This window comes from Promicromonospora sp. NFX87 (assembly GCF_048564965.1).
Lineage (GTDB): Bacteria > Actinomycetota > Actinomycetes > Actinomycetales > Cellulomonadaceae > Promicromonospora.
Genome location: NZ_CP183413.1, coordinates 4,145,900 through 4,203,570, shown reverse-complemented (window position 1 = coordinate 4,203,570; position 57,671 = coordinate 4,145,900). Strand labels below are relative to the sequence as shown.

Below are 57,671 nucleotides of genomic sequence, written 5' to 3'. Positions count from 1 at the left end.
ACGAGGCAGGTCTTCGGCCCGACGACCCCGCGGCGACCGCCGTGATCGTCGCGGCCGCCGGAGCCGAGCCGGAGGAGGCTCCGGCCGAGGGTGAGGCCGCCGCCGGCGAGGAGCCGGAGTCCACCGAGCCGAAGCCAGACCGGATGGTCCCGTACGTCCGCGAGGAGCAGAAGGCCCGGCTGGCGAAGGCCGAGAAGGCGCTGTCCCGGATCGGCGCGGTGAACCCGCTCGCGCTGGAGGAGTTCGCGGCCCTGGAGGAGCGGCACCAGTTCCTGGTGGACCAGCTCGCCGACCTGAAGAAGTCCCGCGAGGACCTGCTCCAGATCGTCGACGACATCGACGAGCGGGTGCAGCAGGTGTTCGCCGAGGCGTTCCAGGACACGGCGGCCAAGTTCCTGGAGATCTTCCCCCGGCTGTTCCCCGGTGGTGAGGGCAAGCTGACGCTCACCGACCCCGACAACCTGCTCACCACGGGCATCGAGGTCGAGGCACGTCCGGCCGGCAAGAAGGTCAAGCGGCTCTCGCTGCTGTCGGGTGGCGAGCGCTCGCTGGCCGCGGTGGCGTTCCTCGTGTCGATCTTCAAGGCGCGGCCCAGCCCGTTCTACATCATGGACGAGGTGGAGGCCGCGCTCGACGACGTGAACCTCGGCCGCCTCATCGAGATCTTCAAGGAGCTGCAGAAGGACAGCCAGCTCATCGTGATCACGCACCAGAAGCGCACCATGGAGGTCGCGGACGCCCTCTACGGCGTGACGATGCGGGGCGACGGCGTCACGACTCTGATCAGCCAGAGGATGGGCGAACGCGAGACCGTCACCGCCTGAGGCAGAGCCTGAGGCAGAGCCTGAGGCAGAGCCTGAACCAGAGCCTGAGGTGCTCCGAAGGGTGAAATTCGGCACCCCTCGGCAGCGAAACGCCAGGTGTGAGGGATTTCTCCTCCTGAAATTGCGCGTGTCGCACGGCGTGTCGCGCCGCTCTGCGCGGCAGGACCGGACAAGACACGCCACAATGGGCCCATGTGGTGGTCGGTCATTCTGCTCGTGGTGTGCCTGGTCCTGGCGGTGGGCGTCTTCGTCGTAGCCAGCCAGATGGACGCGCCCTCGAACAGGAGTGAGGAGTTCTCGTTCCTCCAGTGGTTCCGGTCCGGCATCGCACACCTCCGTGGTGACGCCAAGCGGCGCAAGGACGGCCGCCGCCTCGGGGCCTCCGCCGTGGCGACGCACGCGGTGGGCGCGCCCTCCGTGTGGGTGGGCAAGCCCCCGGTGGTCAAGCCGGACACCAAGCCGGTGGACATGGGCATGTCCGAGTTCTTCGCCGCGACCATCGAGTCGAAGCCGGGCTACGTCGACGCCGAGGAGCTGACCGACGTCCTGAACCGGGCACGTGACCAGGCGCAGAAGACGCTGCACGTCCCGCTCGGCCCGGTGCCGATCAAGCCCGCCAACCTGGTACCCGGGCAGCTTCGGGCAGTGCGGCCGGTGCGGACCGTTCGTCCCGTCCGGCCCGTCACGCAGGAGTCGCCCGCGGAGGAAGGCCCGGCCCAGGCCGCGAGCTAGGCCCGCGCCACCACCTAGGCCTGCATCATCAGCTAGGGCTGCACCGTCCGGTGCGGGACGATCACGGGCGTGCCGGTCAGCGGGTCCGTGAGGATCGACGCCTCCACGGAGAACACCTCGCGCAGCAGGTCGGCCGTGACGACCTCGGCGGGGGAGCCCTCCGCGACGATCTCGCCGTCGCGCATGGCGACGATGTGGTGCGCGTACCGGCAGGCGAGGTTGAGGTCGTGCAGCACCATGACGACCGTCCGCGCCCGGTCCCGGTTGAGGGTCGCGACCAGCTCGAGCACGTCGAGCTGATGGGCCATGTCCAGGTACGTGGTCGGCTCGTCCAGGAGCAGCAGGTCCGTCTGCTGGGCGACCGCCATGGCGATCCAGGCCCGCTGGCGCTGTCCGCCGGACAGCTCGTCCACGTCCCGCGCGGCGAGGTCCTCGGTACCCGTGGCGCGCAGCGCGTCCGTCACGGCCTCCGTGTCCGCCTCGCCCCACTGGTGCCACCAGCTCTGGTGCGGGTGGCGACCCCGCGAGACGAGGTCGCGCACGGTGATGCCCTCGGGCGGGACCGGCGACTGGGGCAGCATGCCCATGACCCGGGCGACCTCCCGGGTAGGCCGGTCGGCGATCGCCTTGCCGTCCAGCAGCACCGTGCCGCTCGTGGGCGGCATGAGCCGGGCCAGCCCGCGTAGCAGCGTGGACTTGCCGCAGGCGTTCGGCCCGACGATGACCGTGACCTGCTGGTCGGGCACGTCGAGCGACAGCGCGCGCACGACGGTCCGGTCGCCGTAGCCGAGGGTGACGGCGTCCGCCCGCAGGCGGGCGTCTGACGCGATGGCCGTGTTCATCAGGGAGTACCTCTCGTCGAGCGGCGACGCTGCAGCAGGTACAGCAGGTAGGGCGCGCCGACCAGGGCGGTCAGCACGCCGACGGGGAGCTGGAACGGCAGCGCCGTGCGGGCGACGGTGTCCGCCACGAGCACGAGCGCGGCACCGGCGGCGCCCGCCAGGACCGGCGGGATGTCGGGGACGGCGGCCAGCCGGCGGGCCACCTGCCCGGAGACCAGCGCGACGAACGCGACCGGCCCGGCGGCCGACGTCGCCAGGGCGGCCAGCAGCACGGCGATCACCAGCAGGGCCGCCCGGGCGGCGCCCGGCCGGACGCCCCACCCGGCCACGACGTCGTCCTCGAAGAGGAGCGCGCGGTTGGTGTGGGCGAGGACCAGGGCGGCGGGCAGCAGCACCGCCACGCCGACGACGACGGGCACTGCCTCGCCCCAGCCGCGCGCGTTGAGGCTGCCGGTGAGCCAGGCCGCCGAGCGCTGCGCGTCGTAGACGTCGATCCGGGTCAGCAGGAACTGGGTCAGCGCCGTGAGCGCAGCGGACAGCGCGATGCCGACCAGGAGGATGCGCCTGCCGCGCAGGGCGCCGTCCCGGGCGAGCAGGGCGATCAGCCCGGCGGCGGCGAGGCCGCCCGCCAGGGCCGCGACCGGGACGGGGACGACGCCGACGGGTCCGCCCAGCGAGCCGACCGCGATGACGCCCACGACCGCTACCGAGGCGCCCGCGCTGATGCCGAGCACGTCGGGGCTGGCCAGCGGGTTGCGCAGCACGCTCTGGCTCAGCCCGCCGGAGACCCCGAACGCGGCACCGACGACGACGGCCAGCACGACCCGGGGAAGCCTGACCTCGAGCACCGCGTAGACGGTGTTCTCGGGCCCGTGTCCCTGGAGCGCCGCCCACAGGGCGGCGGGCGTCGTCGGCTCGTCGCCCAGGCTCAGGGCGGTCGCGGCCACGAGCGCGAGGAACAGCAGCGTCCCCAGCACGGCGACGACCACCCGTCGGCGCGGCCGGGGCCGGGGCAGCAGGGAGCGCGCCGTCCGGACGGGCCGGCGGGGCGGGGCGGCGGTCACCGGGACCGCTCCTTCGCGCGCCGGGTCAGCCAGATGAAGAAGGGCGTGCCGAGCAACGCCGTGACGACGCCGACCTGTACCTCCGCAGGGCGTGCGACCAGCCGGCCGACGACGTCGGCGGTCACCAGGAGCAGGGGTCCGAGCAGGGCCGAGAGCGCGAGCACCCGCCGCACGTCGGTCCCGACCAGGGCCCGGGCGACGTGCGGGATGACCAGGCCCACGAAGGCGATCGGGCCGGCCAGCGCGACGGCGGTGCCGGACAGGAGCACGACCGCCGCCCCGGCGAGCAGCCGGGTCCGCACGACGGCGACGCCGAGGGCGGCCGCCGTGTCGTCCCCGAGGGCCAGGGCGTTGAGCGAGCCGGAGACGACCACGGCCAGGATCCCGCCCGCGACCGCCGGCGGGATCGCCGGGAGCAGCACCGCGGGGTCGGGCAGGCTCAGCGCGCCCACCACCCAGAACCGGTACTGGTCCATGGTGGAGGCGTTGAGCAGGACCGTCGCCGAGACGGCCGCGCCGAGGAACGCCGTCAGGGCCATCCCGGCGAGCGTCATGTTCACCGGCGTCAGCCCTTCCGGCGACCGGCTCGCGAACAGGTAGACGGCGGCGGTCGCCAGGGCCGCGCCGGCCAGCGCCAGCAGCACGCGGGGTGTCCCCGCCCCGAGGCCGAGGAACGCGCTGCCCGCCACGACCGCCACGGCGCCGCCCGCGGAGATGCCGAGCAGGCCGGGGTCGGCGAGCGGGTTGCGGGTGACCGCCTGCGCGAGCACCCCGGCGACGCCCAGCGCCGAGCCGACGAGCAGGCCGAGCAGAGTCCGGGGCAGCCGCAGCTCCCAGATCACGGTCGCGGCGATGCCGTCGTGGCCCAGGAGCCCGGCGAAGGTCTCGGCGGGGGACAGGACCCGGGTGCCCACCGTGACGCCGGCCAGCGCGGCGGCGATCAGCAGGACGAGCGTGACGAGCAGGACGGCGGCGAGCGCCGTCCTGCTCGCGGCCACGGTGCGGGGTGCGCTCACCGCTGGTCGGCGGCGATGGCTTCCAGGTCGTCGAGGACCAGGTCGGCCCCCGTCACACCCAGACCCAGATACCAGGTCTCGTCCGCCACCTCGCGCACGACGCCGCCGTTCGCCACCGCGGGGACCTGGTCCCAGAGGGGGCCGTCGACCACTGCCGCCTGCTCGGTGGCGTCGGGCTGGCCGTAGGTGCCCCACAGCAGCCAGTCGCCCTCGGCGAGCGTGATCTCCTCGGCGGAGATCTCCACGGCGAGGTCCGCGATGTCCTCGGTCTCCGGCCGGGGGAGGCCGGCGTCGGCGAGGATGATGCCGATGAACGAGTCGTCGGCGTACAGCCGGATCTGGCCGGCCATGAAGCGCAGCATCGAGATGGTGGGCGCCGTGCCGCCGTTCGCGTCGGTGACCTCGGCCCCGACCTCCGCGGCGCGCGTCTCGTAGGCGGTCAGCAGCTCCTGCGCCTTCTCCTCCTCGCCGACGGCGGCGGCGTTGAGCAGGAAGTTCTCCTTCCAGAGCACGCCGGGGCGAGGCGCGAGGACGGTCGGTGCGATGTCCTGCAGCTGACGCTTGAGGTTGTCGTCGTCGATCCGGAGCGACGTGCCGAGGATCAGGTCCGGCTCGAGGTTCTTGATCTGCTCGAGGTCCAGGGCGTCGTACGGGCCCAGGTCCACGGCGTCGCCGACGTCGAGGTAGTCGGGAGCCATCCCGACGTCGGCGGGGTGGGCGATGCCCACGGGCTCGATGCCGAGGGACGCCATGTTGTCGAGCTCGCCCGTGTCGAGCACGATCACGCGCTCCGGCCTGGCGGGGATGACGGTCTCGCCGACCTCTTCGTTGGCCACGAGGTTGCGCACCGTGCGGGGGAACTCACCGGGTGCCGCGTCCGTGCCGAGCTGCGCGGCGAGCTTCTGGACGTCGGCGAACCCGTCCTGGCCGGCGGCGACGTTGGACTTGTTGTCGCCGTCGCCGCCCTCGTCGGCCGCGCCGCAGCCGGTGAGGAGGACGGCGCCGAGGGCCAGGGTGGCGACGGTCGCTGAGAGAGCGCGGGGCATGGTGGTGTTCCTCTGTGTCCTGGATGAAAGTGGCACGGCGACGTCACCCTACACTCGTGATTAGGCAAGCCTAAGAACGGTTGGTTGCCGGAGGCGCCTGGCGGACGCGGACAGCGGCTGCCGCGCCGCCGTCCACGGGATGGAAGAATCTGGGGCGTGAACGAGCTTCCCTGGATCGAGATCATCTCCGTCGTCGTCGCCCTCGCGGGTGGCGGCGGTATCGGCCTCCTCGCGGCCCGACGTCGGAGGCACACCCAGGACCAGGGTGGCGGCCAGGCGACGGTCGAACGGGAGCCGGAGGCCGCGGCCGAGCCGGGCACGGTGGCCGAGCCCGAGGTCTCGACGAGCCCGGCCCGCGAAGCACCGACCGTCGAGACCCCGGCACCCACCGCCGGCCGCCTGGTGCGGCTCCGCGACCGCCTCGCGCGTTCCGGCTCGCCCCTGGGCGCCCGGCTGCTGTCCGTGCTGTCCCGGGACTCGCTCACCGAGGACGACTGGGACGAGATCGAGGAGGAGCTGCTCCTCGCGGACGTCGGGGCCGGTCCCACCACCGAGCTGCTGGAGGCGCTGCGCACCAAGGTCCGGGTGCTGGGCGTGCGGGAGCCCGCCGCGGTGCGCGACCTGCTGCGCTCCGAGCTCGTGGCGCTCCTGGACCCGGCCCTCGACCGCACCCTGCGGACCGAGCCGACCACCGCTGAGGACGGCACGCACCTGCCCGCCGTGACCCTCGTGGTGGGCGTGAACGGCACGGGCAAGACGACGACGGTCGGCAAGCTCGCCCGGGTGCTGGTGGCCGACGGCCGCAGCGTCGTGCTCGGCGCCGCCGACACCTTCCGTGCGGCGGCGGCGGACCAGCTCACCACCTGGGGCGACCGGGTGGGCGTGCCCACCGTGCGCTCCGACCGCGAGGGGGCCGACCCGGCGTCGGTGGCGTTCGAGGCGGTCGCGCGCGGTCGCGACGAGAAGATCGACGTCGTGCTGGTGGACACCGCCGGACGCCTGCAGAACAAGGCGGGCCTCATGGACGAGCTCGGCAAGATCGTGCGGGTCTCCAGCAAGGTCGCCGCGCCGAGCGAGGTGCTGCTGGTGCTGGACGCGACCACCGGGCAGAACGGCCTCTCCCAGGCGCGCGTCTTCGCGGAGGTCGCCGGCGTCACGGGCATCGTGCTGACCAAGCTCGACGGCACCGCCAAGGGCGGCATCGTCGTCCAGGTGCAGCGGGAGCTCGGCGTCCCGGTCAAGCTCATCGGCCTCGGCGAGGGCCCCGACGACCTGGCGCCGTTCGACGTGGAGGAGTTCGTCGACGGCATCCTGGGCTGATTCCTGATCAGTAATTGCTCGCTGAAGCCCTCCGTAATGGACGACTGTCCAATACGTGAGAATGCCATGTGAGCGGGACGTTACAAATGCATAGCGATGGAATATCGAGCGGATCACGGTTTGGTCCAAAATTTCGCCCAACCCGGACGCGAAATGAGACGTTTACATAAACCCCGCCTGTGTCACGCATTCGTAACCTCGATGCAGGTCGCGCGTAACCGCATCCCGCGACGGTAGTCGCGGTGGGCCGCGTCATCAGGACCGGTCCGGGGAGAGAGGCAACTGATGGAAGAGTTTGCTCTGGACAGTGGAAACACTGCCTGGATAATCACCGCCTCCTCGCTCGTGCTGCTGATGACGCCGGGCCTGGCGTTCTTCTACGGCGGCATGGTGCGCGGGAAGAGCGTCCTCAACATGATGATGATGAGCTTCAGCTCGATCGGCGTGGCCGGTCTGATCTGGGTGCTCTACGGCTACTCGCTGACGTTCGGTTCGGACATCGGCGGCATCATCGGCAACCCCGCCGACTACTTCGGCCTCGCGATCACCGACGCCGACTCGCTGATGTTCGCGGCCGGTGTCCCGGCGACGGTCGCCGCGGCGTTCCAGGCGACCTTCGCGATCATCACGGTCGCCCTCATCTCCGGCGCCATCGCCGACCGCGTCAAGTTCGGCACGTGGCTCGTCTTCGCCGCCCTCTGGGTGACGCTGGTCTACAGCCCCGTCGCGCACATGGTGTGGGGCGGCGGCCTGCTCGGCGCCGACGGCCCGGTCGCGACCGCGCTGTCGGTCCCGATCGACTTCGCCGGCGGCACCGTGGTGCACATCAACGCCGGTGTGGCCGGCCTCGTGCTGGCACTGGTCATCGGCAAGCGCAAGGGCTTCGGTACCGAGGCAATGCGCCCGCACAACCTGCCGTTCGTCATGCTCGGTGCGGCCCTCCTGTGGTTCGGCTGGTTCGGCTTCAACGCCGGCTCGGAGTTCGCCGCCGACGGCACCGCCGGCCGCGCCTGGCTGAACACCCTCGTCGCGACCGGTGTCGCGATGCTGGCCTGGATGGCCACCGAGAAGCTTCGTGACGGCGCGCCGACCACCCTCGGTGCCGCATCGGGTGTCGTGGCCGGTCTGGTCGCCATCACCCCGGCCGCCGCCGCGGTCGACACCTTCGGCTCGATCGCCATCGGCCTCGTGGCGGGCGTCCTCTGCGCCCTGGCCGTCAGCCTGAAGTTCAAGTTCGGCTTCGACGACTCGCTCGACGTCGTCGGTGTGCACCTGGTCGGTGGCCTCGTCGGCACCGTGCTGCTCGGCTTCTTCGCCACCGGCGACGAGACGGCCGTCGCGAACTTCGGTACCTGGTACCCGGAGGGTGCGCTCAACGGTCTGTTCTACGGTGGCGGCTTCACCCAGCTGATCACCCAGATCGTCGCCGCGCTCGTCGCCGTCCTCTTCAGCGCCGTCGTCACCGCGATCATCGCCTACGCCCTCAAGTTCACGCTGGGCTGGCGCATCTCCGAGGAGGCCGAGGTCAGCGGTATCGACCTCGCCGTCCACGGTGAGACCGCATACGAGAACTCCGGCTCTACGATCACCGAGGTGCGCTGACCGTGACCACGGTGCAGCAGCCGACTCTCAAGGAGGTACGCGCATGAAGCTCGTCACGGGTGTCATCCAGCCCCACCGTCTCGACGACGTGAAGACGGCGTTGGAGGGTGCGGGGGTTCGCGGTATGACCGTGAGCGAGGCCAGCGGCTACGGCCGGCAGAAGGGCCACACCGAGGTCTACCGCGGTGCCGAGTACACCGTCGACCTGGTGCCGAAGGTTCGCATCGAGGTCCTCGTCACCGACGCCGACGTCACCGCGGTGACCGACGCGATCGTCGGCGCGGCCCAGACCGGCAAGATCGGTGACGGCAAGGTGTGGGTGGTGACGGTCGACGACGTCGCCCGCGTACGCACCGGCGAGCACGGCGACTCCGCCCTCTGACGGGAGTGTCTGCCGACGTATGACCAGTGACCCGGCGCCCGAGGGCGCCAGGGAGCAGCCGGAGGCCCCGTACCCCACCGCTGGGGTGCGGGGCCTCCGCGACGAGCTCCTCACCATCGCCGCGGACCTGACCGGTCCGGGCCGTTCGGGCCTGGCCCGGCGGTCCGCCGTCGGGCAGCGGGTCACCGACCGGCTCGGTTCCCTGTTCGCGGAGGCGACCAAGGACGTGGACCCGTCGGGTATCGCCCTGGCGGCGGTCGGCAGCCTCGGCCGGGGCGAGCTCGGGCCCCTGAGCGACCTCGACCTGGTGCTCGTGCACGACGGGCGGACCCACGGTCCGAAAGAGCTGCAGCAGGTGGCCGAACGCCTCTGGTACCCGCTGTGGGACTCGGGCGTGGACATCGACCACGCGGTGCGCTCCCTGAGCCAGTCCCGGCAGGTCGCGGCGAGCGACCTCCCGGCGGTGATCGGCTGGCTGAGCGTGCGTGCCGTGGCCGGTGACGCCGTCGTCGTGCACCGCGCCGCCTCTGCCGTGCTCACCGACTGGCGCGCCGCCGCGCGGCGGCGGCTCCCCGAGCTGATCTCGTCCACCCGGGACCGCGCGCAGCGCGCTGGTGAGCTCGCGTACCTCATCGAGCCCGACCTCAAGGAGGCGCGCGGCGGCATGCGGGACGCCGTCCTGCTGTCCGCGCTCGCCGCCACCTGGCTCACCGACCGTCCGCACGGCGCGGTGGACGCGTCCTACACGCACCTGCTCGACGTGCGCGACACCCTGCAGGTGGTCACGCGGCGGCGCACCAGCCGCCTGCTGCTGGCCGATCTCGAGGAGGTCGCCGAGCTCACCGGCTACGACGACGGCGACGAGCTGCTGGCGAGCCTCGCCGAGGCGGGCCGGGTCATCTCCTACGCGCTCGACATGACGGTGCGCGGCGCGCGGCAGGCCCTGTCGCGCCCGGTGGGCGTCGGCAAGCCCCTGTGGGTGCGCGGACGGCGCACGCCGCCGCGCCTCCGCTCGGTGGGCGACGGCCTGGTCGAGCACGACGGCGAGCTCGTGCTCGGTGTCGGGACCCGCCCGGCCGAGGACCCCCTGCTGCCGCTGCGGGCCGCCGCGACCGCTGCCAGGACCGGGCTCGTGCTGTCGCCCGTGACCATCCGGAGCCTCGAGCAGTGCCCGCCCCTGCCCGAGCCGTGGCCCCCTGCCGCGCGCGAGAGCCTGCTCGCGCTGCTCGCCGCCGGGCAGGCGCAGGTCCCGGTGTGGGAGGCGCTCGACCTCGCCGGGGTGGTCACCTCCTGGATCCCGGAGTGGGCGGACGTGCGCAACCGGCCGCAGCGCGCGGCGATCCACCGGCACACGGTGGACCGGCACCTCGTCGAGACGGCCGCCGTGGCGGCGAAGCTGCGCCGGCACCTGCCGGAGCTGGCGTCCGGTACCGGGTCGCACCCCGGGACGACGTCGGGCGACCTGCTGCTGCTCTCCGCGCTGCTGCACGACATCGGCAAGGTGCGCGGCGCGGCCGACCACTCGGTGGAGGGGGCCCGGCTGGTGCCGGGCATCCTGACGCGCGCCGGCTTCGCACCCCAGGTGGTCGACGACGTCACGCGGCTCGTGCGGCACCACCTCACGCTCGCGGACCTGGCCACCACCGCCGACCCCGACGACCCGGCCACGCTGGCCACGCTCCTGGACGCGGTGGACCACCGGCGCGACCTGCTCGACGTGCTGCGCGCCCTGACCGAGGCGGACACGACGTCCCTGGGGCCGAAGCACTGGACGGGCTGGCGGGCGAGGCTCGTGGACGGGCTCACGGAGCGGGCCCGCGCACTACTGCCCGGATGAACGACTCGTGACCCCCGTCGATTAGGCTGTGTCCGTGTTCAATTCCCTGTCCGACCGGCTTACCTCGACGTTCAAGAACCTGCGCGCGCGGGGCCGTCTCTCCGAGGCGGACATCGACGCGACCGTGCGGGAGATCCGCCGCGCCCTCCTCGACGCCGACGTCGCGGTCCCCGTGGCGCGCGAGTTCACCGCGGCGGTGCGCGAGCGCGCGCTCTCGTCCGAGGTCTCCGGTGCGCTGAACCCTGCCCAGCAGGTCGTCAAGATCGTCAACGAGGAGCTCGTCGACATCCTCGGCGGGGCCACGCGCCCGCTCACGCTGGCCAAGACGCCGCCCACCGTGATCATGCTCGCGGGTCTGCAGGGTGCCGGTAAGACGACGCTGGCCGGAAAGCTCGCGCACGCGCTGAAGGGGCAGGGCCACACGCCGGTGCTGGTCGCCGCCGACCTGCAGCGCCCGAACGCCGTGACCCAGCTGTCCGTGGTCGCCGAGCGCGCCGGCGTGCCGGTGTTCGCGCCGCACCCGGGCAACACCTCGGTGGCGGACGACCCCGCGGCCGACGCGCCGCTGATCGGCGACCCGGTGGGGGTCGCGCGGGACGGCGTCGCGTACGCCAAGGAGCGCCAGCACGACGTCGTGATCGTGGACACCGCCGGCCGCCTCGGCATCGACGAGGTGCTGATGCAGCAGGCCTCGGACATCCGCGCCGCGGTGAACCCGGACGAGGTCCTGTTCGTCATCGACGCGATGATCGGCCAGGACGCGGTGAACACCGCCAAGGCCTTCGCCGACGGCGTCGACTTCACCGGCGTGGTGCTCTCGAAGCTGGACGGCGACGCCCGCGGTGGTGCCGCCCTGTCGGTCGCCAAGGTGACCGGCCGGCCCATCATGTTCGCGTCCACGGGCGAGAAGCTGACGGACTTCGAGGTCTTCCACCCCGACCGCATGGCGAGCCGCATCCTCGACATGGGTGACGTGCTCACCCTGATCGAGCAGGCCGAGAAGGCGTTCGACGCCGGCGAGGCCGAGAAGATGGCGGCCAAGGTCGCCAGCGGCCAGGACTTCACGCTCGCGGACTTCCTGGTGCAGATGCAGCAGCTGAAGAACATGGGCTCGATGAAGAAGATGCTCGGCATGCTGCCGGGCATGGCCCAGATGCGCGACCAGCTCGACCAGTTCGACGAGCGCGAGGTGGGCCGCATCGAGGCGATCATCCACTCGATGACGCCCGCAGAGCGCGAGAACCCGAAGATCATCAACGGCTCGCGCCGCGCCCGCATCGCCAAGGGTTCCGGCACGACGACGACGGCCATCAACCAGCTCCTGGAGCGGTTCGAGAACGCCCAGAAGATGATGCGCCAGATGTCCAAGGGCGGCGGCATGGGCCCCGGCGGGATGCCCGCGATGCCCGGCGGCCCCGGCATGGGCATGGGCAAAAAGTCGCGCGGCAAGACGGCCCCGCCGAAGAAGGGCAAGAAGGGCAAGTCCGGGAACCCGGCCAAGCGCGCCCAGCAGGAGCAGGAGGCCATGCAGCGCGCGCTCGGCGGCGGCCCCGCGACCACCCCGTCGGCGCCGGCCGGCTCGGCCTTCGGCGTCGCGCCCAAGAAGGACGCGGCTCCCGACCTCAGCAACATCGAGCTCCCGCCCGGCCTGGAGAAGTTCCTGGGCCGGTGAGCGGCCGGTGATCGGCCGGTGACGGTGGCCTGTGATCTCACGGGCCGGATGGGGGAGCAACGAGTTCGGGAGAACGAGGGAGCCGCATGTCTGCGCTGGAAGGTCCGACCGCGGCGATCCGCGGGCGCATCCTGCTGGGTGACGACCGCGAGGCCGAGGAGATCTGGGTCCGCGGGGGTCGCGTCAGCCTGACGCGTCCGTCGGCGCAGGGCACCAACATGCAGATCCTTCAGGGCTGGGCACTGCCCGGCCTGGTGGACGTGCACTGCCACATCGGGCTGGCCGCCGACGGCGTCGTCCCGGTGGAGGAGGCCGAGAAGCAGGCGGTGGCCGACCGCGACGCCGGAGTGCTGCTGATCCGCGATGCCGGCTCGCCGCTGGACACGGCGTGGGTGCACGACCGCAGCGACCTGCCGCACCTGCTGCGCTCCGGCACGCACCTGGCGCTGCGCAAGCGGTACCTGCGCAACTACGGGCTCGAGCTCGAGTCGCCCGAGCAGCTCCCCGAGGCGGTGCGCACCCAGGCCCGGCGCGGCGACGGCTGGGTCAAGCTCGTGGGCGACTGGATCGACCGGTCCCTCGGGGCCAAGGGCGATCTGCGCCCTCTGTGGCCGGAGGACCTGCTCAAGGAGGCGGTCGCCGTCGCGCACGCCGAGGCCGCCCGAGTCACCGTGCACGCGTTCGCCACCGAGACCATCGACGGGCTGCTGGCCGCCGGGGTGGACTGCATCGAGCACGGGACCGGCATGACCGCCGAGCACATGGCAGCGGCCGCCGAACGCGGGATCGCCGTGACGCCCACCCTGCTGCAGGTCGGCCAGTTCGAGAGCATCGCGGCGCAGGCAGACGGCAAGTACCCGGTGTACGCGGCGCGGATGCGTGCCATGTACGCGAACCGCTACCAGCAGGTGCGCGACCTGCACGAGGCAGGCGTGCGGCTCCTGGTCGGCACCGACGCGGGCGGGACCATCTCCCACGGCCGGATCGCCGACGAGTGCGCCGAGCTGGTGGCCGCGGGCATCCCGGCCGCTGAGGTCGTGGCGATGGCGTCCTGGCGCGCCCGCGACTACCTGGGCTTCGGGGCCGTCGTCGAGGGCTCCAGCGCCGACCTCGTGGTGTACCCGGCCGACCCGCGCGAGGACATCGAGGTGCTGCGTCACCCCACGGCGGTGGTCCTGCGCGGCACGATCTACCCCACCGCCTCCTGAGCTGTCAGACGTACAGGTCACTCGGGTGACCTGTGCGTCTGACAGCTCGGCGCGGGTGTGACGCGAACGCGGTTGGTGGGGCGTCTCGCCGTCTGGCACAATGTGCACGTACTCGGTGTGCCCGGACCCCTCTCATCTGGTCAGGCCGTGTCTCGGTTCTACCCACCGCTTCACCCCACGTCGCGGTGCTCGGACCACCCCATTCAACAGGAGATACCACTTCGTGGCTGTCAAGATTCGTCTCAAGCGCCTCGGCAAGATCCGGGCCCCGTACTACCGTGTCGTCGTCGCCGACTCGCGCACCAAGCGCGACGGTCGCGTGATCGAGGAGATCGGCAAGTACCACCCGACCGAGGAGCCGTCGCTCATCGAGATCAAGTCGGAGCGCGCACAGTACTGGCTCGGCGTCGGCGCACAGCCGACCGAGCAGGTCGCCGCACTGCTCAAGGTGACCGGTGACTGGCAGAAGTTCAAGGGCCTGCCGGGCGCCGAGGGCACCCTGCGCGTCAAGGGCGAGAAGGTCGACGCGACCGCCGCCATCGAGGCCGTCAACGCCGATGCCGAGAAGGCCAAGGCCAGGGCTGCCGAGAAGGCTGCCGCTGCCGCCGCCGAGGCTCCGGCTGCGCCGGCCGAGGGCGACGAGGCCTGATGCTCTCGGAGGCCCTCGAGCACCTGGTGCGCGGCATCGTGGACAACCCGGAAGACGTTCGTGTCTCCGCGAAGACGCTGCGCCGTGGTGACCTGCTCGAGGTCCGCGTGCACCCCGACGACCTCGGCCGAGTCATCGGCCGAGGTGGTCGCACGGCTCGCGCTCTGCGCACCGTGATCGGTGCGCTTGCCGCAGAGGGCCCGGTGCGGGTCGACGTCGTGGACGTCGACCGGCGCTGAGCACATCCCTGCTCTGCACGACGACGAGGCCCGGTCCGAACGTGGACCGGGCCTCGCTCGTTCCCTGACTGACCCGCTGGCCGAACCTGTCGAGACCCCGACCTGGACCGTTGGTCGCCCTTCGACAGGCTCAGGAACCGCTGGTCGAGACCCCAACCTTCACTCTTCGAGGAGACACATGCAGCTGACCGTCGCCCGCGTCAGCAAGGCGCACGGGCTCAAGGGCGAGGTAGCCCTCGACGTGCGCACCGACGATCCGGAGACCCGGCTCGCGATCGGCGAGCGGCTCGAGACGGTCCCGGCCGATGTCGGACCGCTGACCGTGACGCACGCCCGCGAGCACCAGGGCCGGTGGCTGGTCACGTTCGCCGAGATCAGCGGCCGGACCGCCGCCGAGAACCTGCGTGGGACCGAGCTCGTCATCGAGGCGGACGCCTCCGACGAGGAGGACGCCTGGTACCCGCACGAGCTCGCGGGCCTGCGCGTCGAGCTCGAGGACGGCACGGTGGTCGGCAAGGTGGTCTCCCTGGAGTACATGCCGGCGCACGAGTCGCTCCTGATCGAGGAGACCCTGCCCGACGGCGGCACCGTCCGCACCCTGGTCCCGTTCGTCCTGGCGATGGTGCCCGTGGTCGACGTCGAGGGTGGTCGCGTCGTGGTGACCCCGCCCGCCGGGCTGCTGGCGCGCGACGCCGACGCCGCGATCGTCGACCGTGCTGATGATGTCGACGCGGTCGACCGGGAAGACGACTGACGTGCGCATCGACGTCATCTCGATCTTTCCCGACTACCTGGCGGCGCTCGACCTGTCGCTCGTGGGCAAGGCGCGGCAGCGCGGGCTGCTGGACCTGCGGGTGCACGACCTGCGCGACTGGACGGCCGACCGGCACCGCACGGTCGACGACACCCCCTTCGGCGGGGGAGCCGGCATGGTCATGCGCCCCGACATCTGGGGCCTCGCCATCGACGAGGTGCTGGACACCGGCGCGACGGGCGCGCACCTGATCGTCCCCACGCCGTCGGGCGAGGTGTTCACGCAGCGGCACGCCGAGAGCCTGGCGTCGGCGGAGCAGCTCGTGTTCGCGTGCGGACGGTACGAGGGCATCGACGCGCGCGTGGCGCAGCACTACCGGGACGCCGGGATCACCGTGCACGAGCTGTCGATCGGCGACTACGTGCTCAACGGCGGCGAAGTCGCCTCGCTGGTCATGATCGAGGCGGTGGCGCGGCTGATCCCCGGGATGGTCGGCAACCCCGACTCCCTGGTGGAGGAGTCGCACGGGGCCGCGGGGCTGCTGGAGTACCCGGTGTACACGAAGCCGCCGTCGTGGGCGGACCTCGAGATCCCCGAGGTGCTGCTGTCGGGGCACCACGCGAAGATCGAGCGCTGGCGCCGGGACCGCGCGCTGGAGCGGACGGTGCGGCTCCGGCCGGACATGATCGCCGCGCTCCCCGTGACGAACCTGGACAAGCACGACCTGGCGCTGCTCGCGGAGCTCGGCTGGGTGCCGAGCCCGAACGACGACGGCAAGCTGGCGCTGGATCGGGCAGGCTGAACATCACACGGCTCGATGTTTGGTCTGCCCGTTCGTGTGGCAGAATTACCCGTTGGTGCGTCGCCGGTCAGGTCTCTGCCACAGGGGACGGCCGGGGCGGGCAACCGCCCCTGACCGGGTAAAGCCGCACCGGCATCCACACCCTTCCGGGACCCGACGGCCAGCAGGCCGCGCCGGGGCCCACGATATTCGTGCCTGACCTGTGGCAGGCCCGGAGAGAACAATGCAGAAGCTCGACATGATCGACGCAGCCTCGCTGCGGTCCGACATCCCGGAGTTCCGCGCCGGCGACACCGTCAAGGTGAACGTCAAGGTCGTCGAGGGCAACCGCTCTCGTGTCCAGGCCTTCCAGGGCGTCGTCATCTCCCGCCACGGCGGCGGGGTCGGCGAGACGTTCGCTGTCCGCAAGGTCAGCTTCGGTGTCGGCGTGGAGCGCAAGTTCCCGCTGCACGCGCCGTCGATCGAGTCCATCGAGGTCGTCAGCCGCGGCATCGTGCGTCGCGCGAAGCTCTACTACCTGCGCGACCTGCGTGGCAAGAAGGCGAAGATCCGCGAGAAGCGCGACAACTGACGCGCCTGCGCGTTACAGCATCGGCATTGGCCGTCGTCCTCAGCTTCGAGGGCGGCGGCCTTCGTCGTACGTGACCTGCGTCTGTGTTGATATCAGACAGGGGTCGTGTGCGCTCGCGAGCCATTTCGCCGCAGGCGCTCGGAGGTGACAGAGTTACCCCCGTGACGAGTTTCGACCGGGTGGCGCCGCCCACCCCTATTGATGGGACGCCCTTGAGCTCAGCAGAACCGTGGGAGAGCAGCGGGGCGCATCGACAGGGCGGAGCCGCGCACGGTCGTGAACCGAGAAAGCAGCAGTCCGGCTTCGTCGCGATGCTCCGGGAGATCGGGATCATCGTCGTCAGCGCGCTGATCCTGTCGTGGCTCATCAAGACGCTGCTGGTGCAGCCGTTCTACATCCCCAGCGCGTCCATGGAGGACACGCTGACGCAGGGGGACCGCGTGATGGCGTCGCGCCTGACGCCCGGCCCGTTCGACCTGAAGCACGGGGACATCGTCGTCTTCGTGGACCCGGGCGACTGGCTGCCGCCGTACGTGCCGCCGGAGCGTGGACCGATCGGCGACGGCATGGTGTCGTTCCTGACCACCGTGGGCCTGCTGCCGCAGGACACCGGCGACCACCTCATCAAGCGCCTGATCGGGCTGCCTGGTGACACCGTCGTGTGCTGCGACGCCGAGGGTCGCGTGTCGGTGAACGGCACGCCGATCGACGAGACGTCGTACATCAAGCCCGGGTCGATCCCGAGCGAGGACCAGTTCGAGGTCACCGTGCCCGACGGCATGCTCTGGGTGATGGGCGACAACCGGCAGAACTCGCAGGACTCCCGCAAGAACCGCGGCAAGCCCGGCGGCGGGTTCGTACCCGTCGACAACGTGGTCGGGACGGCGTTCGCCACCGTGTGGCCGCTCGACCGGCTGAACTGGCACAGCAACCCCAGCGACGTGTTCGCCGGTGTTCCGGACGCGCCTCCAGCGGAGAAGTAGGTGGTTCGCGCGGTCCCGACGCTGCGACACGAGAGGGCGCTGCTCGCCTCCGGCGCCCGCCTCGTCGCGGGCATGGACGAGGTGGGGCGCGGCGCCCTCGCGGGCCCGGTCAGCGTGGGCGTGGTGGTGGTCGACGCCGCCACGCGCACCGGGCCCAAGGGCGTCGCCGACTCCAAGCTCCTGACGCCGACCGCGCGCGAGGCGATCGCGCCCGCGGTGCGACGCTGGGCGGTGGCCTGGGGCGTCGGCCACGCGGGTCCCGCGGAGATCGACGAGGTCGGGATCATCGCGGCACTCCGGCTCGCCGGCCGGCGAGCGCTCGCCCAGGTGCGCCTGATGTGCGGCGACGTCGACGTCGTCGTGCTGGACGGAAAGCACGACTGGCTCTCCACGCCGTCGCTCGACCTGTTCGCGGCGGCGGACGCCCCGGACGACGGCGTGCGCGACCCCGCCGTGCGGACGCTGATCAAGGCCGACATGACCTGCACGTCGGTGGCGGCCGCGAGCGTGCTGGCCAAGGTGGAGCGGGACGGCATCCTGGTCGAGCTGGCGCAGCGGCACCCGGAGTACGCCTGGGACCAGAACAAGGGGTACAGCGCCAAGGCCCACATGGACGCCCTGGGGCTGCACGGGCCGACACCGCAGCACCGCAGATCCTGGAACCTGCCCGGAACTGCGGCGTCGGTGGGATGATGTCGTCGTGAGCGCCGAAGACCTCGAGAACTACGAGACGGAGATGGAGCTCGCGCTCTATCGGGAGTACCGGGACGTGGTGGGCCTGTTCTCCTACGTGGTGGAGACCGAACGCCGGTTCTACCTCGCCAACCAGGTGGACCTGCAGGTGCGGTCCGCGGCGGGCGAGGTGTATTTCGAGCTGCGGCTCGCCGACGCCTGGGTGTGGGACGTCTACCGTTCCGCGCGCTTCGTGAAGTCGGTGCGCGTGGTGACGTTCAAGGACGTGAACGTCGAGGAGCTCGCGAAGGCGGAGCTGTCGCTCTGACGTCGTCCGTCTGACCCGCTCCCATCCGGGTAAGGGATCCACCCACTGTCCGGCTGATGCCTTGACCGTGCACTCCCGTGGCGGGCAGCCTCGCGGTTGGTAGATCTCGGTTACCGACGGAGGTAGAGATGCGTATCCCGGCGATCCTTGCGACGACATCCGTAGCTGCAGTGCTGATGGCCGGGACAGCGATCCCGGAGGACGCCGCACCGACGGCGGAGCTGTTCGACGACTTCAGCTACAGCGGTCCGAGCGACCCGCGCCTCGCCCAGCGTGGCTGGTACGTCCGTTCCGGCGGTGGCGGCCCGGGCGTGCCGGGCGCGGCGTGGTCGCGGGACCACGTCTCGTTCCCGACCGCCGACGGCGGCCAGGTGCTGGAGCTCAAGGCGTCCACCGAGGGCGCCGCCGGCGCCACCGTGCAGTCGGAGGTCTCCCATCAGCGCAAGTTCGCCGAGGGCACCTATGCCGCCCGCGTACGTTTCGCGGACGCCCCGGTCAGCGGGCCGGACGGCGACGAGACCGTCCAGAGCTTCTTCACGATCACGCCGCTGGACGCGCCCATGGACCCGGACTACGGCGAGCTCGACTTCGAGTACCTGCCGAACGGCGGCTGGGGCGAGTCGGGCCCGACGCTGTTCATGACCACCTGGGAGACCTACCAGCCGGACCCGTGGCTCGCGGACAACGTCCACGGCACGGTCTCGGCAAGCCTGGACGGCTGGCACGACCTCGTGATCCACGTCGCCGGTGGGCGGGTGACCTACTACCTGGACGGCACGGTGGTGGCCGACCACGGCGACGAGTTCTACCCGGAGACGTCGATGTCGATCAGCTTCAACCACTGGTTCATCGCCGGTGGCCTGGTCGCGGACGGAACGCCGCGCGAGTATCTGGAGCAGGTCGACTACGTCTACTTCACCGAGGACGAGGTCGTCCCACCGGCCGAGGTGACTGCCCGGGTCCAGCAGTTCCGGGCCGGATCGGTGGGCTGGCTGGACACCGTTCCGGCCGGGTGACCGGACCCCGAGGCATCCGGCGGGTCTGAAGATCCTCCGGGCCGGCACGGACCCGCCTGACGAGACCGCAACGGTTCGTGCACGACGCCGGACCTGTGGAACGTCGATCCGTGCACAGGTGGCTCGATACGCCCTGCCGGGCGGCCCCTGCCGTGACCAAGGTTGGTCACGGAGGTGGACGCGATGGCGAAGAAGGACGGCGTAGGCCGGTACGGCGAGCGCGTAGCGCTGAGGCACGTGGTGTCGCGCGGCTGGCAGGTGCTCGACACCAACTGGCGCGGCAAGGACGGGGAGCTGGACATCGTCGCGCTCGACGGTGACGTGCTCGTGGTGATCGAGGTCAAGACCCGGTCGGGCCACGGGTTCGGGCATCCGGCCGAGGCGGTCACTCCGCGGAAGCTGGCGCGGATCAAGCGGCTGACCGGACAGTGGCTCACCGCGTTCCGGGAGCGGCTCGCGGCGGCACGACTGGCCGAGGAGGGCATCGTGGGCAGTCCGGTGCCGGGGAGCCCGGTGCCGGTGCTGCCGGACGTGCGCACCCGCTTCGGGGCTATCCGGATCGACGTGGTCGCGGTGACGCTGCAGGAGCAGGGGTGCGCCGTCGTCGAGCACCTCGAGTCGGTGGCCTGATGGGGACGGCGACGACCCGAGGGGTCTCGCTCGTCGGGATGCAGGGGCACGTGGTGGAGGTACAGGCCCACCTCGCGGCGTCCGTCCCCGGGTTCACGCTGGTCGGCCTGCCGGACGCCGCCCTGAGCGAGTCCCGCGACCGGGTCCGGGCAGCCGTGACCAGCACGGGGCTGCAGTGGCCCGTCAAGAAGATCACGGTCAACCTGTCGCCCGCGTCGCTGCGCAAGCAGGGCAGCGCGTACGACCTGGCGATCGCCGTGGCGATCCTGGCGGGAGCCGAGGGGCCCACGTCAGCGGGTCTGCGGCGCGACGGCCTGGACCGGGTGGTGCACCTGGGTGAGCTCGGGCTCGACGGGCGGCTCCAACCCGTGCGCGGGGTGCTGCCGGCGGTGGCGGCGGCGGTGGGCGCCGGGTATCCGGACGTCGTGGTGGCGGCCGGGGACCTCGACGAGGCCCGGCTGGTGCCGGGCGCCCGCGTGGTGGGCGCCGCGAGCCTGGCCGAGGTGGTGGCGCTGCACGGCGGGCCGCCCGAGCTGGTGCGCGAGGTGGTGACCGTACGGCCGACCCGCACCGCGCTGGCCGCCCGCGTGCCGGGCGACCTGGCCGACGTCCTGGGACAGGAGCGTCCGCGTGCGGCCCTCAAGGTGGCGGCCGCGGGCGGTCATCACCTGCTGCTGGTCGGGCCGCCGGGAGTATGTGCTTAAGTGTTCATGTGGTGGCGTCCGACGCAGCGGGGCGCTGACCGGGGGTGTTGGCTGAGGCGGTTGGTCCTGCTGGGCCGATCGCCGTCCCCGCAGTGGGAGGCCTGAGGTCGTTCGCGGGTGCGACGTTCAGCCTGGACTGCGGCGATATCGAACTATTCACCTGATCCGGTAGTGCCGGTCGTCGAGGACGTACTCGATTCTCAGCTCGGAGCCGACGGCGCGCAGATGTTGGCGTAAGTCTCCGATCCTGACGTCATCGAGGTCGCCACGTTCGATCTTGGACGCCAGCCGTTGTCCGGTGTCTGTCCGTCGTTCCGGCTGAACTCGGCGATCGGTTCTGCGCCCTGTGGCGGCAGCAGGTCGGTGCGTTGCGTCAGTGCTGCCTTTGGCCCGGGGGAGTCGATCTGTCGGGGTTCCCAAAGTGTCTCGGCGTGCAGCGGTGGAGGCAGCGATTGTGGCTCCGGTACGGATGGCTTCGATCGGGATCGGGCGGAGTGCGACCGCGGCTACGGCGGCAGCCCTGGAGCTGGCCAGGTGTTGAGCGTGCGTCGTCGTGGGGTGGCACCGGGCGACGCGCCGTGAGGTATGCGGCGCTCTGTTGTTCGTGAGGGGCTCGGTCGCAGTTGCCGGGATACCAGGGGACGGAACAACATGTCGATCCGCGTCATTCGTGAACCTCGCGATCTCCGACGCGCTCACTGACCTGGGTTCGATCCGAGCCACCCGCATCCTGTCAGTGTGCCTTCGGTCATCGCGTGGGACGCGTTCGGGGCTGAGACGGCCCGGCCGGGTGGTTGATCTACTGGCGACGTCACCTCGCTGGGCGGACGCGCCGCCAGCGGCCTGCCACAGCACGTCGACTGGAGGCCGACATGGTCCGGCACGGTCCGGCACCGGCCCGGACAGCCGACCCGGTAGCGTCGCCGCGTCGTCGGGGTGCAGGCGCACGCGTGCCTCTTACCGATCGCCAGCCCGCACGAAGGTGTCATTGCCCCGACCTTTGAGTCTCGACACCACATCACCGGCCGAGAACCGGCCGTGGTACCGGCGTACGTTTGCGCCATGAGCGACGACCTAGGGCCGTGGGGCCCGTGTCCGGTGTGCTTTCAGAAGATCAACGACGTCTGGCCGCACCACAGCGGCGATGGCTATGTAACCAGCTGCTCGCATCATGTCCGGAGAGCAACCGAGTCTGGAGACTTCAAATGCGAGCCATATCGTCGGGCATAGCCGACCAACCCCGACGCGCCAGGAAGCTCCATATCGACACGGCTCGGCAGCTTTTCGTGAGCCGATCGCTGCATAGGCTTGCAGGCAAGCAACGCGCCCCAGACAGGACGAGCAGGTCGGACGATCGCCTCATGCCGAGTACTCATGAGTGATCTGAACCATGCCCACAGGGGGTACGTCTACCAGGACCTCTTGGCTGCGACGGAAGCCGTGGACGTCATCCTCGGCCGCGTCGAGCGCCTCTGGTGCGACACACGCTTGTGCGGTGAGTACGACCGATTCGACGACCTAACGGTCGAGTGGGTTGACGGTCGCCGCGCCCGGCGCCAAGTCAAGCACCAGGTGGACCCTCGCGAACTCGACGTCGACACGTTCGCCCGCTCCGCCCGATCCTTGCTTCTCAGTGAGGTGCTGCGCGGCATCAAAGCGGACATGGTCGCCAATCCTGAGGTTGCAGCCGCGACGTCGTACACGGTCTACCTGCGTGACACCGACCCGACCGATGCGGTCCTCACCACCGTGCTGGTGCCAGCCGAACCCGACCCGGGTCCGTCTGTTGCAGGAACATCCACGACGAGATATCAGTTCGACCCAAACGCCTTGTGGGCAGGCGTGCACCGTCCCGGGGCGGGAAGCCGTGCGGCCGGGGATGCATGGGACTTCTTGCGAGCACCAGCCACCAGGGCTGGCGCCGAACCCGCAGACTTCGTCGAGCTCACCTTCACCCGCGAAGAGATCACACATCTCTGTGAGCGGCTGATAGTCGAAGTCAACGCGCCCGCCATGTCGAGCGACTTCGCAGAGCCAGGGCCCCTCGAGAACCTGCTTCTCCGGCGACTGCGTTCCGAGATTGGTGTAGGTGAGTACCCCAACGAGAACCGCCTACCCGAGGACGTGGCCGCTCTGCTGGTCGCTGCCGCGGCGAAAGCGAGAGCCTCACACGAGCCACTGACGCGAGCCGAGTTGCTCCGCGCACTGTCGTTGAGGACCGACTACGGCAGCGTGAGCCGACGAAGTCCCGCAGTGGCCGGGCAGCAGGTAGGGCGGGCCGGCGCTGTTGCCGCTCTTCGCGCTGCCATCGAAGCATCTGCTCGGGTCGGCGGCCATGTGATTGCGCAGGCGCCGCCCGGGCAGGGGAAGTCGTGGGTTGCCGACCAACTGCGGGCGTCGCTCCTGGACGACACATGGACAGTGGCCGAACATTACTGCTTCCTCAACGACTCAGAGGACGAGCGCGACGACCGAGTCGCTACTGAGCGGATCTTCGGATCGCTGATGGAACGGGTGGCTTCTAATCATCCGGACCTAGCTTCGGAGCAGCGACCGATCTTCAGCGCTGACGAGCAGACCCTGATGCGTCTGGTGTCCGCGGTGGCCAGCCAGCCCGGGCATTCGGTAGCCCTGATCGTGGACGGTCTGGATCACGTGACCAGAGTTCGCGGCACCAAGCCTGGAGCGTTGTCCGCCTCGCACGCCCTGGCGGCGCAGATAGCGGCGCTGGAACTGCCCTCTGGTTGTGTGGTCGTTGTGTTGAGTCAGCCGGGCGAGCATCTGGCGCCGTTGGTCGCAGCAGGCGCAATCGCCGTGTCGATTCCCCCGATGGACCAAGGTGAGATGGGCGCGTTGGTTGACCGGTTGGGAATCTTCGGAGCAGCCGAGAACACCGGAGAGCGCGCCGAGGACGGCAGCGAACCTCCAGAGGCCCAGGATCACATCGCAGCCGTCGCTCACCCCCCTGAGCGTTTACAAGTCACCCCAGAAGTAGGAGAGCCCGCGGGGAACCCCGGTGGCGCTGTCGCCATGCCGTCGCAGCCGGGCGAGTCCGAGCGCCGAAGAGTGGTGGAGGCTATCTTTCAGCGCTCGGGCGGCAACCCGCTCTACGCGACGTACCTGGCCCGCGAGTTGATGCGCCCAGACCGCGCCGCATTGGACATGACGTCGGGGCCAGCCGCCGACGTGCTTGCGGCCATCCCACCCTACGACGGCGACCTTGAGCACTATTACGCACACCTGGCAGAGCTGCTCGACGACGTCGGGCAGGCGGCGGCAGACACGCTCACCCTGGTGGACTTCCCGCTGACCGAGGATGAATTGAAGGCGATCCAACCTGGCCAGGGGCACCGGATTGCAAAGGCGCTGAGGGTGCTGGAGCCCGTGTTGCGGACCTCTGCACGCGGGTTCGCCGTCTACCACGAGTCGTTTGCACGGTTTCTCCGCCGGGAGTTGGATGCCGATCCAGAGGCACTGATTGCGCGGATCGATGCAGTCACCACGTGGCTAGAATCCCTTGGGCTTCTCGAGGATGAGCGCGCTTTCGAGTCTATGCCGCCGCTGCTGGCCGCCGCGCACCGCTACAAGGACGTACTCGCTATCGTCGACGGGGCGTTCGCTGCACAAGCAGTCGGGGCCGGCTTCCCTCCGTCGGCGATCCGCGCCAACTTGGCCGTCGCGATCCGGTGTGCCCAACGCACGGGCGACTGGCCAGCGGTGGTGCGTGCGCTGGAACTCATGCGAGGCGTTGAGACCTACGAGCAGGAGCGTCTCGCTGACCTGGACATCCGGTTCCTAGACGTGCGACTAGCACTATTCGGGGGGCAGCAACTGGTCGATCGCATGCTGCGCAACGGCCTAATCACAATGCCAGCTGAGGCAGGGTTGTTGCTCTGCGCCGAGTTGGACCGGGCCGGTATCGCGCCGCCGTGGCGACAGTACCTGCACGCGTGGAGGGATCGCCGGGACGCTGAGTCCCGCCGGGATGGCGATGAGGTCGACGCTGCGAGACTGCGCGGGCGGCTGCGGTTGCTCATGATCGAGGGTGTCCCGGTGAGTGCGACCTCGAACGAGCGTCGTCAGACCGCCGAGCCTGGTCGAATCGACGAGCAGTCCGACGTGGAGCGCCTTCTCGCCCTAGCTCGGGCGTGGTGCGAGGCAGATCCGTCGCTTGGCCGGTGCCGCGTCGCCGTAGAGACGGTCAGCGAAGTCCTCGGCATCGAGGCTGCGGCTGTCATGGTGGAGGACGGCAAGGCCAAGGGCGCCTTCCTGCTGGCACTCGCCGAACAGGTAAAGGCACTAGGCGACGAAATCGAGGTGGCTCCGCACGGCTCGGCCGCGGGATGGGCAACTCAAGCATATGAGGAGGGTTGCCTCCGGGTTGGTCGCATCAGGCGCGGGAGCTCGGCGCAGAGACGGGCCCAGCGCCCTCGTCGCCGGGCGTGCCGAGTGGCACCGAGGCTGCTGTGGCCAAGGAAGACAGGGATCTGCAAGCGGTGTTGGCGGCAGTCGAGGCTGCGCTCCAACAGCACAGCCCGCGGAGCTGCGGGGTGTTTCTTGACGCATTGGAACGTTGCCGGACACAGCCAGTTGCTCTGGATGCCGTTATCGCAATGCTCGATGGCGAGGGCTGGTACCGATGCTGGCTTCGTTTCTGCGTCGACCTCGTACGAGCAGAGGTGTATGCGCCAGATGAGGCCAGCTCGCGAGCAATGGTGGCCCTGGCTCGACTGGCTGAGGACACGCAGCCCTTCACGGGCAAGCCCCGAGCCATGGACCTGTATCAGGAGATGGGTGTCATCTGGTCGACGGTCGCGAGGGCCGTACGGCTGTTAGACACAGACAACTGGACACGCGGCATCAAGCTGTTGCTCGACGTCGGGCGGAGTGTCACGACGAGCATGGACGGCGAGATGGGGGTGCCGCTGCCCCCGGACAGGGCACTGTCATTGGCTTTCGACACCGCGCCCCACGAGCACCTTCCCTTCCTCGGCGAGCAGATTCGCGCCGAGATCGAACTGTCAGCGGGGCGGTACTACAGCGACATCGCGGAGTTCCACTTGCTCGACGCCCAGGTCCAGTTGCGCCGGGCAGATGTCGCTGCGGAGCGCTCGGATGCTCGGGAGCGTGACCCCGAGGCCGAGCAGGCCCGTCAAGAGGCGATACGAGCGTGGAAATCGGCGTGCAGCGCATTGCTTGGCTACGGATGGCACAAAGACATCACAGTCTTCGAGGTGCTCGACCCTTTGGAGAGCCTGACCGCGCTCGATCCGGTCCGCGGACTTGAGCGGATGGTCAACGCCTATGACCTGGCATACAGAGCCTGGCGTCACAGCGACGGCCGCGAGACTAGGCACGCTCCACTGCGGTGGTGGGCGATGCTCGCGGCAGCCGACCCAGTCGCACACGCCGAGAACTCCTTGCAGCACGGCCTTGCCTCGCGCGGTGAGCGAACACGCTGGGAGAAGATGCGCCAAGACCTATGGACAGAACATGCGCTGTCCGCTGACCCGGTGCTCGCCGTCCTCGCGTCAGCAACGCTGCCGGATGCACCTCGCACCAACATCTACGAAGCGGCGCTGCGGCGTTTCACCGCGGACCAGTCCGAACCTGACAACAAGGCGCTCCGCGACGCGATCCTGCAGCGCGCACTGACTCGAGGTGACGAGGCAGTTGGTTCGTCACGAGACAGCGAGTCGACGGCGTACGAGGCGATCGTCGCCTCGCTGAACGCGATGGCGACCGAACTGGGCTTTAGACGGCTCGGTGGACAAATCGACGTCCCAGCGCAGAGTTCAGCATCAGACGCAGCCTTCGACCCAGACATGTCGCCGAGTCAGGGCTCTGGCGCTACCGACCAGGAGCGCGAGGATCAGGAGGCCGGTGACGCCGCGCTGGAGGAGGTCAGCCGTCTGGCCGAGAACGCACCTGGAGGAGCGGCCGGGGTCGCAGTCTTGACCCGCACCTGGCGACGCACTGGGGCCGGTGCCGGCCGCGGCACTACTCGTCGCGCGGTCGTGGACGCATACGCCGACGCAATCGGCGCCCGCTTGAAAGGCATGCTCGATGAGGGTCGGTCTGCCGAGGCCGCCGCAGCCCTCGAGGCACTTTCCGAGGTGACCTCACTCTACGATGCGCATCTGCTGCTGGCCCGCATCGGCGATGGGTTCACGGACGTTCCAGATCTCTCTGGGCCGGCACGAGCCGCGGAAGATGCTGTGCAGGACGGGCCACCGATGTCACACGTGATGCGGGAGATGGCTGCCCGCGCGCTCGCCCTCTCATGGACTCAGGCGCGAGGGGACGGCGGTTGGCTGGCGTTTGGCGGTAGCGAGCACATGGAGTTGCTGAGCAGGGCGACAGCGATCGCGCCGCAAGTGGCGTCCGAAGCGGTCGGGATCGCTGTCGAGCGTCGCCTTAACGGGCAACAGACAATGGGCGTGACCAGGGCTCTGATCGAGGCTGTCAGCGTCGGAGCGCTCAAGGTGCTCGCTCATCCCGATGGGCACGAGTCGCCCGGTGAGCACGACAAGCCCAGCGATGACGAGACGCCTGTCGGGCGCAATTCGATCGATGCTGCGTTCGCCGTGTGGGACGAGGCCTTCGCGGTCATCTCGGGTCGGGTCCCGCCGACATCTGGCGAGGAACCTGGTGAGTACTACGACGGCGTCCGGCATGAATCGCCCGCTGCGGAGCCAGCCATCTCGGCACAGGATTACGCGTTCGTGCTCGCCACCTTCGCTGGACTCTCACACCCGGGGCGAGAGCACCTGCGACGAACGATGATTGCCCTCGAAGACCTAGCAACGCTGCGGCCGGCGCTGTTCGCACTCGGGCTGGCGAAGGCTCTGGCCTCGATGACGGGAGCGGCGATTCCGGTGCTGCTGCTGACGATGGTCGAGCGGGTGGCAGCGCGGGACCCGTCGCTGCTTGAGCACTCCACCGACGAGCTCAGAAGTCTTCTGAGCTCCGACTACCTCGCTGTGCGCGCGCTGGCACGCCGCTTGCTTAGGCTCCTGACCGACGCGAAGCTGCCCGAGCCGATCTCGGACCCGAACGGCTTCCCCGATGCAGGTACAGGACCGGGCGATGCGAGCCTGCGCTGGTCGAAGGCCATCGAGGTGTACCGACGAGCACCGTTCCGCCCACAAACCGTGGACGAGCAAGTCGACGGGTTCGCGCCCGCGGTAGTAGAACTAATCGCGCGTGAGATGGACGACGAGCAATTCACTGACGAATGGCAAAGGGCCGCCAGAGACATGGGCAATCGGGAGTGGCCCGATGCTGTCCTGCTCGACCAGCATGCCGCTGAGGAGGCGCTGCAGCGCGCTGCCGGCGCCATTCGGGGCCACCTCGCTTCCCATGGAACTTTCGTCACGAACGCGGTCGGTTGGGAGGACGGGTTAGGTGAGTTCCTGAAACTAACCCCCGTGCCAGAGATGTTCGAGCGAGGACGGATCCCGCGTCCCACGCTGCCGATGCCGTCGGTGAGGATCGAGCCGACAGCGCAACCGGCCGATTCTGAGGCGGATCGATCAGTCGATGAGGGACACCAACCCAACCCGTGGCTGGTGCCTACGTCGGAGGCTGGCGAACCATATGCCGGTTGGTTCGTCCTGGCGTACTGCGAACTGCGCCGTTCCAGCGCGAAGCAAGGCCACGCCAAGCGGGACGAGCGTTCGTACATTGAAGCCGGTGTCGAGGTAGACCTCGCGACATTGGACGAGCCAGATTGGGGCCAGCCATTAAACGAAGTGGCGCTCGGGCAGTGGCTGTATCCGGAACGACGGGCCGAGGGAAGTGGCAGCCGGATTCGGTTGGCGGCCACGACACATCCTGTCGGCCCATTCGTCGACGACCTTGCCAGGCTCGGCCTGCCACTGATGCTCGCTCCGACGGCGGAGCTCGTCCAAGTGCTCGACCTGGCCGGTATCCCGCTCGACGGAGCCGAGATGGTCATGAGTGACGCAACCGGCCCCGCCCTCGCGCATGTGGTGTGGCGGGCTTCCTATCGGCACAGCGACTACTACATGTCCTACCCGCGGTTGGAAGGTGCGGCGTTGTTGCTCAGGCCGGACTTGGTGCAGCGCCTGAAGGACTTGTGGGGAGACCGGCTGACGTGGCGGTCGTGGTCAGAGATTGCAGCCGACTAGGCCGGGGAGCTGGACTTCGCTACGAGCTCGACACCGACGGGTTGGCCGGCTACACGATCTACTTCACCGAGTAGAGCCCGACCAGCCGGTGCCCCTTCGCCGAGTGAGACGACGGTGACTAGCTCCTCGGCGGTCGAGTACGGCGCCAGCGGCCGGCGTCCTTCTCTGCGAGGTCCGCGATCAGCAGGCTCCCGAGCTTGGCCCGGACTTCGGGGATGCTCAGGCCTGCCACGGTCGCAACAGATTCGATGGGCGCTGCCTGGCGGACGGGCAGAGCGTCGAGCACCCGGCGGGCAACCTGGTCGAGGCCATCCTCTGCCCGCGCTTCCACGACCCGTTCCGGGACAGCGTCGGTCGTCAGGTCACCGGCGAGTTCGGCCGCTTCGGCGGCGTCGGTCACGCACACTGCGGCTCCTGAGCGGAGCAGGTCGTGGCACCCGGCGGACGCCATCGACGTCACCGGTCCGGGGACGGCCCCTACGGGCCGGGCTAGGCCGGTCGCGTGGTTCGCGGTCGACAGTGCCCCGGACCGTCGCGCGGCCTCCACGACGACGGTCGCCCGGCCGAGCGCGGCGATGACCCGGTTTCGGGCCAGGAACCGCTGCCGGAACGGCACCGACCCGGGCGGCACTTCCGAGACCACGGCACCGTTTTCGAGGGCGGCCTCCATCAGTCGGCTGTTTGCCGCGGGGTAGAGCCGGTCGACGCTCGAGGCGAGGAGCACAATCGTGTTCCCGCGCACGGCGAGCGTGGCACGGTGCGCCGCGGCGTCGATCCCGTACGCGCCGCCGGAGACGACGGTGAACCTCCGCTCGGCCAGCCCGCATGCGAGGTCGCGGGTGACGGCTTCCCCGTATCCGGTGGAGGCGCGGGACCCGACCAGCGAGACCGACCGTCGCGTCAGTGCGGCCAAGTCCGCCTGGCCGCGGACCCACAACGCGAACGGTGCTGAGGGTCCGAGGTCTTCCAGCCCGGCTGGCCAACGGGGGTCGCCGGGCACGAGCAGCGTCCCGCCGAGCCGGTCCAGCAGCTCCAGGTCTTTGATCGGGTTGAGGCTCTCCAGGCGCTGCGCCCACCGCCGAGCCCCCGCCATGAGCACACCGGCAGGTGACGCTGGCCTGGCGTCGTCGGGCGCCAGGGACCGGGCCACCTGCTGTCCGGGTTCCAGTCGGGCCAGCTCCCGGGCGGCGTCGCCAGGCGCACCGACGGCCTGGGCCAGCCACTCCAGGGCGGGTCCTGCTCCCAGTGCGTCGACCAGGGCCCCGGCGACGGTGTCGGCTGGTTCGGCGAGCCTGCTCCATGCTGCCCGCGCGATTCGGTCGTCCCCGGGGTCGAAGGTGAACCGGGGCAGGTTGAAGAGCATCTCAGCCACGGGGACCACCTCGCAGCGCGATGGCCTCGCTGACCTCGTCCGTCCCGGGGGAGTCCAAGCCGCCCAGGTCGGCCATCGTCCAGGCGACGCGCAGCACCCGGTCAACGCCCCGCAGGCTCAGCCGCCCGGACGACAACGCGGCCGCGATGATCTGGTCGATCTTCCCGCCCGTGGGGATCCGCTCACGCAGCCATGCTCCGGAGACCTCGGTGTTGGTCGTCCACCCCGTCCCTCGCAACCGCTGTCTGGCGGCTTCTCGGGCGGCCAGCACCCGCTGGGCGACGACCACCGTCGGCTCTCCCGGGCCGCTGGCTCGTTCGACCGGGTCGACGGGCAGCACGTCGACCTGCAGGTCGACCCGGTCCAGCAGCGGACCGGACAACCGGCCCAGGTAGCGTCGTCGCATCGTCGGGGTGCAGGTGCACGCCAGGCCCTTGCCGATTGCCATCCCGCACGGGCAGGGGTTGGCCGCGAGGACCATCTGGAAACGGGCTGGGTACCGGGCGGTGCCGCCTGCCCGGTGCACCATGATCTCGCCCTGCTCCAGTGGCTGGCGCAGCGTCTCTAGGACACGCGGTTGGAACTCGGCGGCCTCGTCCAGGAACAGCACGCCGCGGTGCGCCCGCGTCGCCGCCCCGGGACGTGGCATCCCGCTGCCGCCCCCGACGACTGCGGCGACTGTCGCGGTGTGGTGCGGGTCTTCGTACGGGGGCCGGCGGATCAGTCCGCCGGCCGGGTCGAACGACCCCACCACCGAGTGCACTGCGGTCACCTCGACTGCTTCCGCCTCGGTCAGGTCGGGGAGGATCCCGGGCAGGCGTGAGGCCATCATGGTCTTGCCGGACCCGGGCGCGCCGACCAGGAAGAGGTGATGTCCCCCGGCCGCCGCGATCTCCAGCGCCCGGCGAGCGTCGGGCTGCCCGACGACGTCGGCCAGGTCACCCGGTTCCCGGACGAACCCACCTGAGCGCGTGCGTCGCACCGGCTCGATCGCCTGCATGATCGAGGCGTCGCCGCCGTGTAGCGCCACGACCTCGGCCAGGCTCGCCGCACCGACCACTCGGGCACCGGGCACCAGCCGCGCCTCGTCGACGTCCGCGGACGCCACGACCACCCGCTCGTACCCCGCCTCCACGGCGGCGGCTACGGCGGGTAGGACACCGCGCACCGGATGAACTCGGCCGTCCAGCCCGAGCTCGCCCAGGTGCACCACACGCTCCAACCCGCTTGCGGGCAGCTGTCCTGCCCCGGCGAGCACGGCAACGGCGATGGCCAGGTCGTAACCGCTGCCCTGCTTGCGCAGGGCCGCAGGGGAGAGGTTCACGGTGATCTTGCGCACCGGCCACGCCAATCCCGACGAGGTGACTGCGGCCCGTACCCGGTCCCGGGACTCCGCCAGCGCGGCATCGGGCAGTCCGACCAGGGAGAACCCCGGGACCGAGGCAGCCAGGTGCGCCTGTACCTCCACCACGTGGCCCCGCAGCCCGATCAAGGACACCGCGAGCGTCGTCGCGATCCCCACTCAGACCACCGCCCCGAGGCGCCCGACGAGCGGAACGCCCGCTTCTGACACCCTCCTCGCGACGACGTCGCCGTCGACCGCGACGTTGTCCATCGCGCTCCCGCGCCCGCGGTGCCAGGCCGCGGCCGGCACCGTCCAGCTCTGCTCGCGCACACACGCGAACTTCTGCCTGTACTTCGCTACGGCGTCCTTCGCTCGCATCCGTACCACCTCCGCACCCAGCCTGAGGTGCGACGGACCCGCTGTGCCCGTGACGAACCGGACTCTGTGGAGGAACGGGGTTTTCCACAGGACCGCGTCCCCGTCTCTCCCGCAGGATCTCTTGGCGCGGGTCTATCTCCGCAGGGACCAGTTCACCTTCAGGCCCCGAGACGGGTGGGCCCAGTCCTCGGTCATGAGACTGCCGCGCGATGCAGTGCCGCGGCGCGGCAGCGGGTGTCGGGCAGTTGTGCATACCAATGTCCGACCGCGATGTCGGTGTCCTCGTCTACCGTGGGAGCCGGATCGTGAGCGAAGTAGGAGGTCATGCGTGGTCGACGACGGCGAGGTAACGGAGATGGCAGGTGTCCCGACTGTCGACACTTCGCATACTCCCCGCGGTGAGCGGGCTGCTCGCGCACTGGTAGATGCCGTTGCCGCCGGAGACGATCGACTTGAGAACTACAGTCTTGAGATCAAGGGCACCCTCGACCTGACTGGCGCTCGTGACCGTGCCAAGCTCGCCAAGTTCATCCTTGGTGCGGCCAACCGCATGCCTGACAAGGCTGCGAAGGCGTTCGGCGGGTATGCGGTCATGGTTATCGGCGTCATGGACGGCCAGGTCGTCGGCGCTTCGCCGGTGGAGAACCTCGACATCGAGAAGGCGGTGACGCCGTACATCGGTGCTGACGGCCCGGCATGGGAGCTGATCCGGGTCCGTGTCTCGTCGGGGAACGACGTGCTCTTGTTGATCGTGGACCCGCCGCAATGGGGTCAGCCGCCGTTCCCGTGTTACAAAGACGGCGAGGGGCTCGTCGACGGCGACGTGTACGTGCGCACCGATGGGGAGACACGCAAGGCGAAATCGGGTGAGATCAAGGAGCTGTCACGGCGGGCCACCGTGGGTGCCAGCGTCGCGGTGGGCTTCGATGTGGATGTCGTCGGCGAGGTGATCCCGGTCGTGGTCGACACCGATGCGACGCTGGAGGCCTACCTCGCGGCCGAGACACGCCGGCTGCGCGGTCCGCTGCCTGTCCGCGCCCGCGAAACGACCGGAGCGGACGGCGCGGTTGGCGAATCACCCGGGCGTCGCCGTCGAGTCGTCATCCCGGAGGGTATGCTCGAGAACCTGGCGAACTTGCCTGAAGATGAGTTTGCACGGCGGCACCAGTCTGGACTTGAGGCGGCTGCTCGGGCCGCTCGTCGCACCGAGAAGTTCGCCGAGCAGGCCGCCGGTGCGCTCGGCCTCTTCATGGAGCCGGAGTCCCGCTCGGAGGGCGAGTACCGGGCCGAGGTCTCCGATTGGCGGACGCGGTTCCGAGCTGCCTGGCCTGAAGCGAGGGAGCAGCTCCTTGGTATGCGGCTTGCCGCTGTCGCGCCGCGGGTGGTGAATCGCGAAGAGGTCTTTTTGCACGATGTCGAGCTCGTCGTGCACCTGGAGGGCGACGTCCGCGGTGTCGAGGCGGACCCTGACCACGACAGCGAGCCGCACCTTCATAGGCTCGGCCTGCCACGTTCCCCACGGAAGTGGGGGCCGAAGCAGAGCGACCTCATGCGCAACATCGCTGCGGTCGGGCCCTTCCCGGTGATGCCGACGATGGGACCGTACGTGCCCCAGCCACGGATGCTGAACTGGGACAACACGGGATCAGTCACGCTCACCTTCGAGATCGGAGATCTTCGGCCCCGCGCCACGCACGTCTGTCCAGACAGCGACCTGATCCTGGTAGTCGACGATCCGTCCCACGAACCGATCCGCGGCACGTGGGAGATCACCGCCCGCGGTCACCACAAGGTCTACGCGGGGGAGCTCTCGGTCCCGATCGGTGCAGCCGTGGACCTGACACCCGAGTTCATGAGCATCCTCGGCCTCCACGACCGCGAGGACGGGGATTGATGGGCGAGCTGGCACATGTGGCGCTCCAGACGACGATCCGACCCCCGCGCGCGGTGATCTTGTTCCGCGGTGACGCGAACTGGCATGAGTGGGCACGACTGGCGCTGATGGCGGCGAGTCACACTTGGGCCGGGGCGGGCCACCTTCTCGTGCCCTACGACGCCGACGGAAACGTCAGCGACCGGATGCTGCCTGCGGTCGAGTCATTCGATCCGGACCACGTTCTCCTGCTGACCCCGACGCGGCGGGAGTGGGACCGCATCGCACCAGGGTCACTCCTGGCCGCCGGGCCCGACGGCCAGCAGCTCACACCCGAACAGGTGACGAGCGTGCTCACTGGTTTCGACGGTCAGCAGCCCCATGAGGATCTGGCTGGTGTGCGTGCTCAAGAACGCTTGGCGAACTGGTGCTCGCCGTTCTGGAGGCTGCTGCAGGGTGCCGACGGTCACGAGGCGCGACACCAGCATCGTTCGACGATCTGCGCCGACGGCAGGTCGGGGGTGGTCCCCGTGCCTGCCAGCTTGGTTACGAAGTCCATGGTCACCCCGGAATGGGCCTCTGCCTGCGTCGCAGTTCCTCGGCACTGGAAGTCCGATGCAGCGCTCGTGCTTGGCGGCCTGTGGGGAGTGCGGGAGGTCGACGACGACTTTGCTGAGCTCGACAGTCGCACCATGCTCCGAGACGTCCTCAGAGCGCCGGAGGTCCGTGTGGTCGATCCCGCGCTGTCGGCGGGGTTGCCCCTAGCTTCGGCTGTCTCGTTGTTCGACGTCATGGACCGCGACGTGACCGTCCTTGAGATGAGCCATCTCGGCCACAAGGGAGCCGTCGTGGTCGGCGACAGCGTCGAGGACTTCGCGCTCGCGCAGGCGTGTCGTGTGATGCAAGGGTTCGGGCTCTGGTTGCCGACCTCCCTGCTTGAAGACGAGGAGGCCTTCCTTGGCGCCGTAGTCCCGATGATCCAAGATTGCCACTCTCCGTACCAGATCGAGGAACAACTGCCCCGATACGCGACGACGTCGCTGGACGACGCCGTCGTCGATGAGTATCTCCGCCGCATCGACGAGATCGTCACAGGTCCCTACCCGGACGCTGCTCCGGGAAACCACGTCGCGCGCACGAGCCTGCCCAAGTTCAGCGGCGGACGGCGCACGCGTGGCTTCCCCAACGACTTCAACGTGCCGTCGATAGGGGCAGTCGAGGCCGACGGCCACGGCACGTTGACGATGACGACCCCATATGTGCTCCCGACGCCCAGCGTCGGAGGGTACTTCGGGACTCCCGTTCCCGCATGGATCGTCGACGTGGCCTTCGACGACGCGACCGCACCCGCAGGCCGTCCGATCGGACCCGACGCACTGGCTGTGCCGGCCCGAACAGGGCGCGAGCTGGTCCGCAGCAGCCGTGGCGGCACCTCCGTCGTCGCAGCCTCGTTCGGCATGTTTACGGGCGGCAACGTACTGCAGAACCGCCTCGCACGTCCCCGGCTCATCAGCCCTGGTATGAGGGCCTGGACGGGGGCTATGGCAGCCGAGAGACAGTTGCAGGTCCGCACCTCGCCAGCTGGCGCCAAGGCCGAGCTGGTCGCGCGCCGACTTGGCGGACGCGACTTCCTGATCGACCTCCTGAGCGGTCCGATGCACCCCGCGCTCGTGCTCTTCGCTGACGACGGCGAATCTCGCAACCAGCGGCAGAAGCGCCTTGAGGTGATGACGGCCGAAGAACGTGCGCTGCAGCCCCGATGGCTCGACGGTGTGCCCTACCCGAGCGCTGAGGCGATGCGCCACGCCGCAGGACACGTATCGGTGACGCAGGTCGTGGAGCTCCTGGACCGACTGACGCATGCCGATCTGGTGCGGCGCGGGCTCATCACGTCGTGCGACGACTGCCAGCGAGGCTCATTTGTCGCCGTGGATCGCCTCGGTCGGGTCTATGAGTGTCCTCGCTGCGGGGCTGAGAACCTCCTTGCCTCCGCGCGTTGGCGCTCGGGCGCAGAACCCACGTGGTACTTCGATCTGAACACCGCCTTCCGGCAGCTCCTGTCCGAACACGGCGACGTCCCCCTGCTCGCGGCCCACCAGCTCAGGACGACCGCTCGCCGCTATGCCGACGTGGGCGAGCTGGAGTTCCTTCGCGATGGCGGCCCGATCGCCGAGATCGATCTGGTCGCTCACGTCGATGGATCGGTCGTCGTGGTCGAAGCGAAGGCGAGCGCGGACCTCGGCGAGCAGAAGTCCGGCACGACGGCACAGAAGAGCGCCGCCAAGATTGCTGACGTTGCCCGCACCGTGCGCGCCGACCGCGTCGTCTTGGCGACCACGCAGGAGTCGTGGAAGGAACGCGACATCCCGCTCCTTGAAAGCGCACTGCGTCAACGCTTCCATCCTTACCCGGCACCATCGGTCGAAGTGCTGGTTGGGCTGGCACCGGTACGGGTTGCGTTACCGCGGCTGCACGAACCTCGTCCGATTCGAGGGCGAGGACGTCGACAGGTTCGGTCCTACCGATCGGCGGGGTCATGACACGCGACCCAATCCATCAGTCTCCTGAGGTGCCCGTCGCGCGCTCACGCAACATCTCGATGTAGTTCGGGCGGAGCACCCGCCGAGCGCGCGGGCGCTTGCCGCTGTTGATGTCGCGGACGTACCTGGCCAGGTGCGCCGGGTTCTTTCCGGACCAGCCGTGGGCGAGTGTCCAGCCTTGCATCGCGTCGGCGTCCAGCGGCACCCCCGCACCGTGCAGTGCCAGCAGGACGCTGACCACCTGGTCCTTCTCGAAGCCGGCCGCGATCGTGTTGTTGTGGTTGACCGTGAGCGTCAGCCCCTTGAGCGCCTCGACGGCGACCGGGTCGATGTCGGGGGACATGCTCTGCCAGTCCGAGCCGTCGCCGAGAATCTCCGGTCTCATCGAGGTTACCCACGGGCGGATATGGTCTGGTACCCATGTGATGACGCACAGGGCCGTGATGCCGTGGCCGTAGCGGACCAGCTTGCCGATGTCGTCCAGGTCTGGCCAGGCCATGAGGACGGGGCCCGTGCCCGCTGGCGTTCCGCCGCCGCGGCCGGTGATGTGCTTGACATCGCGGTAGCGCTGTACGAACCGCTCGAGCTCGGCGCAGTTCTCGAGGTTCGACTTCAGCGACGTCCATACGGAGATCGTGTCGCCATCCTCGAGGCGCTCGACGGACCAGTTGATCGCGGCGGTCACGCCGTCGTCATCGTAGCTGGCGACGGCGGTCGGGTAGTCGGTGTCCCGGTCGAACATGCTTCTCCCTCGGGGATGCGCGTGGGAGGCCCACGCTAGCGGGGGTCACCGACACAGACTCCGACACAAGTAGGACAAGTAGGAGGAGGCCAAGGACGTCCCGCTCATCTGACGGCGGCCGCCACAAGAGTCACCAGGCCTTCGGTCAGCCCGCAGACTCGGTGCCTCGGCGGAGTGTCACGTGGAGCATGCCGTTCTTGGGTGGGAGGTTGGCAACGATGCCGATCGTCTTCAGGTGCTCCAGAATCGTGTGGTGCGCTGGCGTGTCAGCGAATTTAGGCCGGTCCCAGCCTTTGTCAGCGATCACGGAGTACGGTTTGCCGAGGCTGCGCAGGACCTGGCGGAGGTCGTCGGCTGTGTACTGGCCCACGCCCTTTGCGAGCAGTTCGACCACGGACCGCGTACTGGCGCCTCGCTGGTGTATCTGCTGAAGGAACCCGGCCGACGGACGGTATTCGCCCCTCAACGCCGAGTCGGCCACTGCTTGGTACGCATCTCGGCTGACGTTCTCAAGCTTCGAGAGGCAGTTGGTCACCGCCAGCTTGACCTTGTTGGAGTTGATGGTGCTCCTCATGAGCGGGGCGACGAAGCCTGCCGGCAGCGTGTCGGGGCCTGTGAACGTGGAGAAGTTCTGGGACTGGCAGATGGCGTGCTCGAGAGTCGGCCAATCGTTCATGAGGCGGCTGCTGAAGGCTTCTTCGTCGTCCTGGATCAGGTCCTCGGCGATGAGCTGTCCGATGAGTTGGCCGGTCTCTGGTTCGATCGCGTCAGTCGACAGGCAGCCCGGTTTTAAGGAGAGCGCGAGGTCGATCCGTCCTTGAACGTCGGGCAGCTCGCTGCCGGCGTTGATCAGCGTCGTGGCCAGATCCTGGCGAACGGCCTCATCGTCAGGCACGCCGGTGATCGCCTCGACAGAGGCGAGGAGTGTGGCGAGATGGACATCGACGTCCCCTTCCCACTCGATGTAGGCGGCGATGTTCTCGAAGGTGGCTGGCGTGCGCAGTTCTCGGACGAGGGCCGGCCAGGCGAGCACCGGTACCTTCCGGAGGTTGTCGACCCTGCAGTCAGCGCTGGCGCGCGAAACGAAGCGGTCGAAGTCCTGGCGGCTCCACGCATCCTTTCCTCGTAGGGCTTCCACGAAGACTTCCTGCGAGGTGGCGGTGAAGGTCGTCTCGGGGGACTGGTCGACCGCATCCACGTAGTCGGCGATGTTCGTGAGAGCGTGCTCGTAGACCACCGAGGCTGGTCGCAGGTTGTCGAGAGCGATGTTCCTGGTCCGCGCGACGCGCTGAAGGTTGGCGGCGGTCACTTGATACGAAAGGGTCTGGGCCAGCGCGGTGCAAGTCTCGTCCGAAAGGTTGGTCAGATCGGGAAGGACGGCTCCAGTGTCGACGACGAGCTGCACGGCACGGGTGCTGAGCTTCTCGTTCCCGGGCTGGGTCAGTGAGGAGAGCCCGAGGTAGGACTCCTCCACGAACTCCCGGACAGGATCGTTCAGGTCGTAGGAGAGCTTCGTGTGGCGGCACGTCAGTGCCACGTCGAAGAGTTCGACGCGTGCGCTGTGTTCGATCGGCGCCTCGGACGCGAGGTAGATGAAGATCGTCGGCATGACAGGTGCGAGCTGCTTGATGAGTTCGTTTCTTGCGCCGCCGGCGCCCATGTAGTGGTCGATGAAGGTGCGCTCGGCGGACTCGTTCGCGGCCAGTAGTCCCGCCACGACGCGAGCGTCCTCGGGCCGTGCCTGTAGCAGGTGGTCGAGGATGGACACGTTGTACATGCTGCGATCACTCAGCACTGTCTTGCCCTGCTCCTCGAGCAGAGTGTCGACGTCCTCCGGATCGAGCGGGTAGTCCGCGTCGGCGGTGCCCTGGTCTACGTTCCGCATGATGTAGGTCATGGCCGCAGGCCGGATCAGCTGGCCGTAGAACGTGGAGACATGCAGGGGGAAGTACGAGGTGATGTACCCGTGGATCACCAGGTCGGCGGCCAGACGTGAAGGCGACAGGTGCTCCACCCATGCGCGGAAGGTTCGTTCGACTCCCTCCTCATCGTCTGCGTACGTGAACTCCGGGCGCTGGACGAGCTCGGCCCACGTGTGACGTCTGCTCAGGAAGGAGATCCTCTCCTTGTGGGACGTGATAGACGTGGCGTACCGCGCTGTGGATCTCGCGGCCGGCGCGTCCAGGTCGAGCGAGTCACCGAGCAGCGTCCGCAGCGCGTCCCGCGAGAGGGTCATGTGCTGATTGTTGTACCCCCTGTTGACGGAGAGGGTTACGGGAGGGTCGTTGGTGGCTAGACCTCGCCAGAACTCGGGCGTTCGGATCTTGTCGTCGCTGACGGCTTTCCCACCGAGGTAGATCTCACGCCTGACGAATGCGGTACCGGGCGCGTTGACGAGAACGTCGATGCACGCCCGAAGCCGATCTCCAAGGCTCGCGGCCCTCTCTTGGAGGCCCGTCTGACTGTCGATGCGCTGCTGCAGGCGAACGGTCTCCGCACGGGACGTCGTGAGCGTCTTCGCGACGAGATCGCGCCAGACATCGTGCAGTGCGTCGAGCGTGCTAGTCCCGAGACGGATGGCCTCGAAGTCCGCTGCGTGCGTGTTCTTGAACAGCACGATCGCGAAGAGTCGATCGTGATCGAGCTCGGGCACCGGGTTCGGCGGGTCGATCAAGCGGTTCTTGAAGACCTCATACTCGTTGACGACGTTGTGAATAAGGCGCATGTCGGCGACGTGGCGTGCGGCGACGTCCAGGAGGTTGCGAGAGATGGTGTGTCCGCGCTCGTCAAGAAGCTGGCGCATCAGGTCGCGCGCGTTCTTGTGAGTGATGAACGGCACGATCGGGATGATCAGGTCGAAGAACTTGGTCCGGTTGGCCCGGACGAGCTCGTCGCGGGCGTCGTCATCGGTCGAGACCTCGTCGCGGCCCAGCTTCTCGAACACCGAGTCGCACACCGCGTAGATGAATCTGATGTCACGTCTCTTGAGCTGCTTGGCTGCGTTGAGCAGACCGTTCAGAGAATGCAACGCCTCGAAAATGCTCGGGTCGTTGAAGCGGTCAAGATCCTCGAAGATGACGATGTCACGACGCCCGTGAGTCTCGAAGAAGTAGATGATCTCATCGAGATACTCGTCGAAGTAGCTCGTTGAGCGCGGCGGAAGGGTGATCGTCGCAGGTCCGGCGGTGACCTTCTCAATCCCGAGTCTGCCCTGCCGGAGAAGCCGGACTGTGAGGGCGAGCGTCGCGACGATCGCGACGATCGCCGCGTAGCCGGCCGTGGTACGGAGCCAGCCGGGCGGCGCAGGCGTGCTGCCCTCGGAACCCGGCAAGACGGTGGCATCGAGACCGCTGGCGATCATGACCACGAGCGCTGCCAGGCCGATGGCCATGGCGAGCCCGACTTCACGCACCCGTCTGAACCGGGCTATGCGACGAAAGCGCGAGTCGGGAACATCGGACGGGTTCTGCTGGTACAGAAGCTGCTTGACGATCTCCTTCTGAATCCGGTTCGTCGTCGTCACGGCTGCCGGATTCCGGTCGTCGGCGACGGCGGCGTTCTCGTCCTTCTCGCCAAGCGTCAACAGTGAGATCTCGATGACGCGCTTGGGATGCGTCGATGCGAGTTCGCGCAGCACGCTGCTCTTTCCCGCGCCGTACGTGCCGGCCAGAGCGATATTCCGGACGGCATCGTCCTTCAGTGCGGTCTTCAGCAGTCCAAGGTAGGTGCCGTGGTTTGCTTCGGATTAGCGGGGCGCTAGGCTCGTCAACTTCGGTACGCGAACGTCTGAGCCCGACTCGGCATCACGCTTCATACCGCGACGCTACTCGCAGATACGGACAAGCTCCCGCGTTGCGGACCGCGTTCGGACAGGTTCACCCTTCCGGAGCATCGCCGTTCGGGGAGTCCCGCCCGTGTGGTGGGACGGAGCCCGTGCTTGAGCGGCTCTGATGCACATGTGATGCGCACAGCGATTTGCCTCGTCGTGTGCGGATCGCAGGGCCTGGTGTCACCAGATCGATTCGCACACCACCGGGAGCATGAACTTAAGTGTTCATGTGGTGGCGTCCGACGCAGCGGGGCGCTGACCTGAAGTGTTGGCTGAGACGGTTGGTCCTGCTGAGCCGATCGCTGTCCCCGCAGTGGGAGGGTTGAGGTCGTAGTCTCCAGCGATGGATGAGGCTGTGTTGCGCACCGCTGTCGCCGCGTTGGTCGACGGCCGGCGACATCCGATCGCGGATGCCGTCGAGATCGTTCCGGATCTGGCCGGCCTGTATGCCGTCTACGGTGACGTCGAGGCTCGGAACACACTTGCCCTCGGTTCTTCCGATGTTCCCCTCTACGTGGGAAAGGCCGAGCGCAGCCTGGCCGGCCGCGACGTGCACACGCACTTCGCGACAGGCAGGACGGGCTCGTCCACGTTGCGCCGGAGTATGGCTGCTCTGCTGCGTTCGGAGCTTGACCTGCACGCGGTACCCCGCAACCTGGCGAGGCCTGACGGCAGCGCGAACTTCTCACTGGAGCCGGATGGAGATCGACGGCTGACGTACTGGATGCGAGCGCGCCTGCAGCTCGCATTCTGGGTGAGGCCCGATGGCGTGGTGCTCGATCAGGTTGAGACGGCAGTACTGAATCGGCTCGCGCCCCCGCTGAACCTGGCGAAGATGGGGCCGCGAGGGAACCGGCGGGTCAAGGTCGAACGAGCGGTCCTGGTCGCCGAGTCACGGGCATGGCACAAAGCGTGACGGAGCGCCGGCCACTAGTAATCCGCGCACCTCGAACCGTGGCTCGTGACGACTGGCGCCCTGCGCGAACGAGGACCAGAGCAGCGTAGAACGGCGCGATCGGTTACAAGATTTAGAGATCGCCTGTTTAGGCGTGCGCTTCATGTAGATCCCGCAGGCTTGGTCGACGTGGCCCCAGGGTCAGGACGATGCCCTTGGAACGATGTCGTTCGAAACGAGTTGAAAGGGAAGCGTAATGGCATCACAAGACTGAGAGCGCTACCGAGGGGTGAAATGTAAGCCAAAAGCCGATATCCCGGGAAAGATTGACAAGTCTGGACACGGCCGTCACTCTTCGGTCATGGTGGCGGTACATGAGCTGTACACGCGTGAGATGTACAAGGAGTTCGGGTACCTGGCCGGCTGGTTGCCTTCCACACGGCTGGAGCTCGGTGATGTCGGTACGTTCGCCGACCATCGTTTCACCAAGCGCACGACTCTGGCCGACCTGGGTGTCCCGTTCACCACGGACGCTGCTGGTGGCCTGGCGGATCTGGAGTACTCGTCGCGGGGTGCCGTCGCCGTTACGACCGACGCGCAGGCAGCCGCTGTTAGCCCTGGTCCGTTTGCCTCGCTCTCGATCACGTTCTCTCGTGGAGGTGCGACCTTCTTCTCGGCTGGTGGTTGCACCGAGCAGAGGATCGCGAACCTGCCCGGGTTGGAAGCGGCGCTGCTTCCGCTGTGTCGTGGCCGCATCTGGCGTCCGGAGTACTTCGTGGTCACCAGCCTCGTGTCCACCGGTCCGACTGTAATCGTCGTCTCGCAGGATCGCGGTGCCCGGATCGATCTCAAGCTCGGCGTGGACGTTCTCGGTGCGCCGATGTCGGTAGCGAGGGTTGCCGGGAACTTGTCGGTGATAAGCAGGGTGGACGTGGCTGCGAGTGTGCTTACGCCGGACGGGGCTACGCCTCTGTTCCGGGCGTCGCGGATGCGGCGGAAGCTGCTCGGCGAGCAGGAGTTGGTCGTCCGCGACGGAGATCGTGTGCTCGACCTGGAGCTGGTGTCCGCCGCATGGGACGACACGGCCGACTGAAGGGGCGAGCCGATGGCTGACGTGACCGAACCTGTGCCGTGGACTGACTACCTTCGTTCGTGCACGAACGCCGCAGAGGAGATGGCGGGGCAGGCCGGTGGTCCGGTCGAAGTTGAGTACCTGTTGGTGGTTGCCGCGTTCAACGACGACAGGGAGTCCCGGTCGCGGCTTGTACTACGGGCGCTCGGCGCGCATCACTTCTTCGAGGATGAGGGCTACGACCATGTGGCCGAGGTGTTCGGTCTGCCCGAGCGGTTTACGGTGTGGACGCCTGAAGCCGAGGCGGTGCTTGGCAGGCTCGCGTATTGGGTGAGCCGGACCGGTGACTACGCCGCCGACACTGCGCACTTGCTGCTGGCATGTCTGGAAGCGGGTTCCGCTGAACTGACCGACGCCGGTGTCACGCCACGGGACGCCGTGCGTGCCGCAGTCACCGTGCGTCGCGACGTTTCCCTGGCCGATCGGCAGCCACGGGAGCGGGGACCAATTCTGTCCGGGGAACGCGTTGACCGCCCTGTCTCGTACGAGTTCACCGCTCGTTGGGAGGCTGATGCCGGTCCGCGCAGGGCGCGGCACTTCCAGCTCCGTTCGCAGGGGGCCAACACCGCGGGCATGGGTTCCACGGTCCAGTTCCACATCACTCTCTTGCATGTCGTGACACTCACCGCGCTTGGGATCGTGTCGGTGGTGACACTGATCGGGATCGCTGGTGCCGCGCTCACCGTCACCTGGTGGTCCTTGTTGTGGCTGGCCAGTCAGCTCGCCCGGCGAGCTTGGTTGCCGATCGCAGCGCGCGTGTTCGTCGATGCGTTGCTGGTCGTGGTGTCGGTGCCGCTCGGGATTCCGTGGTGGCTTTCGGTTCTCGCGGTGCCGCATCGCGTGCTCGACATCCTGGAAGGCAGGCTCGGTCTGCTCGAGGTACGTGGCGAGACTGCCGATCCAGATCTAACCGAGAGCGACGTTAGGTCCGATCTCCGGATCAACGTGCGTGCGGGGGGTTTCTATTCGGCGCTGCGGTTGCGGGGGGAGCTGAGCAATCGATGAACAAGTCCACCTGGAACGTGTCCACTTTCGATCCCTTCGGTCCGGTCTCCGACCAGGAACTGCGTGACTGGCTCGTCCACCGCTACGAGCTCCCGGACGACGAGGTGGTGCTGGAAAGGGCTGCGCCGTGGGGGGTCTTGTTCACAACTGGAGTTGGCATCGGTGGCCGGCTGCGGGGGCTCAGGTGGCTCGTCTCGTCTGCGCACCTGACGCGGGTGGGCCGGTCCAGGGATGGCCAGATCGGCTTATACGAGTGTGACCTGTCCACGCTTTTGGATCGGACGGTGCTGTGGCCGGCACTGGTTGTGCGTCTTGCGGCCGTGGCTCTGGCCGTACTTGCCGGGCTCTTCGTGGCGGCACCTGGCCTGGTGGTGGCACTTCTCGGTCTCACGACCTGGACCATGATCGCCTGGCGGGCCCGGTTCGCGTTTCCGCTGCTGGGCGTAGCTCTCGCGCTCGTCGCGTGGATCGAACTGCCGCTGGTCCTGCTATTCGTGCCGATGACATTGCTGCTCGTACAACTCCGGGTGTCGGTGCCGTTCTTAACCACGGGCCTGTTGACACGGAAGGTGCTGAGCAGCCCCCTGCGCTTTCTCGGGTGGGGATTCTTGTTCCGGGCTTTGTGGGACAGCACCGCGTCGTCGATCGTGCTGGCTGTGGACAAGGCGACGCACGATGACCGTGCACGAGCTGGCGTCTTCATCGACGCCGCGCTCGGCAGGGTACCTGCACATCTGCACGCGGTGCTCGTACAGTGCCAGGCGCTGGCGGCGCTCGGCAGACTCGAATTCCAGAGCGCTTTGAAGCTGTCAGAAGATGCCCGTGCCCTCGCCTCGGACGCGCCTGTCGAGATCGCCGGCTGGTGCGCGCTCCAGTCGGGAGACGTGCTACTGGCAGCGGGCCAACTCCACGCCGCCGAGTCGCGGTGGAAGGAAGCCGCCGAGAAGCTCGACGGCACGCAACGTGGCCGCTACTGGGCAACTCAGGCTCACCTGCGTCTGATCGAGGCCCAGACCGCTGACCTCACCGATACCGGACGCTGCCTGACCGGTCTGCAGACCCTTTACCAGGTGCGCGTGGCCGCAATACGCGACGGCGACCTGCCGCTCCTCGATCGGACCGAGATGCACCTGCTGCGTCTGATGAACGAGGCTGGCAACCCGGAGGGCGTCGTCGTGTACCTGTGGCGGCAAAATGAATATGGCACCGGTCGGATACAGATCGGCGAGCGCACGGCTGAGTATGTGAAGCAGAAACTGCTGTTTGCCACGATGCTGCTCGACATCCTGGACAATCCGAGCAGTTACCCCGAGACGGCGGTGGAGGGCGACGAAGGCCGCCGCGAACTCTATTACAAAGCCGCCACTCTCATGGACCACGTGTTGAGTCACCTCAGCCGCACCACCGAGCCGGTGTTGCGGGCAGAGGCCTACGCCATCCTGGCTCGCGTCCAAGCCGCGACCGAATTGCACGATGACGCGCTGGGTAACGCGCTGGAGAGTCTCAACGTGGTCCAGCGCGTCCGCTACCAGCTGCCAACGAGCCAGTGGCGAGCGGCGTGGGTAGCCGCACACGCAGACACCTACGCGTTGACGTTGGATCTCGCAGCGACCCGGGGAAAGGACCCGGCGCTCGTGGCGGAACTGCTTGAAGCCATTCGTGCACAGGCCATCCCGGTCGAGGCCGGGTTGGAAGGTAACCACCTGCGTTCGGTGTTCGACTCAATCGTCTCCTCGACCGGCGTCCCGGCCGCGGCTGACCTCCCGGAGAAGGTCAAGACTGATCCGGTCGCCACCGATCCGCTGCTGACGGACTCGACCATCCTCGTCCAGCGGGCTTCGTGGATCGGTGGTGCCCCGACGACGGCGTTGGATCTGGACGCTGAACTCATGGCCATGGTGCCCTCGGGTTGGTACTGGAGTTTCGCCCGCGTTGGCGAGTGGATCTACCACACCGTGCGCAGCCCCGAGGGCACCTGGTCGGCAGACCGGCAGCCGTACGCTCCCTTCGCCGAGCCGTTTCACGATTTGGTCCGGCTCTTGCCAGTGGACCTGCCGGACACCGAGCCAGCCACCATCCGGATCAAGGACACCGCGCTCGTCGCCGAACACGGCCATGACCGGGTTGACAACGGTAGTACGACGGCGGCACAGGTATTCGCCAGGATCGTCGACAGCCTCGGCAGCACATTGGTTCCCGCCGTGCTCGCCACCGCCCTGACCACTGGCGGGCCACCGGTCCTGCTTGCTGTCGCGCCGACGGCGTCACTGATGACCGTGCCTATCTGGGCCCTGCGGATCGACCAGACTCACCGGGTCGCGGACGTAGCGGCGGTTTCCCATATCCCGTCGATCGCGCTACTGGCGCAGCGGAGACGGCTCGCCGTCGCACAGGATCGGGGTCCGCGCGTGAGCTCGGACCATGTACTGGCGATCCTCGCGCCGCACGAGGACCCGGAAGACCCCTACGGGTTTGTTCGCGACCTGCCCCATGCGGCGACGACGGTTCCTCCGCGCAGCCAGGAGGTCAACGGGCCCCTGCCCAAGTCTCGGTTGGCAGCGCTACTCGCTCCCTCCCGCGTCCAGGACGGGGTGCTCTTCTTGGCTGGCCACGTGGATCCACCACCGAAGGGGGAGCCGGGCCGTGCGGGCTTCCAGCTCGCCAACCAGGAGTTGTTCGGATTACGCGACTTCTATCGAACAGACGACGACGGCGCACCGGTGTACCGGGTGCCGCAGCGGGTCGTGCTGGCAGGGTGCGCGAGCCTCGGTGTCCACAGCTCACCGACCAAGAACCACGCATGGTCGCTTGTGGACGCACCGGAGTGGCTCGGGCTCGGGGCTGCGATGGTCTACGGCGGAGCACACCACGTGTACTGCACCTTGTTCCCCGTGGTCGACACCGAGCACACCAAACGCATCGACCTGGCGCTCGTGGAAGCAATGCGGCACAACACGGATCCGGCGTGGGCGCTGCGCGCGGTACAGCGTGCCGAACTCAAGCGATGGGAACGCGGGCAAGGTTCGATCCCTGCCGCATTCCTTGCCTACGCCTACGTCGGACTGGGTGCCGCACCGACCCACGGCCTGGACGCGACCATGAACATGTCTGATCAGGAGGAACCCCTGTGACCGAGCAACCCGAGTCCGTTCCGCCCAAGCGACCCGCGCAATCTCTCGACGCGATCCGAGGCACAAAACGCACGTTCTACCGACAGTTTCGCATGCTGGCGGGGCATACCCACGACGAGCGGGGCAAGGGAGACCGGCTGTCACCGAACGTACTTGCCGACGGCGAAATCCAGTTCGACGACACCGACGGCCAGGTCCTCGGACCGATTCCCGTGCGACTAGCCCGATGGGAGATCGCTACGTTCAACCCAGAACAGTTGAGCGTTCGCAGGGAGACTGAGTGGCGGATCCGGGGATTCAACCTGCTCGTCACTGACGCACGGCTGGTGCTGGTTGCGCACAAACCAGAGAAGGACAGTCGACGGTTCGCGGGCCACCTGCGGTATCCGTGGATCACGTCGATCGGATTCCGGCCTAAGCAGAGTTTCCTCAACGATTGTGAATTGGTTGTCGGAACACAGCAGGAGATCGCGGCCGACGTTCACTACTTCAACGAGCTCACGCTCACCCTGCACAACGAAGCCGACAGCGGCGAGCTAGCCCAAGCCCTGGTGAGGCGCCTTGCGCGCCATCACCTTGATCGCGGCACGCTACCCGACGCCGTGGTCGCAGAATTCGAGGTGCTGCGCGAAGCGGAGCGCCTACCAGATCCGGAGAAGGGCTCCCACGCCTGGTACTACCCGCCTGCGTTCAAGTCCTACCCGTACGGCGTCGGATACTCGGACCAGCAAGACGAGAACACCTGGCGTGGACCGCGCCTGGGAACGCCTTGACGCTCGTGAGCTGTGACGAAATCTACCACTTCGCCAGATATGAAAAAGGCGAAATTGGCATTTGCGGCCGGCTCGTGATGATGGTCTATGAGGCGGCCTCGATGATCGGAAGCAGCCTTGCCACCGCGCCGGTCGGATCTGGTTCGGTCTGAAGTGCGTGGTTGAGTAACATGATGGCGCGAGCTGCCATGAGTAGGGTGAGTACACTCGGGTCATAAGAAGGCCATGGCCTGACCGACTTATAGCCGTCGATGAATGCGCTGACAAGTGCTGCGTAGTCCTGGCGCTCCGCGCCATAGTACAAGGTGATCGCGATGTCCTGAATCGGCTGGCCGATCATGACGTCTTCGAAGTCGAGTAGACGCAGGTCGCCGTCAGCGCCTACCAGGACGTTCCACATCTCGATGTTTCCGTGCAAGTAAATTGGATCGGGCTGCGCTGCGATCTGTTCGAGTTCGCTGTCCGCTGCCCGTGTTACCTCGGCGATGGTCGCCGCTTCATTGCGGCTGAGGGTGCTGGCATAGGCAAGATCGCTAGTCACAAGGCGAGTGCCTTCGTAGTAGAGCGTTCGGTCCCAGTGGAGCGGAGACATCCCGCTCGGCGGCGTCCAGCCGGATGCAAAGGTGTGAAGAGTTGCGCTGACTGAGCCAAGCCGCCAATAGTTTTGTGGGGTCAAGTGTGCAGCCAAAGGCTCACCTTCGGCCCAGAGAAAAAGTGCACACTCGACCTCGGATCCGCCGGGCCCACTCGGAACCATAGTCACGTTTCGCGAGAGTTCTCCGGTGAAGGGCTCGACAGTCGCGACTCCGCTACCCAAGCGCACAGCGGCCAGCCATGCCATTTCGGTTGTCGAGCTGCCGGCGGGGCCCGTGCGAATTCGAAGAGAGAGCGGGTCGAGGTTGGGCCGCACCACTTTGGCCGTTACGTTCGTGTGAACGGTCAGATGCTCGATGGAGTAATCGTCGATTCCGAACGCCGCGAGTGCTCTGCGAATGATATCCATATACCGATTGGTGGCGCTACTTTCGAGCTTCTTGAATCCAATTCTTTGCGGCGGAATGTAGATCCCATCGTGATGATGTTCAATCACGGCATCTCCTTGAGGTGGTCTGGGCGAAGTGCGATTTTTAGTGCCGACGAGTTGCCGTGCCAGAGGGCATCAAAAATCTTGGGTCCGCTTGAGAGTGGATGCAAGTTGATCCAGTCCAATGGAATGAATCGGGCGAACTTGACGGCGTCAGAAAAATCGGGCGGGGTGTAACCATACGAGCCGCGGACAGTCTTTTCTGCGCGTACCAGGGTTGTGCTGTCGAATCCTGGATCACGGCTTTCGAGACCTAACCACACGGCGATCCCTCCAGGGTTCAATGCGCTTACGGACGTCTTGCGAGCAGCGCTGGTGCCAGCACAGTCGAAGACGATGTCGTAGCGACCCTCGACGGCGTGAACGGGACGCGCACCGATCGAGACCGCCGCTGCCCGGCGACGGTCAGTGGGTTCTATGACGTCGACCTGCGCGGCCCCTTCCGCAATTGCTGTGAGAATGACCGACAGCCCAATCGGACCCGCTCCGATGACTGCGAGGTGGCTCTCGGGAGACGCCTGCGCGAGCCGCCATGCGTGGAGACCGTTGGCCAGAGGCTCAGCCATCACTGCTTGAAGCACATTAATTTCGGGGCCGAGCGGTACGATCTGCGTGAGCGGGACCGCCACATATGAAGCAAACCCGCCTGGTCGATGAACGCCTAGAACGGCACGTGTGTCGCAGATATTCTGCTGTCCACGACGACACTCGTTGCATTCACCACATGAGACGATGGGATTCACGGCGACGAAGGTCCCGTTATCGAGGCTCCCGACAATCTCGTGCCCCATGACTACTGGGGGCCGGCGGTACTCGAGGAATTTCGAGTCATGTACCTCGCTACCGCAGATCCCGGTCAGTTCGACCTGCAAGACGGTCTCACTCTGTGCTGGCAGCGGCACGGGCATTTTGACAACATGAATTCTTTCGGCCCCCGCGAGCTCCAGCACCGGCATCGATGACGGCGTGCCATTCCGTTCACTCGACAAGGTTTGTCACCGGATCCACACGATTGGCGTCGTCGCCGGACAATCCGTCTAGAGCGCACAGAAGATCGGGAGGAAGGCTCCAGCTGTAGAGCGCCAGGTTCTCTTCCAGGTGGCTCAGGCAAGACGCCTTTGGCATCACAGAGACACCCCTCTCAAGGTTCCAACGCAAGAGTACTTGGGCGGGTGTCCGACCGATTGCGGCTGCTGCGTCCCGGACAACTGGGTGGTCCAGCAAGCCGTTCCTGTTTCCGAGTGGCTCCCATGCCTGGGTGTGGATCCTGCGACGTCGGTTGTGCGCACGCATTGCCGCATTCGGGATGGCTGCGTTGTGCTGGATCTGATTGACAGCGGGCACCACACCGGTTTCATGGATGACCCGATCGACGTGCTCCGGCTCAAAGTTCGAGACACCGATGACACGCACAAGTCCGCTGGACCTCAGGTCGATCATTGCTTCCCAGGTTGAGACATAGAGATCCCACATCGGCAGCGGCCAGTGAATGAGGAGCAGATCGACATAGTCAAGTCCGAGGCGGTGAAGTGATTGCTCCAGCCCACGTACCGCACTCTCGCGACCTTGGTCTGTACCGCGAATCTTCGTAGTCACGAATAGGTCTTCACGCCGCTCGGCAGATCGACGGACTGCGGAGCCCACCGTGGCTTCGTTCCCGTAGTACGGCGCCGTATCGATGGATCGGTATCCGATCACGATTGCCTGATCAAGGACCCGCGACAGCTGGTCGCCGTTCAGTCGCCAGGTACCGACTCCTACAAGCGGCATGTGCACGCCCGATGCAATCTCGACTGTGGTTGCCTGAGGTCTCGCCCGAAACGAGCTCGGTGGTGAGCTGTGCATCTCGGCTACGAACCAGCAGCCGGCGAAGAGGAGTGCTGACGGCCGTCGTGCAGTCGCCGGATCGCCCTGCGAGCAGCTTCGTACGTCCTTGTGATGTCCCCTTCTGTGTGAGCGACAGAGACATAGAGAATGCCCTTCGGCATCAAGTGGACTCCTTCCGCCAGCATCGCGGCAGTGAACGCGCCATATCTCTCGCTCGAAGCGCACAGTGTGTCCCCGTACTCAAGAATCGGCGATGGGCTCTGAAATCCGTGTCCGACCCCTGTGTCGCGGCGCACGTTGAGAGCATGGTCCGATCCGGACGTCGCAGCTTGAAGTGCTTCTGCGAGTAGTGTCGACATGACGTCGAGGTGTGCGTAGATCTCGGTAGTCGCTGCCTCGAGTTCACTAATGACGGCAAGTGCGGCGGCAGTGGTGACTGGGTTCCCGTTGTGGGTACCGGCATGAGTGACCCGGCCGTCGGCAACAACCGCCATAAGGTCTGTCCGCCCGACCACTGCGCTGATCGGCAATCCGCCGCCGAGCGCCTTGCCGAGCACAGTCAGGTCGGGTGTGCAGGCATATTTTGCCTGTGCGCCACCCAGCGAGATCCGGAAGCCGGTGATGACCTCGTCGAAAATCAGGACGGTCCCGTTTGCGCGCACGAGGCCCGCCGCCTCCTCCAGGTACCCGTCTGATGCATGGAGGCAACCTCCGTCAACGTTGACTGGTTCCATGATGACCGCGGCGGTGTCATCGTCGAGCACCTCTCGCAGCGCGTCGATGTCGTTCCAGCCCACAACGATCGTCGCCGCCATGGCACCCGGATCCTGGCCCGCCGAGCCAGGTGTGCGGTCGGTCTCGCCGTAGCTGCCGAGGTTTACGTTGTCCGCCCAGCCATGATAGTGACCAAGGAATTTCACAATCTTCGTCCTGCCTGTGGCTGCACGCGCGATCCGCAAAGCGACCTGGACCGCTTCGGTGCCAGTGTTGCTGAATATGCATTGTTCAGCGCTTGGTACCACCCGGCAGATGGCCTCAGCCAACTGTGCTTCGAGTGGATGATTGGCGCCAAACGAGATCCCGCGCCGCACTTGTGCCTCTATTGCATCTACGACTCGCCTCGGGTTGTGTCCGAGAATGAGTGGGCCATATGCGAGTGAGTAGTCAATGTATTGGTTTCCGTCGACGTCCCACATGGCCGCGCCATTCGCGTGCGTAAAGGCGATCGGCACAGGATGCTGCTGAGCGCGAATTCCGGATGATACCCCGCGAGGTATATGTCGTTGAGTTCGGGCGAAGTGTTCGTGTGAACCGAGAAACGGGGTGTTCATTCTGTGGAACCTCCACGGCCGATAGCATCAAAGCGGCTCAAGCAGGTCGCTGGGCCATTCGGTTGTTATAGGCAGGAGGCGCAGCAAGGACCGCTTGGTGGGACACCCTGTCTTCGTGGGGAATGACGTAGTCCACTTCTGTGCACGACCTCCTAGATTTGAGGTTGACCAGTAAGCGCCGGCGTACGCGCTCGGTCCACAGTGAGTCGGGCGAAGCCCGACAAGGTTGCTCATCTGAGTTGATCGCTCAGGAGCTGGTGTCGTGCGATCTGTGCGAGCATCGCGTCTGCTGGCGCCGTGCCTTGGTCGACCTCTCGGGTCCACTCGACGGCCCAAGCCGCGCCCTCGGCGCAATCGAGCCGGTGCTGCCATGCGAGCAAGGCCGCGGCATGTGAGCCGTCCAAGCGCAGGACTTGCTGCTCTTCAAGTTCCGTCGCAGCTTGTTCGTCACCCACACACGCACCAGGTCCCCATGCCTCGGCGAGCGCTGACACAATTTCGCCAACGGTGACACCCATGTAGGGCGGAGCGAAGTTCAATGGCAGCCCGGAAGGCACTCGCTCGCTGAGCAAGGCGCCAGCGAGCCGAGCTAGCCCATGCGCAACATCTAGCACGTGCTGAAACGGTCGTATTGCCAGTGGGTCGCGGACGGAGAATGGAGTGCCTGCCCGGAACGCCCGGAGCGAGTTGGGTACCAGCCGGTCGGCCCCGTCACCTCCACCGATGACGTTGCCCAGCCGCACGGACGACATGTGCGGTCGGCCCGGACCTGCGAGCATGCTGAACTCGCGGAACAGTATCTCGCTGATCATCTTCGACGCTGGGTATGGGCCTTCGCCGCCGAGCTCGGCGCCTTCCTTCAACGGGCCTGCCAGAGCTGCTGCCTGCGAGTAGCACTTGTCCGACGTTACGTGTACGACAGCGGGCGTCCTGGATCGGACCGCGACGTCAAGTACGTTCATCGAACCGTTGATGTTGATGTCGAATGTGCGATGCGGTGCTCTGTATCCCTCGAAGAGCAGAGGTTGAGCGGCGAGGTGGATGATTACGTCGGGGGCAACTGCCTGGACGGTGGCGTCCACCGCCGCACGGTCACGGACATCTCCGGTGATTGCAGCGACCCCGAGCCCTTCGAGCCACGTCGCGCGGTACGCGGACACCGGATCTTCCGACGAGGAGAACCCGATCGTGACCACCTCGAGGTGGCTCAAGAGCGCGCATAGCCATGATCCGATGAATCCACTGTGGCCGGTGACCAGAACTGTGCGGTTGCGGAGGGCGTTTAAGAGGTCAGATGCCATCGCGTCACCAGCCCCGTGAACCATCGCGAGATCGCGTAGCTGTCTCACTGCGACGGGAAGGACGAAACAGCCAGTCGCCGACGCCCGAGAACCAGCCACCGATCCAGGCAAGCTCGCCAAGTAGCCCCAGTGTGCCGCCATGGCGCATCTGGCCCAGTCGCCGTTCCAAGGCGTACCGCAACTTCACGAGCATGTACCAGTCACGTGCCGCGAGGTGCTTGCCGTAATAGCCTCCCTGCCCACGGCCGTATGCATAGCGGATCGAGATATAACGGCCCTTCGTACGCCAAGCGCGATGGTATACGACTGCGTCTGGCTGAAAGACGATCCGATATCCGGATTTCAGTAGACGGTAGCCATAATCGTTATCCTCAGCGGAGGGAAACCGTGTACCTGGTCCGATGCGTGTGTCGAACTCGCCGATCTCGGCGTAGGTACTTGCGTGCAGGGCAAAGTTGAAGGTGGCGAGCGGGTCGGTTCCAATCCTGCCAACGTACTCCGCTGGTCTGCTCGACTCGTGCAGTGAGGGTGCAAAAGTGCCTTCGCCCTCTGTATCTCCGGCAAGCACACGTCCGGTGATCACAGTGCGAGCCCCTGAGTCGAGAAGTGCGCTGACAATTGTCTGAAGCCAGGTAGGGCTCACCAAGCAGTCATCGTCGATAATGACGATTATGGGATGAGTAGCCCGGCTGAAGGCCAGATTCCGGCTGCGGCTGATTCCGACCGTGTCGGAGTGAATGTATGCGATGTCGACGCAGGGGTGAGTCAGGTTTGGTAGAAGGGAGTCGGCTTCGTCGCTCTGGTCGATGATGACGATCTCGTCCGGCACGGTCGAACCTCGCAGCACCGATTGGACGGCATCGGCCAACAGTCGAGACCGGTTCCGGGAGCTCACCAGGAGGCTCACCCGATGGCCGCGGATCATGCTGTCTCGCTCGACGGCCTGACGAGCTGGAAAGCGGAGTCGAACGCTCTGGCCGCCACATCAAGGTCAGGCATTGGCGTCAGCTCTGCATCGCCGCGCCGTGTGCAGATGACGAACTCGCGGCCGGGTAATCCAGCCTTCTTGTCCTGCCCCATGAGCTTCCAGATTCGCTGGAACCCGAGCCCTGGCGGGAGGTGGCTCGGAAGACCGCACAGCGCAAGAAGCTCACGCGTGTATTCGTGCAGATCGTGCACTTTCCCTTGGAGTTCGGCAATTCGAGCGGCAAACAGCATTCCAAGCCCAACTGCCTCACCGTGAGTGACCTTGCGGAAGTCGGTTGCGGCCTCCACAGCCTGCCCGAGTGTGTGCCCATAGTTGAGGTAACGACGAACACCGAGGTCTTGCTCGTCGAGGTCGACGAGCTCGAGCTTCACCTGAGCGCTTCGTTCAATCAATACCGGCAATCGAACGCTGATCGACCCGCCGGCGGCGTAGGCGTCCTCGACAATGGTTAGGATCTCGGGATCGCGGATGAACCCGCACTTCACGATCTCCGCGAGGCCGCTGCGCAGGTCGCGGGGGGTGAGCGTCGTTAGAACGTCGCGGTCGGCCACGATGAGTTCTGGCTGGTAGATCGTGCCGACGAGGTTCTTGCCGTCCGGCAGGTTGATGGCGCTCTTGCCGCCAAGCGCTGCATCGACTTGGCCCATGAGCGTAGTAGGGGCAAGTATCAGCCGAGTTCCGCGCTTCCAAGTCGCTGCAACGAAGCCGGTGAGGTCAGTCACGGTGCCGCCCCCGAGACCGATGAGGACACCGGTCCGTGGAAACTGTGCCTCGGCAAGCCGTCCGTATACGGAAGTGAGGGTCTCCAACGACTTGGCCAGCTCACCGTCGTGCACCGTGATGATGAGCGGCTCGCCAAGCGCTTGCACGACCCTGGGGAACCGGAGCAACAGTTGCTCACTGGTCACGAGTGCGACACGGCCGATGCCGCCAAGAACCCTGCCCCAGAACGCAGGGTCTTCGAGGACGCCCGATCCGCTCTCGAAGCGGAACGCACTCCCGGCTGCCAGCTCGGGAAGCGAACCGGTGACGTTCTCAGTAACCCCATCGATTTGCATTTTTCCCTTCCGGGCCAATGTCCGGCGAGGCTATCCGCAATAAGGGCAATTGTGTACAAGTTCGCGCCAAGATCACCCAGTTGGCTCTCGGTAGCGTCCACGAGTACGGCGGCTCGAACCTGAATGCGCTCTGCACGACCCCACGGGAAACCGACCACTACGCACCAGCCAGCGGACGCGATGGCCAGCCTGCTCATCTGGGTCTTCGAGAGCGCGCGGCCGAAGAGCCGGAGGCGGTCACCGAGATCTCCAGCAACGCCTCGTGCCGGCAGGATCACCGACCCAGGCCGAGCCGGGGTCGTGCACAGATCGCATGCCCTGTCACCGTCGCCCGGTCCGGCTTGGGTGGATGCCGTGGCAGAGGAGCGTGCCGTCGTGGTCCAGGAGACCGCACTGAACGCGCGGGCCGGATGGACCCGATAGACACGGCTCCCCAGACAAGCGCATCGAGGCGCGATCAGTGGTCCCGGTCGTAGGCTCGGCCTATGCCTCACGCGGACCGCGGGACCGGACTGACCAACGCGGTGGAACAGATCTTGGGCAGCCGCCGGGACTCGCTCCTTGAGGTCAAGGAGGCCGTGTGCAGGTTCGACGACTTGACCACGGACGTCAGTACAGTCGAATTCCTTCCGATGCCGATGAAGCTCAACCGGGTCGCGAAGTGGCGCGAGTCGGCTCTCCAGAGAGGCGAGGATTGGGCGTTCGTCGAGATGGACTGTGGCACACGCGTCCTCGCGATCGACGAGCCATCACCCCGCGGACTCGCTGATCCGCTCGCGGCAGTTATGTTCCCGGCAGTCCATTCGCGACTGGTCTCGTGGTGGCTCTTCCATGCCTGGCGATCAGTCGACCTGCTCACGGACACGCTCTTGAGCGTGGAGGGCTGGCGCTTGTACTCGGCCGCTGTCTCGTCTCGATCTCTCATCGAGCACACCGGATGCCTGCTGTACGAGGCCAAGAAGGTCGCAGCAGCCTGGGCCGCGGCCAAGGCCGTAGACAGTGACGCCAAAGCACGTGCTCAGACCGTCTACCGTGAGCTGGCACCGGTGTTGAACCAGGCCGGGTTCGGGTCGAGGATGAAGTCGGCGAACGAGGCTTTCAAGGCCACAAATGTGCAGACGTACGTCGACAAGCTGGCAAAAGACACGGGCAATCGCCACTTCCTGGACTGGTACGACTGGCTGAGCGATGCCGCGCACCCAGCCCTGGGTGCCCGCCTCGCGTTCGCGAGCGACGCACTGGTCCACGAACATGGCGCGGTCCTCCAGCGATACCACGCGCGATCACCCATGCACCTTCGGGGAAACGGAACGGTGCAGGACTTCGAGCATCCGATCTTCCAGAAGCCGGTCGACGCACTGATCGCATGCGGAAAGATCATCGAGAACCTGCTGGAGAGCAGCCTGGATATCGTGGACGACTTCGGACTCACCACGCAGGCGGCTACGTACACACGACGCTCCTATTGGAGGAACTTCACGCCAGCCGAGACGAGTGCCGTGTGTCCTTGCGGCCGTGAATCCGGGGAAAACTGCGAACATCGATGGGGCAAACCTGCGCCAGGGATCAGGGCGCTTGCCGGTTAGGTGCCATGTGACAGATGCGCGCGGCGTGGAAGCCGACGGGACGTGTTCGACCCGTCGTAACTAGTGTCGGCGGTCGGGGCAGTCGATGCCGCGGTCGAACATGGCGCGCACTCGCACTCGGTGATCTGCATCGTTGGGCTCAGGTGTGCCGGGTCATTGACACTCTTGGTCCGCAGCGAGCTCCAGGAAGGCCACAGGCCAGGGCGTCGGTACCGGAGAATCGCTACATGCCGATCATCCCGCCCGCCTCAACCCCGCCGCTCGCCGGCCTCGTGCAGCGTCCGATACGTAAGCTGCGCGACGCCGACGCGGCGCTCACGCTCGTCTCCGAGGCCTGGGACACGTTTCGCGCGTCGACCTCTGCGGTATTCGAGCCGAGGATCGAACTCGACGCGGGTGCGGTCGAGTACGTCGCCAGGATCCCCGTCGCGCCCC

The 57,671-nt window shown here is 67.5% G+C and carries 46 protein-coding genes (2 of these 46 running past the window's edge); 30 read left to right on the top strand and 16 right to left on the bottom strand.

Going from position 1 to position 57,671, the window contains the following annotated elements:
- On the top strand, window positions 1-824 hold the end of the coding sequence (gene smc / locus ACNYC2_RS18840) for a chromosome segregation protein SMC (protein ID WP_419703257.1). 3,013 nt of this gene lie to the left of the window's left edge; the window shows 824 of its 3,837 coding nt (coding positions 3,014-3,837); its start codon lies beyond the left edge, outside the window; the stop codon is at window positions 822-824.
- A gap of 192 nt (window positions 825-1,016) precedes the next feature.
- On the top strand, window positions 1,017-1,556 hold the full coding sequence (locus ACNYC2_RS18835) for a hypothetical protein (RefSeq protein WP_419703256.1): 540 nt from the start codon (window positions 1,017-1,019) through the stop codon (window positions 1,554-1,556).
- 32 nt (window positions 1,557-1,588) lie between these two features.
- On the opposite strand, the gene ACNYC2_RS18830 is transcribed toward ACNYC2_RS18835, so the two are convergent.
- Genes ACNYC2_RS18830 through ACNYC2_RS18815 form a run of 4 tightly spaced genes read right to left on the bottom strand, consistent with a single transcriptional unit; the run spans window position 1,589 to window position 5,524 of the window.
- A complete protein-coding gene (locus ACNYC2_RS18830; RefSeq protein WP_419703255.1) occupies window positions 1,589-2,398 on the bottom strand; it encodes an ABC transporter ATP-binding protein in 810 nt (269 codons plus the stop codon).
- On the bottom strand, window positions 2,398-3,462 hold the full coding sequence (locus tag ACNYC2_RS18825) for a FecCD family ABC transporter permease (RefSeq protein ID WP_419703254.1): 1,065 nt from the start codon (window positions 3,460-3,462) through the stop codon (window positions 2,398-2,400). Before ACNYC2_RS18825 ends, ACNYC2_RS18830 begins: the two co-directional genes overlap by 1 nt.
- Complete coding sequence (locus tag ACNYC2_RS18820; RefSeq protein ID WP_419703253.1) at window positions 3,459-4,478, bottom strand: FecCD family ABC transporter permease; 1,020 nt, start codon at window positions 4,476-4,478, stop codon at window positions 3,459-3,461. Before ACNYC2_RS18820 ends, ACNYC2_RS18825 begins: the two co-directional genes overlap by 4 nt.
- Window positions 4,475-5,524 (bottom strand): ABC transporter substrate-binding protein, encoded by a 1,050-nt coding sequence (locus tag ACNYC2_RS18815; RefSeq protein WP_419703252.1) that lies wholly within the window; start codon window positions 5,522-5,524, stop codon window positions 4,475-4,477. Before ACNYC2_RS18815 ends, ACNYC2_RS18820 begins: the two co-directional genes overlap by 4 nt.
- A 156-nt stretch (window positions 5,525-5,680) precedes the next feature.
- On the opposite strand from ACNYC2_RS18815, the gene ftsY reads away from it, so the two are divergent.
- From ftsY to ACNYC2_RS18720, 19 genes are all read left to right on the top strand, one after another.
- Window positions 5,681-6,844, top strand: coding sequence for a signal recognition particle-docking protein FtsY (gene ftsY / locus ACNYC2_RS18810; protein WP_419703251.1), 1,164 nt, complete (start codon window positions 5,681-5,683; stop codon window positions 6,842-6,844).
- A 285-nt stretch (window positions 6,845-7,129) separates the two neighbouring features.
- On the top strand, window positions 7,130-8,446 hold the full coding sequence (locus ACNYC2_RS18805) for an ammonium transporter (RefSeq protein WP_419703250.1): 1,317 nt from the start codon (window positions 7,130-7,132) through the stop codon (window positions 8,444-8,446).
- A gap of 43 nt (window positions 8,447-8,489) precedes the next feature.
- A complete protein-coding gene (locus ACNYC2_RS18800) occupies window positions 8,490-8,828 on the top strand; it encodes a P-II family nitrogen regulator (protein WP_116674478.1) in 339 nt (112 codons plus the stop codon).
- A gap of 19 nt (window positions 8,829-8,847) precedes the next feature.
- The gene (locus ACNYC2_RS18795; protein ID WP_419703249.1) at window positions 8,848-10,665 is read left to right on the top strand and encodes an HD domain-containing protein; all 1,818 of its coding nucleotides are present in this window, start codon (window positions 8,848-8,850) and stop codon (window positions 10,663-10,665) included.
- 34 nt (window positions 10,666-10,699) lie between these two features.
- Window positions 10,700-12,337, top strand: coding sequence for a signal recognition particle protein (ffh, locus tag ACNYC2_RS18790; protein ID WP_419703248.1), 1,638 nt, complete (start codon window positions 10,700-10,702; stop codon window positions 12,335-12,337).
- 86 nt (window positions 12,338-12,423) lie between these two features.
- On the top strand, window positions 12,424-13,545 hold the full coding sequence (locus ACNYC2_RS18785) for an amidohydrolase family protein (protein WP_419703247.1): 1,122 nt from the start codon (window positions 12,424-12,426) through the stop codon (window positions 13,543-13,545).
- A gap of 223 nt (window positions 13,546-13,768) precedes the next feature.
- Window positions 13,769-14,194, top strand: coding sequence for a 30S ribosomal protein S16 (gene rpsP, locus ACNYC2_RS18780; protein ID WP_419703246.1), 426 nt, complete (start codon window positions 13,769-13,771; stop codon window positions 14,192-14,194).
- Complete coding sequence (locus ACNYC2_RS18775; RefSeq protein ID WP_116674482.1) at window positions 14,194-14,433, top strand: RNA-binding protein; 240 nt, start codon at window positions 14,194-14,196, stop codon at window positions 14,431-14,433. The genes rpsP and ACNYC2_RS18775 overlap by 1 nt, the downstream gene beginning before the upstream one ends.
- A gap of 178 nt (window positions 14,434-14,611) precedes the next feature.
- Window positions 14,612-15,187, top strand: a complete 576-nt coding sequence (gene rimM / locus ACNYC2_RS18770) for a ribosome maturation factor RimM (protein ID WP_419703245.1) — start codon at window positions 14,612-14,614, stop codon at window positions 15,185-15,187.
- 1 nt (window position 15,188) lies between these two features.
- Entirely contained in the window at window positions 15,189-15,989 is an 801-nt protein-coding gene (gene trmD, locus ACNYC2_RS18765) for a tRNA (guanosine(37)-N1)-methyltransferase TrmD (protein ID WP_419703244.1), read from the top strand.
- Between the two features lie 223 nt (window positions 15,990-16,212).
- Window positions 16,213-16,560, top strand: a complete 348-nt coding sequence (gene rplS / locus ACNYC2_RS18760) for a 50S ribosomal protein L19 (protein WP_419703243.1) — start codon at window positions 16,213-16,215, stop codon at window positions 16,558-16,560.
- A 161-nt stretch (window positions 16,561-16,721) separates the two neighbouring features.
- Window positions 16,722-17,543 carry a signal peptidase I gene (lepB, locus tag ACNYC2_RS18755; protein WP_419703242.1) on the top strand — a complete coding sequence of 274 codons (822 nt, stop codon included), beginning with the start codon at window positions 16,722-16,724 and terminating at the stop codon, window positions 17,541-17,543.
- A complete protein-coding gene (locus ACNYC2_RS18750) occupies window positions 17,544-18,236 on the top strand; it encodes a ribonuclease HII (protein WP_419703241.1) in 693 nt (230 codons plus the stop codon).
- Window positions 18,237-18,243: 7 nt separating this feature from the next.
- The gene (locus tag ACNYC2_RS18745) at window positions 18,244-18,543 is read left to right on the top strand and encodes a DUF2469 domain-containing protein (RefSeq protein ID WP_116674488.1); all 300 of its coding nucleotides are present in this window, start codon (window positions 18,244-18,246) and stop codon (window positions 18,541-18,543) included.
- Between the two features lie 128 nt (window positions 18,544-18,671).
- Complete coding sequence (locus ACNYC2_RS18740; RefSeq protein WP_419703240.1) at window positions 18,672-19,559, top strand: glycoside hydrolase family 16 protein; 888 nt, start codon at window positions 18,672-18,674, stop codon at window positions 19,557-19,559.
- Window positions 19,560-19,742: 183 nt separating this feature from the next.
- The gene (locus ACNYC2_RS18735) at window positions 19,743-20,189 is read left to right on the top strand and encodes a YraN family protein (RefSeq protein ID WP_419703239.1); all 447 of its coding nucleotides are present in this window, start codon (window positions 19,743-19,745) and stop codon (window positions 20,187-20,189) included.
- Window positions 20,189-20,893 (top strand): magnesium chelatase domain-containing protein, encoded by a 705-nt coding sequence (locus ACNYC2_RS18730; protein WP_419703238.1) that lies wholly within the window; start codon window positions 20,189-20,191, stop codon window positions 20,891-20,893. The genes ACNYC2_RS18735 and ACNYC2_RS18730 overlap by 1 nt, the downstream gene beginning before the upstream one ends.
- Before the next feature lie 1,374 nt (window positions 20,894-22,267).
- Window positions 22,268-25,729, top strand: a complete 3,462-nt coding sequence (locus tag ACNYC2_RS18725; RefSeq protein WP_419703237.1) for a hypothetical protein — start codon at window positions 22,268-22,270, stop codon at window positions 25,727-25,729.
- A complete protein-coding gene (locus ACNYC2_RS18720) occupies window positions 25,666-29,046 on the top strand; it encodes a hypothetical protein (protein WP_419703236.1) in 3,381 nt (1,126 codons plus the stop codon). The genes ACNYC2_RS18725 and ACNYC2_RS18720 overlap by 64 nt, the downstream gene beginning before the upstream one ends.
- Before the next feature lie 118 nt (window positions 29,047-29,164).
- Here the strand turns inward: ACNYC2_RS18720 and dprA are convergent, their stop codons facing one another.
- From dprA to ACNYC2_RS18705, 3 genes are read right to left on the bottom strand one after another with little or no spacing between them, the layout of a single operon-like run.
- The gene (dprA, locus tag ACNYC2_RS18715) at window positions 29,165-30,409 is read right to left on the bottom strand and encodes a DNA-processing protein DprA (protein ID WP_419707859.1); all 1,245 of its coding nucleotides are present in this window, start codon (window positions 30,407-30,409) and stop codon (window positions 29,165-29,167) included.
- A gap of 1 nt (window position 30,410) precedes the next feature.
- Window positions 30,411-31,940, bottom strand: a complete 1,530-nt coding sequence (locus ACNYC2_RS18710) for a YifB family Mg chelatase-like AAA ATPase (RefSeq protein WP_419703235.1) — start codon at window positions 31,938-31,940, stop codon at window positions 30,411-30,413.
- On the bottom strand, window positions 31,941-32,141 hold the full coding sequence (locus ACNYC2_RS18705; protein ID WP_419703234.1) for a hypothetical protein: 201 nt from the start codon (window positions 32,139-32,141) through the stop codon (window positions 31,941-31,943).
- 328 nt (window positions 32,142-32,469) lie between these two features.
- Here ACNYC2_RS18705 and ACNYC2_RS18700 point away from each other — a divergent pair, with 328 nt between their 5' ends.
- Complete coding sequence (locus tag ACNYC2_RS18700; RefSeq protein WP_419703233.1) at window positions 32,470-34,035, top strand: hypothetical protein; 1,566 nt, start codon at window positions 32,470-32,472, stop codon at window positions 34,033-34,035.
- Window positions 34,035-36,554 (top strand): hypothetical protein, encoded by a 2,520-nt coding sequence (locus ACNYC2_RS18695; protein ID WP_419703232.1) that lies wholly within the window; start codon window positions 34,035-34,037, stop codon window positions 36,552-36,554. Before ACNYC2_RS18700 ends, ACNYC2_RS18695 begins: the two co-directional genes overlap by 1 nt.
- 16 nt (window positions 36,555-36,570) lie before the next feature.
- Here the strand turns inward: ACNYC2_RS18695 and ACNYC2_RS18690 are convergent, their stop codons facing one another.
- Entirely contained in the window at window positions 36,571-37,296 is a 726-nt protein-coding gene (locus ACNYC2_RS18690) for a hypothetical protein (protein ID WP_419703231.1), read from the bottom strand.
- A 145-nt stretch (window positions 37,297-37,441) separates the two neighbouring features.
- Entirely contained in the window at window positions 37,442-41,008 is a 3,567-nt protein-coding gene (locus tag ACNYC2_RS18685) for a hypothetical protein (RefSeq protein WP_419707858.1), read from the bottom strand.
- A gap of 460 nt (window positions 41,009-41,468) precedes the next feature.
- On the opposite strand from ACNYC2_RS18685, the gene ACNYC2_RS18680 reads away from it, so the two are divergent.
- The 5 genes from ACNYC2_RS18680 to ACNYC2_RS18660 all read left to right on the top strand — a co-directional run bounded on the left by ACNYC2_RS18680 (window position 41,469) and on the right by ACNYC2_RS18660 (window position 48,061).
- On the top strand, window positions 41,469-42,041 hold the full coding sequence (locus ACNYC2_RS18680; RefSeq protein ID WP_419703230.1) for a GIY-YIG nuclease family protein: 573 nt from the start codon (window positions 41,469-41,471) through the stop codon (window positions 42,039-42,041).
- Window positions 42,042-42,414: 373 nt separating this feature from the next.
- Window positions 42,415-43,113 carry a hypothetical protein gene (locus ACNYC2_RS18675; RefSeq protein ID WP_419703229.1) on the top strand — a complete coding sequence of 233 codons (699 nt, stop codon included), beginning with the start codon at window positions 42,415-42,417 and terminating at the stop codon, window positions 43,111-43,113.
- A 12-nt stretch (window positions 43,114-43,125) separates the two neighbouring features.
- Window positions 43,126-44,157, top strand: a complete 1,032-nt coding sequence (locus ACNYC2_RS18670; RefSeq protein ID WP_419703228.1) for a hypothetical protein — start codon at window positions 43,126-43,128, stop codon at window positions 44,155-44,157.
- Entirely contained in the window at window positions 44,154-47,288 is a 3,135-nt protein-coding gene (locus ACNYC2_RS18665; protein ID WP_419703227.1) for a CHAT domain-containing protein, read from the top strand. Before ACNYC2_RS18670 ends, ACNYC2_RS18665 begins: the two co-directional genes overlap by 4 nt.
- On the top strand, window positions 47,285-48,061 hold the full coding sequence (locus ACNYC2_RS18660) for a hypothetical protein (RefSeq protein ID WP_419703226.1): 777 nt from the start codon (window positions 47,285-47,287) through the stop codon (window positions 48,059-48,061). Before ACNYC2_RS18665 ends, ACNYC2_RS18660 begins: the two co-directional genes overlap by 4 nt.
- Window positions 48,062-48,146: 85 nt before the next feature.
- Here ACNYC2_RS18660 and ACNYC2_RS18655 read toward each other — a convergent pair whose 3' ends face one another.
- The 7 genes from ACNYC2_RS18655 to ACNYC2_RS18625 all read right to left on the bottom strand — a co-directional run bounded on the left by ACNYC2_RS18655 (window position 48,147) and on the right by ACNYC2_RS18625 (window position 55,650).
- Complete coding sequence (locus ACNYC2_RS18655; RefSeq protein ID WP_419703225.1) at window positions 48,147-49,151, bottom strand: phosphotransferase enzyme family protein; 1,005 nt, start codon at window positions 49,149-49,151, stop codon at window positions 48,147-48,149.
- Window positions 49,148-50,101 (bottom strand): zinc-dependent alcohol dehydrogenase, encoded by a 954-nt coding sequence (locus ACNYC2_RS18650; RefSeq protein WP_419703224.1) that lies wholly within the window; start codon window positions 50,099-50,101, stop codon window positions 49,148-49,150. Before ACNYC2_RS18650 ends, ACNYC2_RS18655 begins: the two co-directional genes overlap by 4 nt.
- Window positions 50,102-50,123: 22 nt before the next feature.
- Window positions 50,124-50,915 carry an aldo/keto reductase gene (locus ACNYC2_RS18645; RefSeq protein WP_419707857.1) on the bottom strand — a complete coding sequence of 264 codons (792 nt, stop codon included), beginning with the start codon at window positions 50,913-50,915 and terminating at the stop codon, window positions 50,124-50,126.
- Between the two features lie 80 nt (window positions 50,916-50,995).
- Complete coding sequence (locus ACNYC2_RS18640; protein ID WP_419703223.1) at window positions 50,996-52,204, bottom strand: aspartate aminotransferase family protein; 1,209 nt, start codon at window positions 52,202-52,204, stop codon at window positions 50,996-50,998.
- Window positions 52,205-52,533: 329 nt separating this feature from the next.
- Entirely contained in the window at window positions 52,534-53,604 is a 1,071-nt protein-coding gene (locus ACNYC2_RS18635; RefSeq protein ID WP_419703222.1) for an NAD-dependent epimerase/dehydratase family protein, read from the bottom strand.
- A 4-nt stretch (window positions 53,605-53,608) separates the two neighbouring features.
- Window positions 53,609-54,529, bottom strand: a complete 921-nt coding sequence (locus ACNYC2_RS18630; protein WP_419703221.1) for a glycosyltransferase family 2 protein — start codon at window positions 54,527-54,529, stop codon at window positions 53,609-53,611.
- Entirely contained in the window at window positions 54,526-55,650 is a 1,125-nt protein-coding gene (locus tag ACNYC2_RS18625; protein ID WP_419703220.1) for a 3-dehydroquinate synthase, read from the bottom strand. The genes ACNYC2_RS18630 and ACNYC2_RS18625 overlap by 4 nt, the downstream gene beginning before the upstream one ends.
- Window positions 55,651-56,135: 485 nt before the next feature.
- Between ACNYC2_RS18625 and ACNYC2_RS18620 the strand changes: the two genes are divergently transcribed.
- Together ACNYC2_RS18620 and ACNYC2_RS18615 are read left to right on the top strand one after the other, a co-directional pair.
- Window positions 56,136-57,236, top strand: coding sequence for a hypothetical protein (locus ACNYC2_RS18620; RefSeq protein ID WP_419703219.1), 1,101 nt, complete (start codon window positions 56,136-56,138; stop codon window positions 57,234-57,236).
- Between the two features lie 227 nt (window positions 57,237-57,463).
- Window positions 57,464-57,671, top strand: partial view of a hypothetical protein gene (locus ACNYC2_RS18615; RefSeq protein WP_419703218.1) — the beginning only. It continues 692 nt past the right edge of the window; 208 of the gene's 900 nt are visible here — the first part of the coding sequence; the start codon lies at window positions 57,464-57,466; its stop codon lies off the right edge, out of view.

Coding starts and splice junctions, on each gene's coding strand:
- ACNYC2_RS18805 (WP_419703250.1), top strand. CDS start 7,130: ATGGAAGAGTTTGCTCTGGACAGTGGAAACACTGCCTGGATAATCACC.
- ACNYC2_RS18830 (WP_419703255.1), bottom strand. CDS start 2,398: ATGAACACGGCCATCGCGTCAGACGCCCGCCTGCGGGCGGACGCCGTC.
- ACNYC2_RS18625 (WP_419703220.1), bottom strand. CDS start 55,650: ATGCAAATCGATGGGGTTACTGAGAACGTCACCGGTTCGCTTCCCGAG.
- ACNYC2_RS18815 (WP_419703252.1), bottom strand. CDS start 5,524: ATGCCCCGCGCTCTCTCAGCGACCGTCGCCACCCTGGCCCTCGGCGCC.
- dprA (WP_419707859.1), bottom strand. CDS start 30,409: ATGCTCTTCAACCTGCCCCGGTTCACCTTCGACCCCGGGGACGACCGA.
- ACNYC2_RS18775 (WP_116674482.1), top strand. CDS start 14,194: ATGCTCTCGGAGGCCCTCGAGCACCTGGTGCGCGGCATCGTGGACAAC.
- ACNYC2_RS18630 (WP_419703221.1), bottom strand. CDS start 54,529: ATGATCCGCGGCCATCGGGTGAGCCTCCTGGTGAGCTCCCGGAACCGG.
- ACNYC2_RS18835 (WP_419703256.1), top strand. CDS start 1,017: ATGTGGTGGTCGGTCATTCTGCTCGTGGTGTGCCTGGTCCTGGCGGTG.
- ACNYC2_RS18650 (WP_419703224.1), bottom strand. CDS start 50,101: ATGCCGGTGCTGGAGCTCGCGGGGGCCGAAAGAATTCATGTTGTCAAA.
- ACNYC2_RS18730 (WP_419703238.1), top strand. CDS start 20,189: ATGGGGACGGCGACGACCCGAGGGGTCTCGCTCGTCGGGATGCAGGGG.
- ACNYC2_RS18680 (WP_419703230.1), top strand. CDS start 41,469: ATGGATGAGGCTGTGTTGCGCACCGCTGTCGCCGCGTTGGTCGACGGC.
- ACNYC2_RS18670 (WP_419703228.1), top strand. CDS start 43,126: ATGGCTGACGTGACCGAACCTGTGCCGTGGACTGACTACCTTCGTTCG.
- ACNYC2_RS18740 (WP_419703240.1), top strand. CDS start 18,672: ATGCGTATCCCGGCGATCCTTGCGACGACATCCGTAGCTGCAGTGCTG.
- ACNYC2_RS18690 (WP_419703231.1), bottom strand. CDS start 37,296: ATGTTCGACCGGGACACCGACTACCCGACCGCCGTCGCCAGCTACGAT.
- ACNYC2_RS18800 (WP_116674478.1), top strand. CDS start 8,490: ATGAAGCTCGTCACGGGTGTCATCCAGCCCCACCGTCTCGACGACGTG.
- ACNYC2_RS18735 (WP_419703239.1), top strand. CDS start 19,743: ATGGCGAAGAAGGACGGCGTAGGCCGGTACGGCGAGCGCGTAGCGCTG.
- ACNYC2_RS18620 (WP_419703219.1), top strand. CDS start 56,136: ATGCCTCACGCGGACCGCGGGACCGGACTGACCAACGCGGTGGAACAG.
- ACNYC2_RS18725 (WP_419703237.1), top strand. CDS start 22,268: ATGAGTGATCTGAACCATGCCCACAGGGGGTACGTCTACCAGGACCTC.
- ACNYC2_RS18705 (WP_419703234.1), bottom strand. CDS start 32,141: ATGCGAGCGAAGGACGCCGTAGCGAAGTACAGGCAGAAGTTCGCGTGT.
- ACNYC2_RS18795 (WP_419703249.1), top strand. CDS start 8,848: ATGACCAGTGACCCGGCGCCCGAGGGCGCCAGGGAGCAGCCGGAGGCC.
- ACNYC2_RS18665 (WP_419703227.1), top strand. CDS start 44,154: ATGAACAAGTCCACCTGGAACGTGTCCACTTTCGATCCCTTCGGTCCG.
- rimM (WP_419703245.1), top strand. CDS start 14,612: ATGCAGCTGACCGTCGCCCGCGTCAGCAAGGCGCACGGGCTCAAGGGC.
- rplS (WP_419703243.1), top strand. CDS start 16,213: ATGCAGAAGCTCGACATGATCGACGCAGCCTCGCTGCGGTCCGACATC.
- ACNYC2_RS18645 (WP_419707857.1), bottom strand. CDS start 50,915: ATGCCGCTTGTAGGAGTCGGTACCTGGCGACTGAACGGCGACCAGCTG.
- ACNYC2_RS18785 (WP_419703247.1), top strand. CDS start 12,424: ATGTCTGCGCTGGAAGGTCCGACCGCGGCGATCCGCGGGCGCATCCTG.
- ACNYC2_RS18635 (WP_419703222.1), bottom strand. CDS start 53,604: ATGGCATCTGACCTCTTAAACGCCCTCCGCAACCGCACAGTTCTGGTC.
- ACNYC2_RS18695 (WP_419703232.1), top strand. CDS start 34,035: ATGGGCGAGCTGGCACATGTGGCGCTCCAGACGACGATCCGACCCCCG.
- ACNYC2_RS18675 (WP_419703229.1), top strand. CDS start 42,415: ATGTACAAGGAGTTCGGGTACCTGGCCGGCTGGTTGCCTTCCACACGG.
- ACNYC2_RS18720 (WP_419703236.1), top strand. CDS start 25,666: ATGGACCTGTATCAGGAGATGGGTGTCATCTGGTCGACGGTCGCGAGG.